Source organism: Nonomuraea sp. NPDC050451, assembly GCF_044458585.1.
On sequence record NZ_JBITHZ010000002.1, the window covers coordinates 850421 to 908091 of the forward strand.

A 57671-nucleotide genomic window follows, 5' to 3' on the forward strand; every position below is an offset into this window, starting at 1 on the left:
GCGACATGGAGCTGATGGGCTACGGCGTCGACGCCCGGCTCGTCATGGATCCCGAGCGGCCCACCGGCACGTGCGTGGTGCTCGTCACGCACAAGGGCGAGCGCACCATGCTCTCCGACCCCGGTGCCAACGCCGCGCTGTCGCCGGAGGACCTGCCGCGTGACCTGTTCACGGGCGGGGCCCACCTCCACCTGTCCGGCTACACGCTGATCAACGAGGGTTCGCGCGACGCGGGCCTCGCCGCGCTCGACATGGCCAGGCGCAGCGGCATGTCGATCTCGGTCGACTGCGCCTCGTCCGCGCCTCTGGAGCGCACGGGCGCCGAGTCGTTCCTGGAGTGGACCAACGGGGCCAAGCTGCTGTTCGCCAACATCGAGCAGGCCAAGGTGCTGACCGGCCGCGACGAAGCCGAGGCCGCCGCCAAGGTGCTGACCGCGTGGTTCCCGCAGGTCGTCATCAAGATGACCGCCGAAGGCGCGCTGTGGTACGCCAACGGCCGCCCCGACCCGGTCCACGTGGCCGCCGAGCCGGTCGACAAGATCGTGGACGGCACGGGCGCCGGAGACGCGTTCTGCGCCGGTTTCCTGCCCGTCTGGCTGGCGGGCAAGCCGCCGACCGAGTCGCTGGCCGCGGGCTGCCGCCTGGCCGCCAAGGCCATCATGCACCTGGGCGCCCGGCCGCCGTTCTAGTCCCACAGGTCTCCCTTGTGAGCGGTCTTGCACCGCTATGGTGGAGAAAATCGGGATGAGTGCGAATAAGGGAGCCGGATGCGCGGCGTGCGTCCGTTAAGGCCGGGCGACCCCACGTCGGTGGGTTCGTACAAGGTCACCGGCTTTCTCGGCGAAGGCGGTCAGGGCAGCGTCTACCTCGGCGTCTCCCCGTCCGGCGAGCAGGTCGCGATCAAGCTGCTGCACGCCAGGTTCGCCGACGACGAGCAGGCGGTACGCCGCTTCCGCCGCGAGGCCGAGGCGGCGCGGCGGGTGGCCGAGTTCTGCACGGCACGCGTGCTCGAGGTCGGAGCCGTCAACGACCAGCCCTTCATCGTCGGCGAGTACGTCGACGGGCCCTCCCTGCACCACCAGGTCACCAAGGAAGGCCCCGTCCAGGGCCCGGCGCTCGTGCGGCTGGCGATCACCACCGCCACGGCCCTGGTGGCCATCCACGGATCCGGGGTCGTCCACCGGGACTTCAAACCCAGCAACGTGCTGCTAGGGCCGGACGGGCCCCGTGTGATCGACTTCGGCATCGCCCGGGCGCTCGACATCAGCCAGAGCCTGACCAGCAGCATCGTGGGCACCCCCGCGTTCATGGCCCCCGAGCAGTTCCTCGGAGAGGCCTCTCCGGCGAGCGACGTGTTCGCCTGGGCGGGCACCATGATCTTCGCCGCCACCGGGCGCGGGGCCTTCGGCTTCGGGCCGCTGCCCGTGGTCATGCACCGCATCCTCAACCTCGACGCCGACCTGAACGGCGTGCCGCCGGAGATAGCGCCGCTGCTGTGGGCCTGCCTGGCCAAGGACCCCCGGCGACGACCCACCGCCGAGCAGCTGATGCGGGACCTCATCCGCGCCGGCACCGCCCCGCCCGTGGAGCGGCCGCCGCAGCCGGTGGGCGGCCCCGTACGGCCGCCCGCGCCGGGGGCCGCGACCGAGCCCTCGCGGCGGGGCAGGCAGCGCAGGGCCCTGATCTCGATCGGGGCGGCGGCCACCGCTCTCGTGACCGGGGTCGCGGTGTGGCTCGTGGCGCGGACCCATCCCGAGGACACCCCGTCGAACCCCACGCCCACGGCCCCGCAGGTGGCGGCCTTCGGGACGGCCGTGACCTCCGTGGCGGACCCTTCGGCCAAGAAGGGCGGGACCCTGCGCGTCGTCTCGCCGTACGAGCTGGAGTCCGTCGATCCGGGGAACATGTACATGCCGGATTCCATGAACCTGGTGCGGCTCTACGGGCGTTCGCTGACGATGTTCAAGCCGGCGCCGGGAGCCGCCGGGACGCAGATCGTGCCGGACCTGGCCGAATCGCTCGGCGTGCCGAGCGACGGCGGCAAGACCTGGACCTACAAACTCCGGCAAGGCGTGAAATATCAGGACGGCACGCCGGTCACCTCCGAGGACGTCAAGTACGCGATCCTGCGGAGCATGGATCCCTCCCGCAACCTGGGATCGACCTACTTCGACCTCATGCTCGATCTCCCCTCCGGCTACCAGGGTCCCGGCAAGTCGCCGAGCGCGAACACCGACTCCGCCATCCAGACCCCCGACGACCGGACGATCGTCTTCCACCTCAAGCGGCCCTACGCGACGTTCGACGACGTCGTGCAGCTCCCCGAGACGATCCCCGTGCCGAAGGCCAAGGACACGCAGGACACAGTCCTCGCCTCGGGCCCGTACAAGATCGAGAGTGTGTCCGCCGACAAGAAGAAGATCGTCCTCACCCGCAACGACCAGTGGGCCGCCGCCACGGACCCCAACCGCAATGCGCTCCCCGACCGGTACGAGATCGACTACCAGGTCGCCGACGCCGAGCAGCGGCTGCGGGCCGGCACCGCCGATTTCGGCTTCATGACCAGCTCGGCGAGCAGCGAGGCCGCGGTGCTCGCCGACCCGGCGCTCAGGAAGCGGGCCGACGTCCCGGTGAGCACGTCCGTGCGCATGCTGGCGATCAACCCGCAGGTGGCGCCGTTCGACAAGGTCGACTGCCGCAGGGCGGTGGTCCGCGCGCTCAACCTCAAGAACCTCGCCCTCGCCTACGGCGGGCCGACGCAGTCCCAGCTGCCCACGTCGCTCGTCCCGCCCGCGGTCGCCGGCGATCGCTGGCGCGATCCGAGCCTGAAGGCCGAGGGCGACCAGCAGGCCGCCAAGCAGTCGCTGGCCGCGTGCGGGAAACCGTCCGGGTTCACCGCCAACTACGTCTATCGGGATCTGTCCGCCGAGAAGCAGATCGCCGAGGTCGTACAGCGCGACCTCGGCGAGATCGGCATCGACGTCAAGCTGCGGCAGGTCTCCACCGCGGAGTTCCACAAGACATACGGCGGCAACCCCGGCAACCTCAAGCGGCAGGGCATCGGCCTGATCCCCAAGTCCTGGGCGCCTGACTGGCCCGACCCCGACTCGTTCCTGTCGTCGATGGCGGACAGCAGGCAGATCACCGACACGTATTCGTTCAACGTGAGCGTCCGCGTCAAGGCGATCGACGATCTCATGGACCGGGCCAGGGCCGAGCTCGACGCGGGCAAGCGGGCCGGCCTGTGGACCGAGGTGGAGCGGAAGCTCGCCGACGAAGCCGTGCTCGTGCCGCTGGTCTGGGTGTGCCCGGTGCTGCTACGCGGCCAGAACGCCACCAACGTCCACGTCAGCCCCGTCTTCGGCAACTACGACCTGCTCACCATGGGCGTCAAGTAGGCGCCTCACGAGGTGACGGCCAGGGTGAGCGGGAGGACCGCCGGAGCGCCCGCGTGCCGGATCAGGGCCGCCGCCAGCGTCACCGTCCACCCCGTGTCGACGCGGTCGTCCACCAGCAGCACCGGCCCGCCGCAATCGGCGATCGAGGCGCCCAGCTCCTTGGGCATGGCGAGCGTCCCCCGGACCGCCTGCACCCGCTTCGCGCTGTTGAACTGCTGGCCGGGCGCCCCCGCCCGATAGCCCAGCTCGCCGAGATAGGACAGCCGCCCCACGGACGCCAACCGCTCGGCGAAGCTGCGCACCAGCGTGGGGCGCGTCGCGGACGGAACGTTGACCACGGCCACGGGCCGCTCGCGCCACTCCCAGGCCGCCAGCACCTGCACCACGGCCTTGAACACGTCGTCGGGCACCGGCCCGTCGCCCCCGTTGAACAGCTCCCGCAGCCGGTTGCCCCAGCCGATGTCGGTCAGCCGCCCGAGCGCCCGGCCGGGCTCGGCGCCCAGCTCCGGCTTGATCCGCCCGGACAGGTCGGACAGCCCGGTGGGCCACTGCCTGCGGGCCTCGATCTCGACGCCGGGCCTGCTCAGCCGCTGCCGGGCGCCCTCGACGGCCTGCGCGCCGATCTCCGGCGAGCGGTGCCGCCCGGTGCAGTTGTCGCAGCGTCCGCACGGCGTGGCGGTCTCGTCGTCGAGGTGCCTGCGCAGGAACTGCTCCCGGCACTCGGACGTCGTCAGATAGGCCAGCATGGCCTCCTGCTCGGCCCTGCGCTCGGCGGCGATGCGGGTGTAGCGCTCGACGTCGTACGCCCACGGCTCGCCGGTGGCCTCCCAGCCGCCCTTGACCCGCCGGACCGCGCCGTCCACGTCGAGCACCTTGAGCATCATCTCCAGCCGGCTCCGGCTCAGGTCGACCGCCGTCTCCAGCGCCGGGGTGGACGTCACGCCGCGCTCTTCGAGCGTCCGGAGCGTGGTCTGTACGACGGGCTCGGGCGGGAACGCCAGCGAGGCGAAATATGACCAGATATCCCGATCCTCGGTGCCCGGCAGCAGGATCACCTCGGCCCGCTCGACCCCGCGCCCGGCCCGGCCGACCTGCTGGTAGTAGGCGACGGGCGACTGCGGCGCCCCCACGTGCACCACGAACCCCAGATCCGGCTTGTCGAACCCCATCCCCAGCGCGCTCGTCGCCACCAGCGCCTTGAGTTTGTTGGTCAGCAGCGCCTCCTCGGCCGCCAGCCGCTCGGCCGGGTCGGTCTGCCCGGAGTAGGCGGCCACCTCGAACCCCTGGTCGCGCAGGTATCCGGCGATCTCGTGGGCGGCGGCGACGGTCAGGGTGTAGACGATGCCGGAGCCGGGCAGCTCGCGCAGCGTCTGCGCCAGCCAGGCCAGCCGCTGCTCGGCGGTGGGCAGGCGCACGACGCTCAGATGCAGGCTCTCCCGCTCCAGCGGCCCGCGCAGCACGAGCGTGCCGTCGCCGTCGTCGCCGGGCAGGCGCATCTGCTCGGCCACGTCACGGGTGACGCGGGCGTTGGCGGTGGCGGTGGTGGCCAGGACGGGGATGCCCGGCGGCAGCTCCTCGAACAGCGTGGCCAGCCTGCGGTAGTCGGGCCGGAAGTCGTGGCCCCAGTCGGAGATGCAGTGGGCCTCGTCCACCACCACCAGCCCGGCGCTCTCGGCCAGCTCGGGCAGGACGTTGTCACGGAAGTCGGGGTTGTTGAGCCGCTCGGGGCTGACCAGCAGCACGTCGACCATGCCCTCGGCGACCTCGCCGTAGATCTCCTCCCACGCCTCGGGGTTGGCGGAGTTGATCGTGACGGCCCTGATGCCGGCCCGCTCGGCGGCGGCGATCTGGTTGCGCATGAGCGCCAGCAGCGGCGAGACGATGACCGTGGGGCCCTCGCCGAGCTCGCGCAGGAGCGCGGTGGCCACGAAGTAGACGGCCGACTTGCCCCAACCGGTGCGCTGCACGACGAGCACCCGCCGCCGATCCAGGACCAGCGCCTCGATCGCGGCCCACTGATCGTCGCGCAGCACGGCGTGCTCCCCGGCCAGGGCCCGCAACCGCTCCTCGGCCTCTTCACGCAGCATCGCGACATCGGGGGCTTCACTCATGCCCCCCTTGTTACCAGCTTTCTCCGACGGAATGGGCCGGCGGGCCTCAAGCCGTGCCGCTACTTGTCGGCGTGCTCGGGGAAGGCGTTGATGGTGACGCGGTGCATGCGGCGGCGTTCGGTGTAGTCGGCCACCGCGTAGTGCTGGGTCGGGCGGTTGTCCCAGAACGCCAGCGTGCCGGGCCGCCACCGCAGCCTGAGCTGGTACTCCGGCGACCGGATGTGGTCGATCAGGAGCGGCAGCAGCGCCTCGTTCTCCCGGTCCGTCAGCCCCACCAGGCGGGTCGTGGAGGCGCGGTTGACGAAAAGGGCCTTGCGGCCGGTCTCCGGGTGCACGCGGACCACCGGGCGCTCCACCGGCGGCCACTGGGCCTGGATCTCGGCCAGGTCGAACGGGTGCCCCTTCGCGATCGCCTTCTTCATCGACATCGTGATGTCGTGCACGGCGGTCAGCTCGTCGCACAGCCGCTGCAGCGACGGCGAGAGCGTCTCGTAGGCCAGGTACGTGTTCGCCCAGCACGTGTCCCCGCCCACGCTGGGCAGCTGGACGCAGCGGAGCAGGGAGCCCATCGGCGGGGTGGGCTCGAAGGTGTTGTCGCTGTGCCACTCGTCCCCGCCCTCGCCCTTCGGTGAGGTCTGGTCGAGGACGTGGATGGGGCTGGTGGAGTCCTTCTTGAAGGCGGGGTGGTTGAGCGAGCCGAAGTTCAGGGCGAATTGCAGGTGCTGTTCGTCGTCGATGTGCTGGTCGCGGAAGAACAGCACGAGGTGCCTGAGCCAGCCGGCCCGCAGGGTGGCGACCTCTTCCTGCGACAGCGGTTTGCGCAGATCGACCCCGGTGACCTCGGCGCCGATGTGCATGGTCACGGGATGGAACTCGATCATGACACCTCCGGATACAGGTGGGAACCCTCGGCCCGAACGTATGACCCAAGCAATTGCTTGGTCAAGGGGCGTTCGGGAGAGCCTTCCGTACAGGCCGGTCGCGACTTGTGACGCCAACGAGTCGCGGGCACCCGAATACCTTCGGCACAATGTTCGACATGGCCCGACGCACGACTGCACCCCCGCCCGAGGACTTCGAGGAGCGGATCGTCGACATCGACGTCACCTCCGAGATGCGCACCAGCTATCTCGAGTACGCCTACTCGGTGATCTACCAGCGCGCCCTGCCCGACGCGCGCGACGGCCTCAAGCCCGTGCAGCGTCGCATCCTCTACTCGATGAGTGAGATGGGCCTGCGACCGGATCGCGGCCACGTCAAGTCGTCGCGCGTCGTCGGCGACGTCATGGGCAAGCTGCACCCCCATGGCGACAGCGCCATCTACGACGCCCTCGTGCGCCTGGCGCAGCCGTTCTCCATGCGCCTGCCGCTCGTCGACGGCCACGGCAACTTCGGCTCCCCCGACGACCTACCCGCCGCCATGCGTTACACCGAGGCGAGGCTGGCCCCGGCGGCGATGCTCATGGTCGACGCCCTCGACGAGGACACCGTCGACTTCAAGCCCAACTACGACGGCCAGGAGACCGAGCCGGTCGTCATGCCGTCGGCGTTCCCCAACCTGCTGGTCAACGGCACCAGCGGCATCGCGGTCGGCATGGCCACCAACATGGCGCCGCACAACCTCAACGAGGTCGTGGCCGCCGCCCGCCACCTGATCAAGAAGCCGGACGCGACGCTGGACGAGCTGATGACGTTCGTGCCGGGTCCCGACCTGCCGACGGGCGGCTCGATCATCGGGCTGCAGGGCGTGCGCGACGCGTACGAGACCGGCCGTGGCACGTTCCGCATGCGGGCCAAGTGCGCGGTCGAGCAGATCACGCCCCGCCGCAAGGGCATCGTCGTCACCGAGCTCCCCTACAACGTCGGCCCCGAGCGCGTCGTCACCAAGATCAAGGAGCTGGTGACGTCCAAGAAGCTCCAGGGCATCGCCGACCTCAAGGACCTCACCGACCGCCACAAGGGCCTCCGGCTGGTCATCGAGATCAAGAACGGCTTCATCCCCGAGGCCGTCCTCGAGGAGCTCTACCGGCTGACGCCGATGGAGGAGACGTTCGGCATCAACAACGTCGCCCTCGTCGACGGCGAGCCGCGCACGCTCGGCCTGCGCGAGATGCTCCAGGTCTACGTCGACCACCGGCTCGAGGTGGTGCGCCGCAGGTCGGAGTTCAGGCGGCGCAAGCGCGAGGAGCGCCTCCACCTGGTCGACGGCCTCATCATCGCCCTGCTCAACATCGACGAGGTCATCCAGGTCATCCGCTCCTCCGATGACTCGGCCCAGGCGCGCGCGCGGCTGATGGAAGTGTTCGACCTGACCGAGATCCAGGCCGCCTACATCCTGGACACGCCGCTGCGCCGGCTCACCAGGTTCGACAAGCTGGAGCTGGACCGGGAGAAGGAGACGCTGAGCGACGAGATCGCCAAGCTGACCGAGATCCTCTCCTCCGACACCAAGCTGCGCCAGGTGGTCTCGGGCGAACTCGCCGACGTGGCCAAGAAGTACGGCATGCCGCGTCGCACCGTCCTGCTGGAGGCGCCCGGCGTCACCCGCACCCCGGTCGCGGTCGTGGACCTGCAGGTGGCCGACGACCCGTGCCTGGCGCTGCTGTCCTCGACCGGCCTGCTGGCCCGCACCTCCGACGCCACGCCGCTGTCAGGCGAGGGCGAACGCTCGGCGCACGACGTGCTGGTGTCGGTCGTGAGGACGTCGGTACGCGGTGAGGTGGGCGTGGTGACGTCGCTGGGCCGGCTGATCCGGATCCAGGTCGTCGACCTGCCGACCCTGCCGACCACGGCCAACCCGCCGTCCCTGTCGGGCGGGCACCCGGTGTCCGAATACGTCTCGCTGCAGCCCGACGAGAAGGTGGTCGGGCTGGGCTCCCTCGACCCCGACGGCCCCGGCCTGGCCCTGGGCACGGCGCAGGGCGTGGTCAAGCGGGTGGTGCCCGACTACCCGGCCAACCGCGACGACTTCGAAGTGATCACGCTGAAGGACGGCGACACCGTGGTGGGCGCGGTCGAGCTGGTGTCGGAGTCGCACGACCTGGTGTTCATCTCCTCCGACGCCCAGCTCCTGCGCTACCCGGCCTCGCAGGTGCGCCCGCAGGGCCGCCCGGCGGGCGGCATGGCGGGCATCCGGCTCGACGGCGGGGCGCGGGTGATCTGGTTCGGGGTGGTGGATCCCGAGCGTCCCGCGCACGTGGTCACGATCGCGGGCTCCTCGACGGCGCTGCCCGGCACGCAGGTGGGCGGCGGCAAGGTGTCCGACTACGCCGAGTTCCCGCCCAAGGGACGGGCGACGGGCGGGGTCCGGGCGCAGCGGTTCCTGAAGGGCGAGGACGAGCTGCTGCTGGCGTGGGCCGGCCCGGCTCCGGCCAAGGCGGTCTCGGCGGTGGGCAAGCCGGTGCCGCTGCCGGAGGAGATCGGCCGCCGCGACGGCTCGGGCGTGCGGCTGACCAACACCATCGGCGCGATCGGCGGCGCCCTGGCCTCTGGGCCCGAGGCCCTGCCGTCCGGGCAGGCCCCGGCCGCCGACGAGCAGACGTCCCTCTGACGCTGTCAGGCGCCCGCGCCGGCGGGCGCCTGTCCGTTGTTATGAATCGCGGATCGGCACCGATCTCATCGGAGAGAGCGCTCTCTCTCCGACTGGAGGTACCGTGTTCCGATCCAGACCCCCGTTATGGGTGGCCCTTTCCCTGGTCGCCGCCCTGATCGTCGCACCACGGGCGGCCGCGGCCGCCGATCCCCTCACGATCACCGATTTCGAGTCGGACAGCGTTCCCTCAGGCGTGTACGCCTGGGGCAACGACGCGGCCTCGACCCCCGCGCTCACGATCGCGCCGGGCCCCGGCAGACCGGGAGCCCCCGCGACCAACCGGGTGCTCAAGTCGGTCTACAACGTGAGTCAGTGGGGCGGCTGGTCGCACGATCTGGCCGCCACCCAGGACTGGTCCCCGTACGAGGGCTTCTCCTTCTGGGTGAACGGCGCCGCCTCGGGCCAGAAGATCTTCTTCGAGGTCAAGGACGGCGGCGGCGGGGCGGGCGCCGCCGAGCTGTTCGAGTCGTCGTTCACCGACGACACGGCGGGCTGGCGGCAGGTGAAGGTGCCGTTCGGGAGCTTCACCAGGCGCACCGACTACCAGCCCGGCGGCGCGCCGTCCGACGGCGAACTCGACCTGGTCGCCATGTGGGGCTACTCGATGCGGCTCCCGTCCGCCTCGCAGGGCACGCTGGAGTGGGACCAGGTCGAGCTCTACGGGACCGCTCCCCCGCGCCCGGTCAGGCTCTCCACCGACAGGCCCGTCTACCCGGTGAACGAGAAGGGCGAGGCCAAGGTCAGCGTCACGGTCGCCACCGCCGACGGCCGGCCCCTGCCCGCCGACCTGTCCGTGACCTACAAGACGGGTACGGGCACCGCGACCCCCGGCGGCGACTACACGCCCGCCGAGGGCACGCTGACGTTCCACGCGGGCACGGCTTCCGGGGCCGCCAAGGCGTTCACGGTCAGGACGCTGAAGGACGGCCAGGACGAGGTCGCCGAGACCATCCCGATCGAGCTGTCCGGCACGGGCACCAGACCCCCGGCCGAACCCCCGGTCGTCGTGATCAACGCGCACGGCCTGCCCTACCTGAACCCCCGCAAACCGATCAAGGAACGTGTCGCCGACCTGCTCAAGCGGATGACGCTGGACGAGAAGATCGGGCAGATGACGCAGGCCGAGCGCGGCGCGCTGGGCAAGCAGAGCGACATCGCCACGTACGTGCTCGGCTCCCTGCTGTCGGGCGGCGGCTCCACGCCCTCGTCCAACACCCCGCAGGCGTGGGCCGACATGATCGACGCGTTCCAGCTCCAGGCGCAGCGGACCCGGCTCCAGGTGCCGCTGATCTACGGCGTGGACGCCGTGCACGGCCACAACAACGTGGTCGGCGCGACGATCTTCCCCCACAACGTGGGCATGGGCGCCACCCGTGACCCCGACCTCGTCGAACGGGCGGGCGAGATCACCGCCCGCGAGGTCAAGGCCACCGGCATCCCCTGGGACTTCGCGCCGTGCCTGTGCGTGTCGCGCGACGACCGGTGGGGGCGGGCCTACGAGTCGTTCGGGGAGGACCCGGCGCTGGTGTCGCGGATGGCCACGGTCATCGACGGCCTGCAGGACAACGGGGTGCTGGCCACGGCCAAGCACTACGTCGGCGACGGCGGCACCGCGTACGGCTCCTCGACCAGCGGCGACTACACCATCGACCAGGGCGTCACCAAGGTCGGCCGCCAGGAGCTGGAGGCGGTCCATCTGGCGCCGTTCGTGGAGGCGGTCAGGCGCGGCGTGGCCACCGTCATGCCGTCGTTCTCCAGCGTCGACTTCGGTGACGGCCCGCTCAAGATGCACGCCCACAAGGAGCTGATCACGGACGTGCTCAAGGGCCGGCTGGGCTTCAAGGGGTTCGTGATCAGCGACTGGCAGGCCATCGACCAGATCCCCGGCGACTATCCGAGCGACGTGCGCACGTCCGTCAACGCCGGGCTCGACATGATCATGGTGCCGTACGCCTACCCGGCCTTCGAGAGCACGCTGAAGGCCGAGGTCGAGGCCGGGCGCGTGCCGCTCAGCCGGGTGGACGACGCGGTCGCCAGGATCCTGACCCAGAAGTTCCGGCTGGGGCTGTTCGAGCACCCGTACGCCGACCGGTCAGGGATCGGCGACGTCGGCTCGGCGGCGCACCGGGCGGTCGCGCGCACGGCGGCGGCAAGGTCGCAGGTGCTGCTGAAGAACGACGGCGGCCTGCTCCCCCTGCGCCGCGACGCCAGGGTCTACGTGGCCGGCTCGAACGCCGACGACATCGGCAACCAGACCGGCGGCTGGACGATCACCTGGCAGGGCTCGTCCGGGCCGATCACCCCCGGCACCACGATCCTGTCGGCCGTCCGCTCCCGCGCCTCCTCCGTGACGTACTCGCGCGACGCCTCGGCCGACCTGGCCGGGCACGACGTGGGCGTCGTGGTGGTGGGCGAGACACCGTACGCCGAGGGACAGGGCGACGTGGGCCGCGCCGGGCGCACGCTGGACCTGTCGGCCGCCGACCGGGCCGCGATCGACAAGGTGTGCGGGGCGATGAAGTGCGCGGTCCTGGTCGTCTCCGGGCGTCCGCTGCAGCTCGGCGACCTGTCGGGCGTCGAGGCCGTGGTGGCCTCCTGGCTGCCGGGCACCGAGGGCGCGGGGGTGGCCGACCCGCTGTTCGGGGCGGTGCCGTACACGGGGCGGCTGCCGTTCACCTGGTTCCGCTCGGTGGCGCAGCTGCCGATCAACGTGGGCGACGCGGCTTATGACCCGCTCTGGCCTTACGGGTGGGGGCTGCGTACCGACCGGGCCCGCGACCGGCTCAAGGCGGCCCGCGACCGGCTCGCCTCCGGTGACGGCTTCTCCAAGGCCGCGTCGCTGGTCCTCACGCTGCCCGCCCGCGCCTGGAACGCCGACGGGGCCGTACGTGACGCACGGGCCGTCCTGGGCGCCCTGGGCACGGCCGCGACGCTGCTCGAACGGTCGAAGACGGACGCGTACACCGTGGACGACGCCGTCGTGTCGGTGGCCAGGGACGTCGCGCAGAGCGCGGGCAGGCGGCCCGACCTGCAGGCGGCGGCCGACCACGAGCTGGCGGCGGGCAACCTGAGGAAGGCGGTGGACCTCCTGGCCCAGGCCGCCCGCTGAGGTCATGAGGGGCTGTCCCCGCCGGGGCGGGGGCAGCCCCTCGCGTCAGTCGCGGCAGAGGCAGAACGGATGTCCGGCCGGATCCAGGAACACCCGGAAGCTGTCGTCCTCGCTCGGCTGGTGCTCGTGCTTGGTCGCGCCGATCTCGAGCACCTGCTTCTCCGCCTCCTCCATGTCGACGACCGTCACGTCGAGGTGGAACTGCTGAGGGCGCTCCGGGTCCGGCCACGTGGGCGGCCGGAAGTCGGGCGCGAGCTGGAACGCCACTCGCTTGGGAGCCCCGCCGTCGCTCACCACCACCCAGTCGTCATCCACGTGGGTGACGGGCCAGCCCAACAGCTGAGAGTAGAACTCGGCCAGCCCCTTGGGGTCGGGACAGTCGAGCACGATAGTGCGGAACTCCGCGATGCCACTCACTCGATTCACCTCTCAGATTCGTTTTGCGGGCACGTCCGCAGACAAGAATGGATGCCATGGCTGCCAACTCGTACATGGTGCCGCTCGGCACCCCAGCACCCGCGTTCGACCTGACCGCCATCGACGGCGGCAGCGTCTCGCTCGGGGATCTCAAGGGCTCACCCGCCACTCTGGTGGTCTTCCTGTCCAATCACTGCCCTTACGTGCGGCACATCGAGAAGGGCCTCGGCGCCCTGGCCGCCGACTACGGCGCGAGGGTCTCGATCGTCGCGATCTGCAGCAACGACAGCGTGAATTACCCGGACGACGATCCGGTACACCTGGCGGAGCAGGCCGCCCGGGCCGGGTTCACGTTCCCGTACCTGCTGGACGACACCCAGGAGGTCGCCAAGGCCTACCGGGCGGCGTGCACGCCGGACTTCTTCCTGTACGACGCGCATCTGCAGCTCGTCTACCGGGGCGAGTTCGACGGCGCCAGGCCGGGCAACTCGGTGCCGGTGACCGGCGAGTCGCTGCGCGCGGCCATCGACGCCGTGCTCGAGGGCGAGCCGGTGCCCGAGGAGCAGAACCCGTCACTCGGCTGCGGCATCAAGTGGAAGCCGGGCAACGCTCCCGCGTGATCGGGATCTCGGCCGCCACGTTCGCCGGGGTCGAGGAGTAGGCCAGGGCGCACAGTGCCCCGTTCCTCGACCCCGTGCGGGCCGGCGACGCCCATGTGGCCGACTTTCTACGTGGGCGTCCTGGCCGCTCAGGCGCCGGCGGCGCTGACGGCGGGCGGGAGGGCCAGCAGCAGTTCGTGCGGCTCGCCGCCGTCCCAGTGGCGGATCAGCCGGTTGCCCGCCTCACCGGGGTCGAAGTTCTCGCACCCCAGGGGCCCGTAGCAGCCCGCCTGGTCCAGCATGAGGATCAGAGGGTCGTCGTCGGGCAGGCTGGCCGCGTAGACGGCGGTGTCGAGGAGAGCCAGGGCCAGCCTGGCGTTGCGACCGCCGTCCTTGGACTCCACGCGGTCGAGGCGGCGCCGGGCTTGGGCACGGAGATACGCAGCGAGCGATTCGGACCTACTCACGACAAACCTTCTTCGATCACGTACATACGGCTACGACATCATCACGCAAGGTGACGGTTTTTCGTGGGACGTTTGCAAACTCCAGCCAGTCGCCACCCCGTCCATCACCGACTTTGGGGCGCAGTGCATCATTTGTTGCATGAGTGCGTTCGACGACCTGTATGCCGCCAACGCGAAGTTTGCCAAGAAGTTCGGAAACTCCGGCCTCACCGGCCGCGCCGGCCGCGGACTGGCCGTCGTGACCTGCATGGACTCCCGCATCGACCCGCTCGGGCTGCTGGGCCTGAAGCCCGGCGACGCCAAGATCCTGCGCAACGCGGGCGCCCGGGTGACGGACGACGTCCTGCGTACCCTGGTGCTGGCCGTCTACCTGCTCGGCGTGGAACGCGTGCTCGTCATGCCCCACACGGACTGCGGCATGGCCAAGGTCACCGACCCGGACGTCCACGCCCTCACCCAGGAGCGCGGGGTGGACACCCGCAGCCTGGAGTTCCACACGGTCCCGGACCAGAACGAGGCGCTCCGCCATGACCTCACCCGCATCAGGACCAGCCCGTTCCTGCCAGAGGGCATGCCGATCGCGGGGGCCATCTACGACGTCCGCACGGGGCTTCTGACGCCTGCGGGGTTCTGAGCGAGTTCAGCTGAAGTGAGCGGCCGCCCGGCCGCACACGCGACCGGGCCCGCCCCTGCGGCGCGCACGAGAAGACGCGCTTCGGCCGATCCGAGCTCTCCCCTGTCCTGCCGGCGACTTCGGGGCTCTGCGACGGCAGCTGCGGTCGGGCAAGCTCACCATCGTTGCGAGACTGCCTGAGCCGCCGCGACCGAAGCTCGTGAACGCGCACGCCCTCACGCCGCGCGCGGCTACATCCCGCCCCCGAAACGCCCGAGCCGTCCCAATCGAGCAGCCCGCACACCAGAACCCCGAGCCCACCCGATCAAGCCACACACCAGAAACCCGCGGCCAACGAGGCAGCCCCGCATGCCTGAAACCCTCAGCCCACCACAACCCGCCAGCCCCGCACACCAGAAACCCTCAGCCCAACACAACCCGCCAGCCCCGCACACCAGAAACCCTCAGCCCAACACAACCTGCCAGCGCCGCAGACCAGAAATGCCCACTGGCCTGAAACCGTCGGCCCACCACAACCGGGCAGCCCCGCACGCCTGAAACCCTCGGCTCACCACAATCGGGCAACCCCGCATGCCAGAAGCCCCGAGCGCACAACAGCTAGGCACCCCGCATGCCAGAAGCTCCGAGCCCGCCTCAACCAAGCAAGCCGCACACCGAGAGCACATCCAACGCGGCCGCACCCGGACAGGCCCCAGCATCGCGGGCCTCAGGATCGACACCGAGGCGCGTATCACGCACATAGGGACCACGGATGCCCCGCTCTGCGCCTCAGAGCCCCGAGAGGCCCGAGAGGCCGCGCCGAGCCGCACACCGGCCCACCAACCCCAGGTGATCGCCAAACGGCCCTACAGGCGCCTCAGGGACGCACCTGCACGCCTCAGGAACATCCCCGGCCGCACCCAGCAAGCTCTCCGGCCCAACCATGGGCGACTTCCCAGCCGCCAGCCGCGACCCTGGACGGCTTCCCAGCCGACCGCAGTCTTGGACGGTCTCCCAGCGGCCGACCGCGACCCCTGGACGGTCTTGCAGCCGCCAGCCGCGACCCTGGGCGGCTTCCCGGCCGCCAGCCGCGGCCCTGGGCGGCCTCCTAGCCGACCGCAGCCCAGGGTGGTCTCCCGGCCGCCGACCGCGGCCTTGAGCGGTCTCCCGGCCGCCGACCGCGGCCCAGGGTGGTCTCCCAGCCGCCAACCGCAGCCCTGGGCGGCCTCCTAGCCGACCGCAGCCCAGGGTGGTCTCCCGGCCGCCGACCGCGGCCTTGAGCGGTCTCCCGGCCGCCGACCGCGGCCCAGGGTGGTCTCCCAGCCGCCAACCGCAGCCCTGGGCGGTCTTGCAGCCGCCCACCGCGGCCTGGGCGGCTTCCCGGCCGCCGACCGCAGCCCAGGGCGGCCTCTCGGCCCGACAGCCGCGTACTCGACCTCGCCGGGCGGCAGAGCAGCTAGGCGTCGATGTGGTCGCGGTCGACCTCGGCGGCGCTGTTGACGATGAACTCCCGCCGAGGCGCCACCTCGCTCCCCATGAGCAGGTTGAAGATGGCCTCGGCTTCCTCGACGTCCTCGATGCGGACCCGGCGCAGGATGCGGTGGCGCGGGTCCATGGTCGTCTCGGCCAGCTGGTCGGCGTCCATCTCGCCCAGACCCTTGTAGCGCTGCACGGGGTCCTTCCACCGCTTGCCCCGGCGTTCGAGGTCCCGCAGCACCTTCTGCAGCTCGGCGTCCGAGTAGCAGTAGATGTACTTCTCCTTGCCCCGGCCGGGGTTGGTCAGCTCGATGCGGTGCAGCGGCGGAACGGCGGCGAACACGCGCCCCGCCTCGACCATCGGCCGCATGTAGCGGTGGAAGAGGGTCAGCAGCAGGCAGCGGATGTGGGCGCCGTCCACGTCGGCGTCGGCCATGAGGATGACCTTGCCGTAGCGGGCGGCCTCGATGTCGAACGAGCGCCCGGACCCGGCCCCGACGACCTGGATGATGGCAGCGCACTCGGCGTTCTTGAGCATGTCGCTCACGGACGCCTTCTGGACGTTGAGGATCTTGCCCCGGATCGGCAGCAGCGCCTGGAACTCCGAGTCGCGGGCCAGCTTGGCCGTGCCGAGCGCCGAGTCGCCCTCGACGATGAACAGCTCGCTGCGGTCGATGCCGTCGCTGCGGCAGTCGACCAGCTTCGCGGGGAGCGCCGAGTTTTCCAGCGCGCTCTTGCGCCGCTGGTTGTCGCGGTGCTCGCGGGCCGCGATGCGCGCCTTGGCGGCGGCGACGATCTTCTCGAGAACGGCGCGCAGCGGCTGCTTGAAGCCGCGCGGCGGGTTGGTGAACAGCTCCCTCAGCTCGCGGGAGACCACGTGGGAGACGATGCGGGTGGCCGCCGAGGTGCCGAGCACCTCCTTGGTCTGGCCCTCGAACTGCGGCTCCGGCACCCGGACCGTGACCACGCCGGTCAGGCCCTCGGAGATGTCGTCCTTGGTGACGGGGTCGTCGCCGTTCTTCAGCAGGCGCGTCTCGCGCAGCAGCTCGTTGATCGTGCGCACCAGACCGCGCTCGAACCCGGTCAGGTGAGTGCCGCCCTTGGGAGTGGCGATCACATTGACGAACGAGCGGACGGTCGACTCGTAGCCCTTGCCCCAGCGGATCGCCACGTCGACGGTGAGCTCGCGCTGCACCTCGGTGGGCGTCATGTGGCCCTGGTCGTCGAGGACCGGCACGGTCTCGTGGAAGTGGCCCATGCCCTGCAGCCGCAGCACCTCGCACACGGCCTCGTCGCGGGCCAGGAACTCGGTGAACTCGGAGATGCCGCCGTCGAAGCGGAACTCCTCCTCGGTGCGCTCCTCGAGCCTGCTGTCATAGACGGCCAGGGTCAGGCCGGGCACCAGGAACGCGGTCTGCCGCAGGCGCACGTGGATCTCGTCGAGCGAGACCTCGGCGTCGGGCAGGAAGATCTGCTTGTCGGCCCAGAAGCGCACGCGGGTGCCGGTGACGTTCTTGGGGAGCTTGTCGCCGATGCGCAGGCCGGACTTCTTCTTGAACTTCGCGGTGGGCCCGGGGGCGTCGAAGATCCCGGGGACGCCGCGGCGGAAGCTGATCTCATGGATCTGGCCGTCGCGGTCGACCTCGACGTCCACCCGCGAGGACAGGGCGTTGACCACGGAGGCGCCGACACCGTGCAGACCGCCGGACGCGCCGTAGGAGCCGCCGCCGAACTTGCCGCCCGCGTGCAGCTTGGTGTAAACGAGCTCGACCCCGGCCAGACCGGTCTTGGGCTCGATGTCGACAGGGATGCCCCGGCCGTTGTCGCGCACCTCGATGGAGCCGTCGGCGTAGAGCTCGACCTCGATGCGGTCACAATGACCCGCCAGCGCCTCGTCAACGCCGTTGTCCACGATCTCCCAGAGGCAGTGCATGAGCCCGCGGCTGTCGGTGGACCCGATGTACATGCCGGGGCGCTTGCGAACTGCTTCCAGGCCCTCAAGCACCGACAGGTGACGAGCCGTGTAACCCGCCTCCACTAGCGTCACTCCAGCTCCCCTGGTCTAGGCATCGAACACGTGTGCGTAGCTTACCGTTCTTCCCACACGCGCGCGTACAAGCTTGCCACGCCGACACGTTTGCCGTTACCAACCGGCTGATCGTCATTACTTTGGGACACATTCCGCTCTGGGCGTAGAGAGGGGGCGGTTGGGAACGTCCACGTCCGGTTAGATGTTGTTCCAAGTGACTGACGCCAGATCCTCGCTTCGGCGGGGGTGACCCGAAAGGCGATACGTGACTGGAGCTCTCGCCCCCGTTAAGCCGCTGACGGCCCTCGACCGCTGCGACCGCTGCGGCGCCCAGGCCTACATTCGCGCGACCCTGCCTGTGGGTGGGGAGTTGCTGTTCTGCGCCCACCATGGGCGTCAGCACATCGCAGCGCTGCGCGAAAAGGGTGCCGACATCCTGGACGAGTCGGCTCGACTCAGCGAAACCCCTTCAATTGCCCCCAACGACGAGCGCTGACGCAGCGCCTGTCGTGCTGAGATAACCACATATAGCGACACGCAGAACGGCGACCCCGGCACCTCCCGGGGCCGCCGTTCTGCGTTCAGCCGCTCGGGTATGACACAGGGCTCGCCGATATGCCCGGAGTACGGCGGTATGCACGCGAACTGGCTGGTCCGCACGCCCACACGCGACTTCGCAACAGCCGCCCGGCTTCGCAGGCAGACACGCGACTTCGCAACAGCCGCCCGGCTTCGCAGGCAGACACGCGGGTGTACGGGCAGACACGCGGCTTCGCGATAGCCGTACGGCTTCGCAGGCAGACACGCGGGTGTACGGGCAGACGTACGGATGCGCACGCAGACGGACACGCAGATGCGCGCACTGCCAACCCCGTGGGCGTGCCGCCATCCCCTTTGCGCGCAGATCCCCGTGTGCACGGCGGAATCCCCGTTGCGTCTACGCAACCCCGTGTGAACGCTGCCATCCCTTTGGCGCGCGACACCCATGCGCACGACCGAATCCCCGTTTCCACGGCCGAATCCCATTCGTCCAGGCATCCCCGTGCGCACGCCGCCATCCCTTTGGCGCGGACACCCCATGCGCACGGCGCGAGCCCCTCTGCGTGCAGGCCTCTCGGTGGGCGCACTGCCATCCTCAGGTGTGCGCAGGCGTCCGAGTGTGCGGCATCGCAGGACCCAGAGCCGCAAGGTCACCAGGTCCGGTGGTTACGCGTCCGCGCCCAGAGCGACGGCGAGGCCCCCTCAGCGGACCCGGTAGTGGTACCGGTCCACGATCTCGAACCCCTCACCCCGGTAGAGCGCCTGCGCGGCCAGGTTCGGGGCCGTGGTGACCAAATAGGCGGATTTCGCATCCGCATGCCGCACGAGCGCCCGGATGACCGCACGAGCGAGTCCTCGGCGGCGGGCCTGGGGCAGGGTGGCCATGCAGTAGATGCCAAGCGTGTCACTCTGCGAGGACGCCTGGTCCTGAGACGCACCGTACGTGTCGGCCTGGGGCACGGCCCGGCCCACGGCAAGCGCCACGCCGTCCTCCTCGAACGCCGCATACCAGGCGGGCACTCCGGTGCAGATGCGCTCCGCTTCCGCGAACCCGGTGCCGTAACGACCGTCCACGGCCCACCAGGTCTCCAGCCAGCCCTGCCACGGCCGATCCTCGATCCTCACCTTGTGAGGGGACGAAGGGCCGACGGGCGAGCCGGCCATGATGACGGTCGGATCGACCAGCTCATAGCCTCTTCGTTCCAGCTCCTCGTCCAGCCCGGGCGTGGCGTTCGGGCCCATTGAGAAGACGCAACGCTGCCCGCGCTCCCCATAAAAGGCCTCCGCCGCCTCGATCGCCCCGTTCAGGTCGGCGGGCTTGTCCAGAGGGAGTACCGAGTTGGCCCGCTTGGTCACGCCACCGGCATAACGAAGCACCCATCCGTCATGGATGCGCTGCTCGTAGGCGGGCCAGGCCTCGTGGACAAGAAGGTCGAAATTCACCCGCGCAGCCTAGCCGACCCCCAAATACGCCAACCCTTCCGCATGCCGGGTGCCGGGGGCCGGGGGCCGGGGGCCGGGGGCCGGGGGCCGGGGGCCAGGGGCCGGGGGCCAGGGGCCGAAGCCTCGCCAGAACGCTTCAACAGCGTGCCGGGGCCGACGCCAAGAGCCAGGACTCGCCGCTGCGCCGGGAGCTTGCGCCTGAGGCCGACGATTCGGCGAAGAGCGTGGCCCAGTGGGCGCCGTTGCGGCGGCCGGCCATGTCCGCCCGGTGAGCGTCACCCTGGACAGGGCCCGGCCACGGTCGGCGGGTGGTGCTCACTTGGGCCACCGTAAAAGATTGTGACGGGGACGGCGGGAGAGCCTCCGACCAGGGGCAATAAGGTAGGGGGTTGTGCTGATCCTGTTGCCGCCGTCCGAGGGGAAGGCGCCCGAAGGCAGCGGGCCGCCCGTCGGCGAGCTGTCCTTCCCCACCCTCGACAAGGCCCGCAAGCGCGTGCTGAACGCGCTCGTACGGGCCTCCAAGCGCCGCGACGCCCTCGACGTGCTCGGCCTCACACCGGGACTGGCGGGCGAGCTGGCCAAGAACGCCGCCCTCAAGACCGCCCCCACCCTGCCCGCCGCCGACCTCTACACCGGCGTCCTCTACGACAACCTCGGGCTGGGCACCCTCGACGACGAGGCGCGGAGGCGGGCGGAGGAGTCGGTGCTGATCTTCTCCGGCCTGTGGGGTGTGGTGAAGATCACAGACCTCATTCCGCCGTATCGGCTCTCGATGGGCGTCAATCTCCCGCTTCTCGGAGGGCTGGCCACGTTCTGGCGTCCGTTGATCGCCAAAGAGCTGGACCGGATCTCGGGGCTGGTGGTGGATCTCCGTTCGGCCACATATGCGAATGCTTGGCAGCCTGGGGCGCGGTCGGTGACGGTACGGGTGTTCCGGGACGGCAAGGTCGTCAGCCACATGGCGAAGGCGACCCGGGGCGAGATCGCCCGAGCCCTGCTGCGGCACGACAACGCCCCTGACACCCCTGATGATCTGGCCAAGACCCTCGATGCCCTGGGCTACACCGTCGACCTGGCCGAACCCGCCCGCACCAACCGCCCCTGGACCCTCGACGTGCACGTCACCGACCCGGCGTAAGGGACGCGGGGCGGCTAATGGCCATCGCCGATCGTAGGGGTGTGCCGTTCAAAGGCAGGCCTGCATGGTGGTGAGCACCTCTCGACAGTGACCGTCGGTAGCGGTGCTCCCATGGCGGTTGCTGCACCCGGGCTCGGGCGCGGCGGAGGCACGTTGCGGCTGCGAGACACGATCGCCGGCGCAGCGCCCCGGGCGTGTCGCACGGACGCGGGTTGCCCGGGCGTGTCGCACGGACGCCACGCGGTCCCATGCGCGGGCGCTGGTGACCGGGGCGCGGCCGATGCCGTCGGCGGATGTGGTGGGGCGCCAGAGGTGCATTGAGGCGCCAGTGGTGTGACACACCCACGATGATGCGGCGGCGGTGCAGGTGAAGCTGTGGCCGATGCGCCCGATGGTGCCGCTGAGGCGACAGGAGCGCGGCAAGCCCCAATGCAGCCGCGGTGCTGGGGAGGGGCGATCGAGCCGTTGGGGCGAGGGCGCCGGCGGTGTAGCGGAGGCCCGGTGCTGCTTCGGGGGCGCCAGGAGTGCAAATGGGCCCCTTGCTGTAGTTGAGGCGTCAGGAGCTCGAAAGCCCCTACGGTGCAGCAGGGGCTGTCGAGGGTGTGGCACTGGTGCCCTAGTGCTGCTGAGGCAGCGGGGAGGTGACGCGGGGTTTGGTGGGGAAAGGCCGCCGCCCCGCGCGGAAGACCGGGCGGGGCGGGGGATTCGTGCGAGGTTAGTCCAAGTAGTCCCGGAGGACCTGGGAGCGCGAGGGGTGGCGCAGCTTGGACATGGTCTTCGACTCGATCTGGCGGATGCGCTCACGGGTGACCCCGTAAACCTTGCCGATCTCGTCCAGCGTCTTCGGCTGCCCGTCGGTGAGACCGAAGCGCATCGAGACGACGCCCGCCTCCCGCTCCGACAACGTGTCGAGAACGGAGTGCAGCTGCTCCTGGAGCAGCGTGAAGCTGACGGCGTCGGCTGGGACGATGGCCTCGGAGTCCTCGATGAGGTCGCCGAACTCGCTGTCGCCCTCCTCACCCAGCGGGGTGTGGAGAGAGATGGGCTCACGGCCGTACTTCTGGACCTCGACGACCTTCTCGGGCGTCATGTCCAGCTCGCGGGCCAGCTCTTCCGGCGTGGGCTCGCGGCCCAGGTCCTGCAGCATCTGCCGCTGGACGCGGGCCAGCTTGTTGATCACTTCGACCATGTGGACCGGGATGCGGATGGTCCGCGCCTGGTCCGCCATGGCACGCGTGATCGCCTGCCGGATCCACCACGTGGCGTAGGTGGAGAACTTGTAGCCCTTGGTGTAGTCGAACTTCTCGACGGCCCTGATCAGGCCCAGGTTGCCTTCCTGGATCAGGTCGAGGAAGAGCATGCCGCGGCCGGTGTAGCGCTTGGCCAGCGAGACCACGAGCCGGAGGTTGGCCTCCAGCAAGTGGTTCTTGGCCCGGCGGCCGTCCTCGGCGATCCACTCCAGCTCGGCCTTGACGTCGACCGGCAGACCCTCGGTCTCCCCGCCGCCGAGCTGCTCCTCGGCGAACAGGCCCGCCTCGATGCGCTTGGCGAGCTCGACCTCCTGCTCGGCGTTGAGCAGGGGGACCTTGCCGATCTGCTTGAGGTAGTCCTTGACCGGGTCGGCGGTGGCGCCGGCGGCGGCCACCTGGGCGACCGGGGCATCATCGTCGTCGTCGGACAGGATGAGGACCTCGTCCTCACTCTTCGCGGACACGGCGACCTCGGCGGGCTTGGGCTCGGCCTCGGTTTCGTCGTCGGACTCGTCGTCACCCTCGGAGTCGGAGTCCTCGCTCACGATCTCGTCGTCGTCGACGTCGATGTCCTCGAGGTCCTCCAGCTCCACGTCGCCGTCGAGCTCGATGTCCTCGTCGTCGTCCGCGTCAGCCCGGGACTCGGGCTTCGGCTTGGTCTCGGCAGGCCCAGCGCTCTTCGGCTCGGCCTTCTTGGCGGCGGCGGGAGCCGCGGCCTTCTTCGCCGCCGGAGCGGCCTTCTTGGCAGGGGCCGCCTTCTTGGCGGCCGGCTCGGCTTCAGCGGTGCCCACGACCGCGGTCACGGTCTCGGGCTGCTGCTCTTTGGCGGCGGCCGCCGTCTTGGTCTTGACGGGGGCAGCGGTGCGGCGCTTTGCTGGACCACGAGACTTCTTCGGCGCAGCCGAATCCGCGGCGGTCACCACCACGGTCACGCCCTCTTTGCTGAGGTTCCGCAAGAACGCGGCGGCGTGCGACATGGGGATGTCCGCCTCCTCGAAGGCCTGACGGACATCCTCAGACTCGAGGAAACCCTGCGAGCGCCCACGCTCGAGCAGTCGCTGAATGACGGGCTCGTTCAGCTCTTGTGGCTTCGAGCGAGTCGAACTTGCAGGCGACACGAACACCTCTCGAACGAACGCGTGGCGACTATGGACCCAGATGCCCGCTGGGGGGCTGTTGCCTCTCTCGGAGATCGGTGAGGCCGTGCGGACCGCGACGGACCTGCACAGCATTCTGGCACGACCCCGCGCTCCATACGGCCACCTCCCGGCGGTTGACCTCCACCCTAGGCCGACCGAGACAGTAGTGCGTACGTAAGCGGGGCACTGATACCCGAAAGCAACCGTTATGACTGTTTCATTCAGTCACTCTTCGTGGCTGGCGGGACGTGAATTGCTAGCGCGGTAACGTCATCATCCTGTTCATATCCAGACAACATCCGGTCAACCAGGAAGTCCAGCAACATATGCGGACTACTCACAACTTCAGGCGGGGCTTCGGTCACAACACTGCAAAGGTCTGCCAACCCGGCATCCAGCCCGCGCTTCCTGTTCTCGACGAGACCGTCGGAGTAGAGCACGGCGGTATGGCCGGGCGGCACCACGAACCGGAACTGCCTGCGGCTGGTCGGCCAGCCTAGCGGAGTGCCGGGCTCGGCGTCGCACAGGATCGCCGTGCCCTGCGGCGAAACAAGGACGGGTGGCGGGTGCCCGGCCAGGGCAAGGGTGCCCTCGCCGGTGACCGGCTCCACGACCATGTACGCCAAAGTCGTGACCTGTTCTTCCTCTTCCGTGGCCTCGAAGACCCGGTCGAGACCGGTCAGCACGGCCGCGGGCGGCGGGTTGGTCAGCGCCAGCGCCCGCATGGCGTTGCGGATGCGGCCCATGCCCGCCGCGGCCTTGACGCCCTTGCCCATGACGTCGCCGACGACCGCCGCGACGCGCCCGTCCTGCAGCACGAACGCGTCGTACCAGTCGCCGCCCACCTGGACGTGGCGGCTGCCCGAGCGGAAGCGCTGGGCCAGCACGAGGCCCTTGATCACGGGCAGGCGGTCGGGCAGCAGGCTGCGCTGGAGCGTCTCAGCGGTGCGGTGCTCGCGCTCGAACAGCGTGGCCCGCTCGACCGCCAGCGCGCACTGGCCGGCCAGCGCCTCGAGGAAGACGCCGTCCTCCTGAGAGATCTTCACCGGCCTGGTGAAGGAGAATCGGAGCGCTCCCAGAGCCCGTCCCGCCGCCAGCAGCGGCAGGCCCACCCAGGCGCGCTCGTCGCCGTGGGTGATGAAGTTGGCCAGGATCTCCTCGTCGTCGCCCGCCTCGAGCAACTGGGCCTTCAGCGACTCGGGCGACTCGGCGAAGACCGGCCGGCGGCTGTTGACGGCCATGGTCATCACGTTGGAGTGGGACAGCGGGATCTCGTCACCGGTGATCCCGGAGGCCTCCATGATGCCCTCGCCGTTGATCAGCTTGAGCGCCGCGCGGTCGGGGTCGAGCAGCGCGACGGCCGAGCGGTCGGCGGCCAGGGCCGTGCGGCCCACGTCGATGATGACCTGCACCACCTGCTCGACCGTCAGGGCCTCGGCCAGCTGGGCCGTGGCACCCTGGAGCCGGGCGGTGCGCAGGGCGGCGGCGCCGAGCTGGTCGGTCAGCCTGCCGCGCATCTCCTCGGCCTCGCGCTGCGGGGTGACGTCGGTGTTGGCGCCGACCCACTCGACGACCCGGCCGTGCCTGATGATCGGCACGGCCCGCACCTCGAAGTGGCGGTAGCCGCTGGCCCGGGTGCGCACGCGGTAGTTCCACTCGAACATGGTGCGGCCGCGCAGCGCCTCCCTCCAGGCCTCCTCGGTCTGCTGGCGCTCCTCGGGGTGGACAACCTCCAGCCAGCCGTTGGCGAGGTATTCCTCCAGGCCCTGGCCGGTGATGGCGCGCCACTGGGGAGCGTCCTCGACGACCGCGCCGGTGGGGGAGGTGATCCAGACCAGCTGCGACTGGGCCTCGACGAGCGAGCGGTAGCGCTCCTCGCTGCGGCGCAGCGCCTCCTCGGTCTGGCGGCTCTCGGTCACGTCGAGCCCGACGAGCGCGATCGCGCGCAACTCGCCCGCCGCCTCGTCGTGGACCGGCGAGAACGACAGCGACCAGTGCCTGGTGTCGCCCTCCGCCGTCCGCACGCGTACGCGGCCCTCGGTGACGGGCGCGTCGGTCTCGATGACGGCCTGCACGGCGTGGGTGATGATCTGGCTGAGGTCGGCGGCCAGCACCTCGACCGGCTGCCTGCCGGCCATGCGCTCGGCCGGCACGTTGACGACGTCGCTGAACACGTCGTTGACCCGCTGGATGCGGCCATCGCCGTCGAAGAACGCGAAGGCGAACTCGGCCTCCGACAACATGCCCTTGAACAGAGCGGAGTCCGAGATGTCCACATCCGACTCCCGGGGACGGGGAACGGAGGTCTCGGCGCTCATGGTCCGCACCTCCGTCGCGTGCCAGGGTCTCCCACGCGGCACATCTCCATAACTGTGTATCGGCGTAGCGCAGCTCCGGGCGACCGGATTCTGCAGTACATCATCGGCGATGGGCATGTGTGGACGGAAGCCCCCGTCGCGGCCCGGTCGCCTTTAGGGTCTACGCATCCTGTCAAAGTCGCTCCACGTTGCGCAGCAAGATCAGGTTACAGCGCTCGATCGCCGGGGCCGAGACCCCGGCCCCAACTACTTCGCCGCGCGCTTCGCCTCCTGCTTGAAGGCTCGCACTCGGGCCAGGCTGTCGGCGTCGACCACGTCGGCGACCGACCGGCTCGACCCCTCCTCGCCATAGTGTCCGGCCGCTTCCCGCCAGCCCGGCGGCTGGACCTCCAACTGCTTCCCCAGCAATGCCAGAAAAATCTGGGCCTTCTGTTTGCCGTATCCCGGCAGGGCCATCAGTCGTTTCAACAACTCTTTGCCGTCGGCGGCGTCTGCCCACAGCTTCTCCGGCCGGCCGTCGTAGTGCTCGACGAGGTAGGCGGCGAGCTGCTGGACCCGGGCCGCCATGGACTTGGGGTAGCGGTGCACGGCCGGCTTCTCGGCCAGCAGCGCCTCGAACGCCTCCGGGTCGTAGGAGGCGATCTCTCCTGCGGTCAGGTCGTGGCCCAGCCGCTGGGAGATCGTGTATGGCCCCGTGAACGCCCATTCCATGGGGATCTGCTGGTCGAGCAGCATGCCGACGAGCAGGGCGAGCGGGCTGCGGCCGAGGAGCTCGTCTGCCTCGCTCCGCTGGGCGAGCTGGATGCGCATGGAGACAGCTTCGCACGAATGGGCACCGGGTGACGTGAACACAACCGCCGCGGAGCCTTGACAGCCGCCCGAGAAAAGGTGAAATGAGAGCGCAAGTCGCCCTGCCGACATTCCTGGGGGTTTGCCCCCGGGTCTCCAGAGGAATCTCACTTCTATGCTCGCTCTGGCCACACGGTTCCTGCGGGAACCGGTCAGTCTCAGGCTGGCCGAAGAGTTCCTGACCGTGCCCGTGGACACGATCGACCGCTGCGTGGCCGACGTGTGCGCGTGTGCGCAGCATCTCGGCGTCTCGGCGACGCCGGAGATCGTGGAGCGCATCGCTCGCGAGCACCTGCTCGCGATCGTCAACTCAGCGCCTCCGCCCCGAAGTTCCCGGTAGACAAACAAAAGCCCGGAAGTCCAGTTAAGTCCCATCCAGAAGTCCCCGATAACATCGGGGTCACCAGGCCGAGTTCTACGCACCGTTTGCGCCTGGAATACGAGAGAGTGAGGGTGTGCGCCGACACCGACGAGATCCCCGGGAGAGCACCCCGCCAGACGACGTGTTCAAGGAGATGGTGCAGGCGGCTCGCGAGCTGCTCGCCGTTCGCACCCCTCTCGACGCGGAGCTGATGGTCTCCGACATGATCGGAGCCTGGTGGGGCAGGCGGGTCAGGGGCGGCGACGTGGAGCAGGTGCTCGGGGAGGGATTGGTCGACTACGCCGCCAAGGCCGGCACGCCTGCCTCGCTGACGCTGCTCATCTGCCTGGCCTATCTGGGCACGGCCCGCCAGGGTGCCAAGGCCGAGGGCGCGGCGCTGGCCATGATGGAGTCGGGGGTGGCCAGGCCGGGCTGGGCCGACCGGGTGGGCGCGGTCAAGCCGGCGGGTTGTTACGTCTCCCGCGACTCCTACGGCGACCAGGACACGGTGATCTGCACCTTCGCCTACCGCTGGGACGAGGACTCGCTGCCCGTCGACCGGCACGCGCTCGTCATGGTGGTCGACTACAACATGAGCGGCATGGCCCGGGACGCCTGGGTGTCCTCGCAGGTCGACAAGCTGCTGGAGCAGGCCAGGGCCGAGGCGGCGGGCAATCCGCTGCTGCTGTTCGAGGAGATCGAGCCCGAGCAGGCCAGGGCGCTGCTGGAGTCGGCCATGAAGGCCACCAGGGAGCCGAAGACGCCGCCGCCGGTGAGCGACAGCTACAGCGCCTACCACGCCTTCGCCCGCGCCAGGCTCAAGGCGCTGCCTCCCGGGCGCAAGCGGCCGGCGCCGCGGCACACCGAGGCCCCGTACAGCAGGGAGCGGCGGGCCATGCTGGCGGCGGAGTTCCTGGCGTCCGACGCGGCCGAGCACCTGTCCGACCCGTCGGCGGCCTCGCGCTGCGCCGACCACATCATCGACTACGGCTGCGACCAGGACTTCAGCCGTCCGCTGCGGGTCAGCCCGACCAAATGTGAAACGTTCCTGCTCGACTGGCTGCCGCGCAAGGTGATGCTGAGCGTGGCCGAGCAGGAGGCGATGCCGCACGTGCTGTCGGCGTGGGTGCGCTTCGCCGCCCACCGCACGGGCCTGCCGGAGCAGGGGCTCAAGGCCACGCTGGACGCGGTGTGGGAGGCGATCGGCAAGTTCCCCGAGGCGTACCGGGACCCGACGTCCTTCGGGCTCGACCGGCCGCTGCTGGAGCGGCTGCTGCCGGACGGCGACCTGTCGGCGCTGGCCAGGCGGGCCTTCGCGTTCCCCTACCTGCAGGGCGTGCACAACGGGATCGAGCTCGACAAGCTCAACCCCGCCGACGAGGCGGACCGGCGTACGCTGCTCGAGATCGACCACGGCGGCACGATCGACCAGGAGCACCTGGCCTGGCACGAGGAGATCGCCACCCGGCTGTGGGAGGGCGACCCGCCGCAGCTGTGGGAGGCCGCGCAGCGCCTGCTCGACCTCGGCCACGACCGCCATGACGTGCTCCACGTGCTGATCGAGATCGCCGAGCGGATCGGCGGCGACCCCGACGAGCTGGCGGCGGCGCTGGACGACATCGCCGACATCCCGGACGAGTTCTAGGAACGGTCCCCGCGGCGGCCTGCCGTGGGCGCGGCTCCCGCGACCTGCGCCGGACCGCTGGACGCGGCTCGCCGTAGAATTTTCTTCTATGGCGATGTACACCCGCTTGACCGAGGGACGTTATCGGGCGTCCGAGCACACGCAGGGCCCGTGGGACCCGCGCGCCCAGCACATGGGCCCGGTCACCGCCCTGATCGTCCACGAGCTGGCCCAGACCGCGCCGCGCCCGGGCCTGGAACTGTCCAAGCTCGTGGTGGACGTGTTCGCCCCCGTGCCCGTGGCCGAGCTGGAGATCGCCACCGACGTGACCCGCGACGGCAAGCGCGTGCAGTGCCTGTCGGCGAGCGTCACGTCCGGCGGCCGCGAGTACGCCAGGGCCAGCGCCTGGCGCATCCGTACGGCCGACACGCCCGCCTCGCCGGTCCCCGGGCCGCCGGGGCCGATCCCGCCGCACTCGGAGGCGGTCGCCCGCTCGTGGCTCGGCTCGGGATTCGGGTACGGCCGCGCGCTCGACTGGCGTTTCGCCGAAGGCGGCCCCACGCGGCCCGGCCCCGCCACGGTCTGGGGCCGGTTCACGGTCCCGCTGGTCGAGGGCGAGGAGATCACCCCGATGGAGCGCCTGGCGGCCTTCGCCGACAGCGGCCACTCCGCTGTCGGCTTCGCCCGCACGTCCTCGTGACGTGGAAATGACGATCCGTTGCTCAGCCCGAGAGAGGGAGAGTGGATCTGCGTGACTCCTCCGCTCCCTGAAGAGAGCAGCTTCTCGCTTCCCTCAGCTGAGGTAGGCAACGGACAAGCCCTGCCCGTTCCGAACGCAGAAACCTTATCTGGGAGCCAGGCGATCCAGACGTTGTTCGTCGCACCGAGATAGGCGCCGAGATAGCCTCTACTGCCATGGTGATCGACCTCAACGCCGACCTGGGTGAAGGGTTCGGCGTCTGGCGGCTCGGCGACGACCTCGCGCTGCTCGACATCGTCACGAGCGCCAATGTGGCGTGCGGGTTCCACGCGGGCGACCCGGTGACGATCAGACGCACGTGCGCGGCGGCCGTCGACCGCGGGGTGACGATCGGCGCGCAGGTGTCCTATCGCGACCTGGCGCACTTCGGGCGCAGGGAGATGGACGCCGAGCCGGAGGAGCTGTGCGCCGAGGTGCTGTACCAGCTCGCGGCCGTCGACGGCATCGCCAGGGCCATGGGCGGCCGCGTGTCCTACGTCAAGCCGCACGGCGCGCTCTACAACCGGATCTGCCGCGACGAGGTGCAGGCGGCGGCGGTGATCGACGCGGTGGCCGACTACGACCCCTCGCTGCCGGTGCTCACGCTGCCCGGCTCGGTGGTGCACGCCGTGGCGGCCGCCGCGGGCGTGCCGACCGTGAGCGAGGCGTTCGCCGATCGCGCGTACACCCCCGAGGGGGCGCTGGTGTCGCGCCGGGAGCCGGGCGCGGTCATCCACGACCCCGCCGCGGTGGCCGCCCGCGCCCGCCAGATGGCCGTGGAAGGCTCCGTGACCGCCGTCGACGGCAGTTTCGTGCCTGTTTCCGCCCGTTCCATCTGCGTTCACGGAGACACGCCTGACGCCGTGCGGCTGGCGCAGGGGGTGCGGGACGCGTTGCTGGCGGCCGGGGTGGTCCTGCAGGCGTTCGCGTGATCCGGGCGGCCGGCGAGCACGGGCTGCTCGTGGAGACCGGCTCGCTGGAGCTGTCGCACCGGCTGGACGCGGCGCTGCGGGCCGATCTGCCGGCCGGGGTGGTGGAGATCGTGCCCGGGCCCGAGACGGTGCTCGTGGTGGCTCCTGAGGCGGATCAGGCGCGGCTGCGGGCGCTGCTGGCGGACGTCGTCGGCCGCGAGCGCGACAGGACCGGTGCGCGGACGGCCAAGGGGGAGGTCGTGACGATTCCCGTCGTCTATGACGGGGCCGATCTCGATTCCGTGGCGGCACTGGCCGGGATCTCGGTGGACGAGGTGGTCTCCCGGCACGCGGGGCGGGAGCTGGTGGTGGGCTGGCTGGGGTTCGCCCCGGGGTTCGCCTATCTCACGGGGCTGGATCCGGTGCTGGAGACCCCCAGGCTCGACACGCCGCGCACGTCGGTGCCGGCCGGGTCGGTGGCGGTGGCGGGGCCGTACTCGGCGGTCTATCCGAGCGCCTCGCCGGGCGGGTGGCGGCTGATCGGGCGCACCTCCGTGCGGGTGTGGGACGTGACGGCCGACCCGCCCTCGCTGTTCAGGCCGGGCATGCGCGTGCGGTTCGAGCCGGTGAGGGAGCGCCGCCGTCTGGAGGAGGAGCGACGGGAGCGCAGCGACCAGAGCGACGGGGGAAGACGGCGGCGTCAAGGGCGACCGAACCCGCCTTCCGGAGGAAGGCCATGAGCACGATCGAGGTGATGGCAGCCGGGCCGTACGCGACCGTGCAGGATCTGGGGCGGCCGGGTCTCGCCCACCTGGGGGTGCCGCGCTCGGGGGCGGCCGACGCGCCGAGCCTGCGACTGGCCAACAGGCTCGTGGGCAACCCGGAGGGGCTGGCGGGGATCGAGCTGACGTTCGGCATGGCGCGGCTGCTGTTCCACGACGGGGCGTGGGTGGCGCTGGCGGGCGCGCCCGTGGACAGCGCGGCGGGGATGGGGGCGCCGTTCTGGGTCGCGAAGGGCAGGGAGCTGCGGCTGGGCATGCCGGAGTGGGGGCTGCGCACCTATGTGGCCGTGCGCGGCGGGATCGCGGTGGAGCCGGTGCTCGGCAGCCGCTCCACCGACTCGCTGTCCGGGCTCGGCCCGGAGCCGCTGCGGGCGGGCACGCTGCTGCCCGTCGGGCGGCCCGAAGGCGTGATCTCCGTCGACCTGGCGCCGCCGCCCGGGCCCCGGCCCGCCGTGCTGCGGGTGACGCCGGGGCCGCGCGACGACTGGTTCGTGCCGGACGCGCTGGCCGAGCTCTGCGCGCGGCCGTACTCCGTGAGCCAGGACAGCAACCGCGTCGGCGTACGGCTGAGCGGCGCCGAGCTGGCCAGGGCCAAGGAGGGCGAGCTGCCGAGCGAGGGGATGGTCACCGGGGCGATCCAGGTGCCGCCGAGCGGGCAGCCGATCGTCTTCCTCGCCGACCACCCGCCGACGGGCGGCTACCCGGTGATCGGCGTCGTACGCGAGGCGGACCTGCCGGTCGCCGCCCAGCTGCGGCCGGGCGACGAGGTGCGGTTCACAGTTCGACCTGCCCGGTGACGCAGGTCAGTACGGAGCCGCCCACCCACACGTCCCCCTCGGCGTCGGTGGAGATGTGCACCCGGCCGGAGAAGCCGAGCACCGTGCCCTGGCTCGCCACGTACGGAGCCTTGGCCCGGCCCGAGCGCAGCAGCCACTGGGCCATGGAGGCGTTGAGGCTGCCCGTCACCGGGTCCTCGATGGTGGAGCCGTGCGCATGCGTGAACGCCCGCACCTCGAAGTCGCACGGCGCCCCTTCGGGGTAGGGGCCCGCCACGCCCAGGTAGTTGGGCACGAGGCCGGGGCGCAGCGCGAGCACGGACTCGGCGTCCGCGAGGAGCACCGCGATCCAGCCGGGGCCGTTGTCTGCCCACTCCATGTCCACGATGTCGGCGCGCTCGATCCCGAGGGATTCGGCGATCTTCCCGGCCAGCGGCTCCTCCACGGGGCCCGACCGCACGAGGGGCGGCGCGTGGAAGGCCAGCCCGTCGCCGCTCCTGCGGACCCGTACGAGCCCGGCCCCGCACTCCTGGACGATCTCGCCCTCCTGGCGCGGCACTCCCCCGGCCTCCAGCCAGGCGTGGCAGGTGCCGAGCGTCGGGTGCCCGGCGAAGGGCAGTTCCTTGGACGCGGTGAAGATCCGCACCCGGTAGTCGGCCTCGGGAGTGGTCGGCGGCAGCACGAAGGTGGTCTCGGCCAGGTTCGTCCACGTGGCGAACCGCTGCATCTGCTCCGTCGTCAGCCCCTGGCCGTCGAGCACGACCGCGAGCGCGTTCCCGTGGTACGGGGTGGTGGTGAAGACGTCAACCTCGGTGAAAGGGCGCAACATACTTCGGAGTCTCGCAGACGGGTCTTTTCCCGTTAACACGCCACCAGCAGACTGGACGGTGTGGCGGACTTTGATGTTGTGGTCCTGGGTTCCGGGCCAGGTGGACAGAAGGCCGCGATCGCGGCGGCGAAGCTCGGCAAGCGTGTCGCTGTGGTCGAGAAACGACACATGATCGGCGGCGTGTGCATCAACACGGGAACGATCCCCTCCAAGACCCTGCGGGAGGCCGTCCTCTATCTCACAGGGCTCAACCAGCGGGAGCTGTACGGCGCCAGCTACCGCGTCAAGGACGAGATCACGGTCACCGACCTCGGGATGCGCACCCAGCACGTGATCGGCCGCGAGATCCAGGTGATCCGCAGCCAGCTCGCCCGCAACCACGTGACGGTGCTGCAGGGCACCGGCCGGTTCCTGGACGCGCACACGATCGGGATCACGCATGAGGAGGGCAAGTCCGAGGAGACGAAGATCACCGCCGAGAAGGTCGTGATCGCCACCGGCACCTCGCCCGCCCGTCCCGACAGCGTCGAGTTCGACGACAAGACGATCATCGACTCCGACGCCATCCTGCACCTCGACCGGATCCCCGAGACCCTGGTCGTGGTGGGGGCCGGGGTCATCGGCATCGAGTACGCCTCCATGTTCGCCGCGCTCGGCACCAAGGTGACGGTGATCGAGCGGCGCGAGCGCATGCTGGAGTTCTGCGACCTGGAGATCGTCGAGGCGCTGAAGTACCACCTGCGCGACCTGGCCGTGACGTTCCGCTTCGGGGAGAACGTGGCCGCCGTCGAGCGCCGCCCCGGCGGGGCGCTGACCCTGCTGGAGAGCGGCAAGAAGATCCCCGCCGACTGCGTCATGTACTCGGCCGGGCGGCAGGGCAAGACCGCCGAGCTGTGCCTGGAGGCCGCCGGCCTGGCCGCCGACGCCCGCGGCCGCATCTCGGTGGACTCCAACTACGCCACCGAGGTGCCGCACATCTACGCCGTGGGCGACGTGATCGGCTTCCCCGCGCTGGCGGCCACCTCCATGGAGCAGGGGCGGGTGGCCGCGCAGCACGCGTGCGGGGAGCCGGTCGAGGACGCCCGCGAGCTGCCGCCCATCGGGATCTACACCATTCCCGAGATCAGCTTCGTCGGCCGGTCGGAGGACGAGCTGACCCGGGACAAGGTGCCGTTCGAGGTGGGCATCTCGCGGTACCGGGAGCTGGCCAGGGGCCAGATCATCGGCGACTCGTACGGCATGCTCAAGCTCCTCGTCTCCCCCGAGGACCGGCGGCTGCTGGGCGTCCACGTGTTCGGCACGGGGGCGACGGAGCTCGTGCACATCGGACAGACGGTCATGGGGTGCGGCGGGACGATCGACTACCTGGTCAACGCCGTGTTCAACTATCCGACGCTGGCCGAGTCGTACAAGGTGGCCGCGCTGGACGCGATGAACAAGATGCGGGTGGTCGCCCGCCTCACCGCCGGCATGTGATCACGACAGCGTCCACTTCTGGTTGGCGGCGCCCGTGCAGGTCCAGATCTGCAGCCGGGTGCCGTCGGCGCTGGAGTTGCCGGTGACGTCGGCGCACTTGTTCGCGGCGGGGTTCACCAGGTCCCGGCCCGAGGTGTAGGTCCACTGCTGGTTGGCGCCGCCCGAGCACGACCAGAGCTGGAGCTTGCTGCCGTCGGCGGTGCCGTGGTCGACCACGTCGAGGCACTTGCCGAGCGCGCGCAGCGTGCCGTCGCCCGGGCGGGTCCACTGCTGGGCGGCGGTGCCGTTGCAGGTGTAGAGCTGCACGGCGGCGCCGTCCGCGCTGCTGCCGCCGGCCACGTCGACGCACTTGCCGGCCAGACCGGTGATGGCGCCGCTCGGGCTGCCGCCCGGCGTGCCCGACCAGGTGAAGGTCGCGGTGGTACGGGCGGGCAGCGTGTACACGAACGACTGGTTGCCCCAGTTGACCCTGACCGACTGGGCCGAGGTGCCGCCGTTGTGGGCGATCAGGGCCTTGGAGCCGTCGGGGTTGCGCCAGGCGACGTTCTGCACCGTGGAGTTGGCGGTCGAGTCGATCCGGTACGCCCCAGGTCTGACGAACTTGGTGAGGTGGCCGGTCGTGTAGTACTCGATCGTGTAGTCCACCTGGCCGGCGCGCGAGCCACCCTCCTGGACCGTGATCAGGCCGGTGCAGGTGCCGCAGCCGCCGTTGTGCGGGCCCATCTGCTGGTTGAGCGCGAGGCTCCACTTGACCAGGCTGCGGCTCCAGTTGCGGGTGTAATTGACGATGTCGGCCATGTCCTCGTTGTGCTGGTTGGTGACCCAGGTGCCGCCGGAGTGCTCGGTGCTGAACTGGGGCACCGACGGATACTGGTCGTGCACCTGCGAGCCGACCGCCGGGTCGCCGAAGTAGCCGTGCCAGGCGATGCCGCCGAACAGCGGGTCGTTCCGCAGCGCCGCGTCGGCCAGGATGGGGCCGCCGATCTGGCCGTAGTCGCCGTAGTTCCAGTCGTGGACGAGCACCTTCGTGTTGATGCCGGCGGTGCGGAAGGCCGGGTACACGAAGTTCTTGGTCAGCTCGATGAGGCCGGAGGCGTTCCAGCTCATGCCAGGGTAGTTCATGGCGGTCGGGTTGGACGCCTGGCAGCAGTTGGGCTCGTTCTGGACGGAGATGTAGTTCACCGGGACCCCGGCGGCCTGGTAGCTCTGGACGTACTTGACGAAGTACTGGGCGTACATGGCGTAGTACTGCGACTTCAGCCAGCCCATCTGGTCCATCCGGCCGTTGTCCTTCATCCAGCCGGGCGCGCTCCACGGCACGCCCTTGACCCGCAGCTCCGGGTTGAGCTGCTTGGCCTGGACGGTCAGCAGGCGGACGTCGGTGTCGTAGCCGTTGGCGCCGAAGTCGTTGAGGTCGCAGCAGGTGTCGTCGAGCGAGACCATGCCGGGGCGCGACAGGTCCGAGGCGCCGATCGGGTTGCGGACGAACGACAGGCCGATCCCGTCCGCGGGCGAGAACAGCTTGCGCATGACCGCGTCCCGCGTGGCCGCGCTGACGGGGCCGCCGCGCAGCAGGTACGCGGTCGTGTCGGTGATCGACGCGCCGCCGCCCTCGAACTGCTGGTACGTGGTGCCCTCGTTGACGTTGATCGTGTGGTTGGCGCTGCCGCCGGCGGGGCCGAAGGCGATCGAGGCCTGTTGCGCGAGGCCGCGGGTGACGTTCCGGCCTCCGGCGTCCGAGGTGGTGGTGAGCCAGACGTTCACCGTCTCGCCGGCGGCGTACGCCGGGACGGGCACGGCCATTGCCAGGACGGCCGCGCAGAAGAGCGTGAGTATTCGGGACACGGCGTTGCTTCCCTTCCGATGCCCATGTAACAAATGAAACAATAAAGAAACTTTCTTTTAGATGACCACGCGTCATAGGCAGCGTCAAGGCCCATTTAGGGCTATGAAACAAATGAAACGATCAGGCGGGGCCGGTGGAGCTGCGGATGATCAGCTCGGTTTCGAGCGAGACGTGCAGCGCCTCCACCGTGTGGCGGCTCAGCAGCCGCATCAGCAGCGTGACCGCCATGCGGCCCATCTCCTGCAGGGGCTGGCGCACCGTGGTGAGGGCGGGCGAGGTGGCCCTGCTGACGTCGATGTCGTCGAAGCCGGCCACCGACAGGTCGCCGGGGACGCTCAGCCCGCGCTCGGCCGCCGCCCACAGCGCTCCGACGGCCATCTTGTCGTTGAACGCCACCAGCGCCGTCGGCCGCTCGGGCAGGTCGAGCAGCTCGCAGGCCGCCAGGTAGCCGTACTCGGTGCTCGGCTCCGGCACGCTGCGCAGCAGCTCCGGCTCGGGCAGCACCCCGGCGTCCGCCAGCGAGGCGGTGTAACCCGCGAGCCTGGCCTCGCTCGGCAGCCACTCCACCGGCCCGCCGATGATCCCGACCCGGCGATGGCCCAGCCCGACCACGTGCGCCATCAGCTTGCGCCCGCCCGCGAAGTGAGCGGCCGACACCGCCGCGATGTCCTTGGGGGGCGGCGTCCTCGGGTCGACCACCACGAAGGGGAAGCCGCTGTCGCGCAGGCGTACCAGCTCCTCGCCCGGCTCCGGGGGCAGGATGAGGATCGCGCCGGCCACGCCCTGCCTGCCGGGCAGACCGGCGAGCACCGGGGCGTCCTGGGCGGCCTCGCCCGCGCCGAGGATCATCTGCCTGCCGTGCAGCTCGATGGTCTCCCCCACCGAGGAGACGATGAGCCCGAAATAGTCGGTCAGCACGTACGGGCAGCGCACGTAGACGGCGCCGGCCGCCGGGTCGTGGACCGTGCGCGGCCGCGGCGCCTGGTCACCGAGGCGCCCGACGGCGCGCAGCACCAGCTCCCGGGTGTGCGGGGCGACGTTGGCCTGGCCGTTGAGCACGCGGGAGACCGTGGCGATGGACAGCCCCGTCTCCGCCGCGACGTCACGCACCGTCGCGCGCGCCCTGCCGGACCTGGCCGCCATCCACGCCCCTCGCTCCGCCCTGCCGCCAGAATAGCCGGGGCGGTCATGGCCTGGCCGAGGTGGCCGCCTCCCAGGTGCGGAGGTAGGACTCGGCGCCGGCCGCCAGGTCCCGGACGATCTCGTCGCCGGCGATGATCCGCATGTCCTCGATCCAGTCGGGCACGAGGCCGTAGTTGGCGACCCCGTCCGTGTTGACGTCCCACACCCGCTGGCCGGTGGTCAGCCGGTCCAGGAGCACGCTGCCGTCGTACGACCTGAACGGGTACGTCACCCCGTTGGCGCCTGCCCGCGGGGCCGGCAACCTGCCCATCCCGTTGACGTCGAGCCCGTAGCCGTAGCCGGCGACCTGGTGCGCCTGCCGGGCCGGTCTGGTGCGGGCCCACTCGGCCACGAAGTGCTCCGCGTCGTGGCCGTACTGCGTGATCATGCCGCCGAGGGCGTAGATCCGGTCGAAGTAGAGCGGATCGGCCCAGCTGTGGGAGGAGATCACGCCCGGGTAGCGGGCGGCTTCGAGCAGGTCGAGCGTGCGGTCGGCGGCCTTGACGCCCATGTGGTCGATCTCGATCAGCATGCCGCGGCGGATCATGCCCTGGACCATGTACTCGCCCAGCGCGGTCAGGCCCCTGGTGTTGCAGTGCGGGGCGGGGGGATAGACCGGCAGCGAGACGCCGGGGGGCAGCAGGCCCGCGATCGGGTCGGGCAGGACGCCGCCCGGGTCGATCGGGTTGTCGTGCTCGGGGGTCGTGCAGGTGCGGGCCTGCCAGAAGGAGCCGGTGCCGAGAAAGTTGCCCAGGTTGACGATCGCGCCCTGGGTGCCGGAGTCGAACCGTACGCCGCACAGGGCGTTGTCGTACTTGTGGCAGACGAACATGCTGCGTACGCCCAGCGCGTACATCTCGTCCAGGCCGCGGTCGATCTGCGCCCTGGTGCACTGGGGGATGCCCAGGATCTGGCGGCAGCCGAACGGCTCGGAGGTCTCGATCCCCAGGACCACGGCCAGCTTGCCGTCCTGGACAACCTGCCTGGCCTCGGCCGGATCGTCCACGATCCGGAACCAGCCCCTGCCCGGCCCGCCCTGCTCGGCGTCGATGTGATCCTGCAGTTCCCTGGCCCGCTGGGCCTGGAGCCTGATGGTGGTCATCTCGTCGCACGAGTTCTTCTTCAGGGGGTAGATCGCGCACAGCTGGCGGTTGGCCACCAGGTCGTTCACCAGGATGCGCAGCCCGCCCCGCCAGGCGCGCTCGACCCAGGTGTAGTACGCCTGCTGGTGGGTCAGCGAGTCGTGCGCCGGCCAGTCCCTGAACGTGGGCCAGCCGACGGGGTCGTGGGTGCCGGTGACGGTGCCCCTGCGGGTGAAGTTCTCGAACCAGGCCAGTTCGCCGTTGGGGTAGTGGTCGGCGCAGTCGGTCAGCGCCTTGGCGATGCCGTCGGGGTCGAACGGCTTGCCGCACATGAGCCGGCCGCCGAACGCCTCGTAGGAGAAGAGGTGACTGTGCGCGTCGATGAAGCCGCCGACCTGGGCTGCTGGGGTGGTGGTGGTCTTGGCGGTGGCCGTGGCGTGGGGGATCACCAGGGTGCTGGTGAGGAGGAGCACGAGGGCGATCAACCAGTGGGCTGAGCGGCGCGTCATGGGGCACCTCACGGGGCTGGGGGTACCGGGGGCTCGCCCCCAGCATCCGCCGTGCCCGCGGGGTCAACAAGACCCAAACATGAGCCCATCTCATATGCCACCCACCCCGTCGCCTGACGCAAGAACCCCGAACGCGGCCACGGTCGCGCCCGAGGGCGCTCCAGACGCACGGGCGGGTGAGGGGCGCACGGGCCGAGCACCTTCCGACCGCGGCCACGGGCGTGGTGAGGGGCGAGCGCGGGCGCGGCGGATGCCTCCGCCTCAACCGGCGCCGGGTCGGCGAGGCGGGGAACGGCGGAGCTCGGCACAACGCGGTCGGCGACCAGGCGATCCGGCTCACCGGCCGCAGGATCGCGCAGACGGACGGGCTCGGCGGTTATGACACAGGACGGTGGGCGGGCCACGCGGAGGGTGGGCGGGCCACGCGGACGGTGGGCGGGCCACGCGGACGATGGGCGGGCCACGCGGACGATGGGCGGCGAGCGCCGTGCCTCCGGGCGGGAGTGATGCACCGCCTCCGCCTCGACCCGCCTCGGGCGGGCGCGGCGGGACGGCCGCAATCGGCGGGTGGGTCAGTCGGAGGGTGCGTCAGTCGGAGGGTGGGTCAGTCGGAGGGTGGGCGGCGGGTGCGGGCCGCAGGTTTCTTGCGGCCGGCCACCAGCGTGTCGCCCGGTGCCGGTACGGGGTCCTCCGTGCGGCTCGCCTCCCCGCTCTTGGCGCGCGGCCGGGGATGCGGCGCCGTGTCCTCCGTGGCACTGGTGTCGGCGGGCTCGTCCTTCGACTCCGGCTCGGGCGCCGGTGATTTGTCGGGTCCCCGGAGCGAGGCGATGACGCGGTCCGCCTCAGTGTCGGCCGCGAACTCGTTCGCCGCCTCCGACTCCCTCCGCCTGATCACCACCATGTGGTCCACCGACACCCGCCCCGCGCCCACGACGGCGAGCAGGAGGGAGGCGGCGCCGAGGAGGATGAGCTCGTTCAGGCTGATGGGGTTGAGCGGCGGGGCCACCACGAAGACCCCCAGCGCCTCGGCGAAGAGGATCAGGCCCGTGACCGAGACGGCCAGGCCCGCGATCAGCAGCGCGCCGCCGATGAGCTCGGTGAGCATGGTCACCGTGGCCCAGGCGCCGGGTGCGGGGGCACCCTGTGCGAGAAACTTCGCCCCGGTGGCCTTCAGCCCGTCTTCCAGCTTGGTCCAGCCGTTCGCGAAGAAGATGCCGCCCACGCCGACGCGGGCGACTAAAGCAGCAAGATCACGGAGGGCCTGTTTCACGGTAGTTGTCTGCCCTAATCGGGACATGGCACACCTCAATCACGGCTGAGCAGCATGGCCACCACGACGGCGGTCAGGCTGAGCAGGACGACGCTCACGACCACGGTCGTGTGCAGGGCGTTCACGAAGGCCCATCGGGCGGCGTCGAGCAGGGCGCCGCCGGCGCTGCCGCCCACCTCGTGCGCGACGTGCGCCGCGCCCGCGAGCGACTGCCTGGCCTTGTCCATGCCGCTGGCGGACACGCCGGGCACGGAGTGCAGGCCGGGGGCGTACACGACGGCGGTGATCGTGCCGAGCACGGCCACGCCGAGGCCGGCGCCCAGTTCGTACGCGGTCTCCTCGATGGCCGCGGCCCCGCCCGCCTGGGACTCCGACGCCGCGGACATGATCGTGTCGGAGGCGGCCAGCAGCGCGACCTGGACCCCGAACCCGATGCCCACGAAGCAGAACGCCAGCATCACGGGATGCCCCTCGACGCCCCAAGAGAGCGTGGGGGTCAGGGAGAGCGCGACGAGCCCGAGCCCGCCGCTCATCGTGGTCCGCATGCCGATCCGCGGCAGGATGTGGGCGGCGGCGAGCCCGCCGGAGATGGCCGAGATCACCAGCGGCAACATCCTGACCGCCGCGCGCAGGGGGCTGTCGCCGAGCACGAGCTGCAGGTATTGGGCGAGCATGAGCTGCAGGCCCACCAGCGCGAACACGCCGAGCAGCACGCCGGCCACCCCGGTCGCGAACTCGCGCCGCCGGAACAGCCCGACCTCGAGCAGCGGGTGGCGCAGGCGCGACTGGCGGCGTACGAACACGCAGAGCAGCCCCAGCCCGGCCAGGAACACCAGCACCGACGCCCACAGCGGCATCAGGCTGCCCGAGCCCGCCTCCTTCAGCCCGAACGCCAGCGCCAGGATGCCGAGCACCGACAGCCCCGCGCTCACGCCGTCCCATCCCCTGTCCTTGCGCCCCGGTGAGTTCGGCAGCAGGCGGACGGCGGCGGGGATCAGCGCCAGCAGGATCGGTACGTTGATCAGGAAGACGGCGCCCCACCAGATGCCGACGAGCACGCCGCCGATGAGCGGGCCGACGGCCGCGCCAGCCGCCGCCACCGCGCTCCAGACGCCCAGGGCGATGGCGCGCTCGCGCCTGTCGGTGAAGATCTGGCGGATCAGGGACAGCGTCGCCGGCATGATCATCGCTCCGCCGATGCCGAGCAGCGCCCTGGCCAGGATCAGGGTGAGCGGCGTCGGGGCGAATGCGGCCCCGGCCGAGGCCAGGCCGAACAGTACGTAGCCGCACAGCACCAGCCGTTTGCGCCCGTACCGGTCGCCGAGCGTGCCGAACATGATCAGCAGCGGCGCGACCACCAGCGAATAGATGTCGATGATCCACAGCAGTTGCACCGCGGACGGCTCCAGCGCGGCCGTGAGCGCTGGCACCGCGATGTGCAGGACGGTCGCGTCGACGGTGATCAGCAGCAGGCTCAGGCAGAGCAGCACAAGAATGGACCAGCGGCGGTCCCCTTGCTCCCGATCGGCAGTCCGTACGAGGGGTGCGGCCTGTGTGACGGTCATGGGCCTCCTTGCAGGCCGATCCGTTGACAGGGCCCGCACGTGCTCTTTGGTCGGTGGCGGGAGCCCGGCTCGACGCTCGCTCCTCCCGAGCTCCTCCGCCTCGACTCCTCGCACTCCGGCTTGCGTCGCAGCTTAGGGCATGTCCAGCACTTGTCATAGCAGTATCGACTGATCCACAGATGCCCCAGTACCTCTCTAGAGAGATACAGCCATATGTCGGCATCTATCCAGCGTTGGCCCTCGAGCCGATCATGGAGACCGTGGGGAGCGACCAAAGTGACAGAAAAGGCGATATTTCCGACCGATCCTCACGTGAATGGTGTGACGAGGCCCTGGCCAGGCTGAACGCCGGCCGCCCCGAGTCCGCGCTCGACGCCGCCCGCCGCGCGGCCGACCTGGATCCGGGCGCGGAATGGGCGTACCGCCTCATCAGCCTCGCCCACGAACGGCTGGGCCGCGACGCCGACGCGGTGCCCGCCGCCGAACGTGCCGTGGAGCTGGCCCGCGGCTCCTGGCCGGCCCGCCTGCGCCTGGCCGCGATCCTGCGCCGCTCCCCCGGCCGCTGGCAGAAGGCGGTGGAGCACGCCGCGATGGCCGGGAAGTTCGCGCCGGAGCGACCCGATCCCGCGGTCATGCTGGGCGACCTGGCCCTGCTGGGCGGCGACCACACCCGCGCCGAGCGGTCGTACCGGGTCGCGCTCGCCATCGACCCCGCGAACCCCCAGGCCCGCATGAACCTCGCCCTGTCCCTGCTGCGCTGGGACCGGCACCGCCCGCACCACGACCCCGCCTGGCCGGTCGACCCGCGCGAGACGGGCCGGGCCAGGCGGGCGCTCGAAGTCTGGTCCCGCCAGGCCCGCCTGCTGGTCGCGCTCGCCACGCTCGCGATCGCCGGGGCCGCGCTCCTCCTCGACTGGGGCGCCCAGGCGCAGCTCGGCGGGTTCGCCGTGCTGGTGCTCCTGGCGCCGCTCGCGGTACGGCAGGCGCGGCGGGTGGGCCTTTGGTCGTACGTGCCCGCGATGCTCTGCAGGGATCCCTGGCTCGGCGCGGCGGTGGTGTCGGCGGCCGTGTCGGTGGTCGCGTTCGCCGCCTGGCTGCTGCTGGGGGCGATGCCGTCCGTGCCGTCCGCGTTCGACCCGGTCTGGGCGGGGCTGGCGGGGATCGTGGTGCTGGGCTGGCCCGCGCTGGCGGCCGTACGGGCGCTCGCGGAGATGTGGCGCGGCAGGCCGCTCCTGGCGCTGGCCGAGACCACGCTCGCCCGGGAGGCCCGCGAGCATCCCCACGCGGCGCAGATCGACCGCACCGCCCGCAGGAACGTCGGCGTGCTGCTCTGGATCCTGCTCGGCAGGACCTGGTCCGTGCTGGTCCCGCTGGTGGGCGGGGCGCTCGCGGTGGAGCCCAGGGTCGCCGTCGCCGCCGTGGCGGTGCCGTACCCGATGGTGCGCGGCTACCTGCGCGCCCGCCACGGCGGCGACCGGTGGCTGCCCGCGGCGACCGCGCTCGTCGTCCTGGCGGCGGCCGCCTGCGCGGCGGGCGGGCTGCTGGGGGCCTGGCGGGCCGAGCCGGCGGCGACGTGGGCGTGGCGGATCGGGCTGGGCGCGCTCGCGGCGGCGATGGCCGTGTTCGCGGCGCGGGCGGCGCGTGCCTGGTGGCGGGGCGGGCCGGGCCCGTGGCGGGCCTCCCTGATCATGTGCGACCTGCCCATGGGCTCCGAGCCGTCCGTCGCGCTCGGCTCGGAGGTGCGCCAGACCTTCTCGTACGCCCGCAGCATCGTCCTTTCCTACGCCGACGCCCTCGGCCCCCGGGTCGCCGGCGCGGTCGCGACCGTCACCTCGTCCGGCGAGCTCCGGGTGATCACGGAGCTGGAGGCGTGGGACGCCATCGAGGCCGATCCCCGGGTGGCGGTTTTCGCGGCGGACCCGCTGCAGCGGCGGTTCTGGGTGGAGGTACGCGGGATCGCCCTGCCCGACTCCGACGTCCTCCGCGTCACCCCCAAGCAAGTGCTCGTTGGCGAATTTCCTGGGCGACACCAGCGCCGGTAGCTAGAATCTTGTTCTATGCGTATCCTGCGCACGCCAGAAGAGCGCTTCGCCGACCTGCCCGACTTCCCCTACGAGCCCCGCTACGCCGACGTCCCCGACGGCCTGCGGATGGCGTACGTGGAGGCGGGCCCCGCCGACGGCGAGCCCGTCGTGCTCCTGCACGGCGAGCCGAGCTGGTCGTTCCTCTACCGGCACGTCATGCCCGAGCTGGCCGCGGCCGGGCTGCGTGCGATAGCGGTGGACCTCGTCGGGTTCGGCCGCTCGGACAAGCCGGCCGACCAGGCCGAGCACACCTACGCCAGGCACGTCGAGTGGACCCGCGCCCTGCTGTTCGACGCGCTCGAGCTGAGCCGCGTGACCATCGTCGGCCAGGACTGGGGCGGCCTGATCGGGCTGCGGGTCGCCGCCGAGCATCCCGAGAGCGTCGCCAGGATCGTGGCCGCCAACACGGGCTTGCCCTCGGGTGACATTCCCATGCCCGAGGTGTGGCACCAGTTCAGGAACGCCGTGCTCAAGGCCCCCGTTCTGGACATCGCCCGGCTTGTCCAGGCCGGCTGCAGGACGGAGCTGTCCGAGGAGGTCCGGGCGGCCTACGACGCGCCGTTCCCCGACGAGTCGTACAAGGCGGGCCCACGCATCATGCCGAGCCTCGTCCCGATCACGCCCGACGACCCCGCCGCGCCCGCCAACCGCGCTGCCTGGCAGGTTCTCACGACACTCGAACGGCCTTTCCTCGTGGCGTTCTCCGACGGAGATCCGATCACCGGGGGCATGGCGCCCATTCTGCTCAAGTCGATCTCGGGCACGTCCGGCCTGCGGCATCCCGTCATCAAGGGCGCCGGGCACTTCCTGCAAGAGGACGCGGGGGCCGAACTCGGGCGGCAGATCGCCGCTTTCGTGACCTCCACCTAGCGTGTCAGGAGCGCCCAATCGTCGGTCCGGTGCGGTATAACCGGGGGCGGACCGGGGAGGCGTGATGCAGGAGTCCGGCAGGGCCCAGGCCGCGGGGCGGGCCGCGGCGCGGGATCTGTTCGAGAAGGTTCGGCTGCGTTATTACCAGATTCCCCCGGCCGTGCGCCGGGTCCTCTACGTGGTGGTGCTGGTCGCCGTCATGGGCCTGGGGGCGGCACTCGGGTGGAATCTGCTCAACACCTTCCCCCTCGTCCTGCTGGGGCTCGCGTTCGTCGCGCTGACGATGCGCTTCCCCCGCGCCGCCGCCACCGTGCTGGTGGTCGCGGGCTGGGTCGTGCTGACGCTGCCCATCTTCTCCGGGCTGTTCCCCGCGGGTTCCGGCTCGGTGCACCTCATGGTCGCGCTGGCCCTGCCCGCCGCCGCGGGCGCCCACCTCATCCGCTGGGTGGCGCCGTGGGTGACCACGCTGCTGGCCCTCGCCCCCGCCGGCGTGCTCGCCGTGCCGCTCTCGTTCGTCTCCGCGAACGTGGCGGTCTGGGTGGCCTACGCGGTGGCCGCCGCGGTGCTGGTCTACCGGTTCGTGCTGGCCCGCAAGGTCAGGGCGGCGAGCGCCGCCGCCGAGGAGCAGCAGGTGCGCGTCAGGGTGCGCGAGGGCAGGCCCGAGTCCCCGCAGGACAAGCAGGGCGGGCTCCCGCAGATCTCCGTCGAGGAGGCGCTCAGCGAGCTGGAGAGCATGGTCGGCCTGGCCCCCGTCAAGGAGCAGGTGCGCTCGATCGCCGCCTCCATCGAGGCGTCCCGGCTGCGCGCCGAGGCCGGCTACACCACCGAGCGGCCCACCAGGCACTTCGTCTTCCTCGGCCCGCCCGGCACCGGCAAGACCAGCGTCGCCCGCGCCCTCGCCAAGATCTTCTACGCGTTCGGCCTGCTGGAGACCCCCTACGTGGTCGAGGCGCAGCGGGCCGACCTGGTGGGCGAGTTCCTGGGCGCGACCGCGATCAAGACCAACGAGCTGGTCGACCGGGCCCTGGGCGGCGTGCTCTTCATCGACGAGGCGTACGGGCTGGTCAACTCCTCCGACGGGCAGCCCGACAGGTTCGGCGCCGAGGCCGTGCAGACGCTGCTCAAGCGCGCCGAGGACGACCGCGAGCGGCTGATCATCATCCTGGCCGGCTACGAGCAGGAGATGGGCGCGTTCCTGTCCAGCAATCCCGGGCTGGCCAGCCGGTTCGCCACCCGGGTGCGCTTCCCCGGCTACTCCCCCACCGAGCTGGTCGAGGTCACCGAGCTGCTCCAGCGGCGCCGGGGCGACACGATGGACGCCGAGACCAGGCGGGTGCTGCTCGGCCTGTTCGAGGATGTCCACCGGCGCGGCCTGGTCGACGAGCTGGGCAACGCCAGGTTCGCGCGCAGCCTGGTCGAGGCCGCCGCGCAGGCCCGTGACGTACGCGTGGTGGGCGCGGGCGGCACCCCGACCACCGAGGACCTGGTGACCACCACCACGCCCGACGTGACCAAGGCGTTCGATGAGCTGACCGCGCGCTTCCGCGGCTACGTCGCCACGCCCACGCTGGAGGAGGCGCTGGCCGACCTCGACAGGATGGCGGGCCTCGCGCCGGTCAAGCGGCAGGTCCACGCCATCGCGGCCCAGCTCCAGGTGGCGCGCATGCGGCAGGAGCGCGGGCTGCCCACACCGCCGCAGATGCGGCACTTCGTGTTCGTCGGCCCGCCCGGCACCGGCAAGACCACGGTCGCCAGGGTCATCGGCCGCATCTTCGCCGCGCTCGGCCTGCTGGCCAGGCCCGACGTGGTCGAGGCGCACCGCGCCGACCTGGTCGGCCAGCACCTCGGCGCCACCGCGATCAAGACCAACGAGCTGGTCGACCGGGCCCTGGGCGGCGTGCTCTTCATCGACGAGGCCTACAGCCTGGTCAACCCCGGCTACCAGGGCGGCGACGCGTTCGGCGCCGAGGCCGTGCAGACGCTGCTCAAGCGGGCCGAGGACGACCGCGACCGGCTCGTCATCGTGCTGGCCGGCTACGAGCGCGAGATGGACGCGTTCCTGTCCACCAACCCCGGCCTGGCCAGCCGGTTCAACCAGCGCGTGGCCTTCCCCAGCTACTCTCCGCAGGAGCTGTCGGAGATCGCGGTGCTGCTGGCGGAGAAGGCCGGCGACACCTTCGACGAGGAGGCGCTGCGCGACCTCGACGACGTGTTCGCCTGGGTGTGCGAGGAGCGGCTGATCGACGGGCTCGGCAACGGCCGCTTCGCCAGGTCGCTGTTCGAGCGCGCCGCCATGCGCCGTGACGTGCGGCTGGCCGCCCACGCCTCGCGCGGCGGGTCCGCCAGCTCGGCCGACCTGACCACGATCACGAGCGAGGACGTCCGCACCGCCGTGGACGAGCTCTCCGGACGCTGACCTCTTGGATTGACCATCTTCGGCGGTTCCCTGCGCGAGACCCGTCACATGGTGTAGCAATATAACTACGTGCGGTGCGCGTCGGAGGGGGAGCGCGATGGCGGGGTTTCTGGCCCGCAGGCTGCTCAACTACGCCGTGCTGGTCGTAGTGGCCGCCAGTCTCGCCTACCTTCTGGCTGCCACGGCTCTGAATCCTCGCTCCAACTACGCGGACCGCACGCCAAAACCGCCGCCTGCCGTCGTGGACGCGCAGCTCACGGCGCTCAATCTCAACGACAAGACGCCGCTGCTGGAGCGCTACGCCACGTGGGCTGGCGGGGTGCTGCGCGGCGACTTCGGCAAGTCCGTCGGGGGCGCTCCGGTCAATGAGGATCTCAAGCGGCGCATGGGCGTGACGTTCCGGCTGGTCGTGCTGGGGATGATGTTCGGGAGCCTGCTCGGGGTGCTGGTGGGCGCCTTCGCAGCGGTCCGGCAGTACGGCTGGTTCGACCGGATATCGACCGCCCTGTCCTTCGTGGTGCTGGCCGTGCCGGTGGTCGTGCTGGCCAACATGCTGATCCTGGCCGCAGCCTGGGCCAACGAGAACGTGTTCGGCCGCTCGGTGTTCCTGGTCAGCGGCGAGTACACCGACGGGCTGGAGGCCGGGGTCTGGGGGCACGTGGTCGACCGCCTGCAGCACCTGATCCTGCCGACGATCTCGCTGTCGGTGGGGCTCATCGCGGTCTTCAGCCGCTACCAGCGCAACATGATGCTCGACGTGCAGGGCGCCGACTTCGTCCGCACCGCCCTGGCCAAGGGGCTGAGCAGGCGCCAGGCCCTCGTCAAGCACGCGCTGCGGACCGCGCTCATCCCGGTCGTGACCTATTTCGCCTTCACGTTCGGGGCGCTGCTGACGGGGGCGACGTTCACCGAGAAGATCTTCGGCTGGCACGGGCTGGGCGAGCAACTGATCAACTCCATCTTCAGCAACGACGTCAACACCGTCGCGGCCATCTCTTTGCTCGCGGCCGTCGCCGTGCTGTGCGCCGCGCTGGCCTCCGACCTGCTGCACGCGGCGCTCGACCCGAGGGTGCGGGCGTGATGACGCTTTCCGACGAGGAGCTCGCCGAAGAACTGACCGGCGGCACGGCGGCCACGGCGCCGTCCAGGCTGCGGGTGGTGGCCGGGCGGTTCTTCCGCTCCCCGCAGGGACGGCTCGGGTTCGCGGTGCTGACCGCGATGTTCCTGCTGGCGTTCGCCGGGCCGCTCTTCTCCAGGTGGACGTACACGGACAAGGACTTCACCGCGTTCATGCAGCCGCCGTCGGCCACCCACTGGTTCGGAACGCTCCAAACCGGGGCCGACGTCTACGCGGTCACGCTGCGCGGCATGCAGAAGTCACTGGTCGTGGGGCTGCTCGCGGCGCTGATCTCCACGGCGCTGTCGGCCGTGGTGGGCGCGTTCGGGGGCTATTTCCTGGGATGGACGGACCGGACGCTGAGCTGGGTGACCGACCTGCTGCTCGTGCTGCCCGGCTTCCTGATCCTGGCGATCATGTCGCCGCTGTTCGAGGCCGGGCAGTGGCCGCTGTTCGTGGTCATGCTGGCGTTGTTCCTGTGGATGGTCACCTCGAAGATCGTCAGGGGGATGACGATCTCGCTGAAGGAGCGGGAGTTCATCCAGGCGGCCCGCTACATGGGCGTGTCCCCCGTACGGATCATCTTCCGCCACGTGATCCCCAACCTGTCGTCGCTGCTGATCGTGGACGCCACGCTCAACGTCAGCAGCGCGATCCTCACCGAGACCTCGCTGTCGTACTTCGGGTTCGGCATCCAGCCGCCCGACGTGTCGTTCGGGACGCTCATCGCCGACGGGTCCAGGACCGCGGTCTACGCGCCGTGGACGTTCTGGTTCGTGGCGGGGCTGCTGGTGGTCACCGTGCTCGCGGTCAATCTCATCGGCGACGCGCTACGTGACGCGTTCGACCCCTCGGTTTCGCGGAGGAAGCGGCGATGAGCCCGGTGCTGGAGGTCACCGACCTCAACGTGTCGTTCGGCGGCGTGCCGGCCGTACGCGGGGTGAGCTACCACGTGGAGCCCGGCGAGGTCCTGGGCATCGTCGGCGAGTCGGGGTCGGGCAAGTCGGTCACCTCGGCGGCCGTCATGGGGCTGCTGCCCCCGGGGGCGCGCGTCACCGGGTCGGTGCGGCTGCACGGCAAGGAGCTGATCGGGGCGCCCGAGCGGGAGCTGACGTCCTTCCGCGGCAAGGCCATCTCGATGGTGTTCCAGGACCCGCTCTCCGCGCTCACCCCCGTCTACCGCGTCGGCGACCAGATCGCCGAGGCGGTGCGCGTGCACCAGCGGGTGAGCAAGGAGACGGCCCTGGTCAAGGCCATCGAGTTGCTGGAGCTCGTGGGCATCCCGCGGCCGGCCGAGCGGGCGCTGGCCTTCCCGCACGAGTTCTCCGGCGGCATGCGGCAGCGCGTGGTGATCGCGATGGCCATCGCCAACGACCCCGACGTGATCATCTGCGACGAGCCGACCACGGCGCTCGACGTCACCATCCAGGCACAGGTGCTGGAGGTGCTGAAGAAGGCGCAGCGGAAGACCGGCGCCGCGATCATCATGATCACGCATGATCTGGGCGTCGTGGCCGGGTTCGCCGACCGGGTGCTGGTCATGTACGCCGGGCGTCCCGTCGAGATCGGCGACGTGGACGACATCTACTACGGGATGCGGATGCCGTACACGGTGGGCCTGCTCGGCTCCATCCCGCGCGTGGACCGGGGCGCGCGGCAGCCGCTGGCGCCCATCGAGGGCAGCCCGCCCTCCCCCGAGGCGCTGCCGCCGGGGTGCCCGTTCGCGCCGCGCTGCCCGATGAAGATCGACGCCTGCGACGAGGGCGAGCCGCCGCTGTTCGACGTGGGGGCCGGGCACCGGGCGGCCTGCATCCGCTGGCAGGAGGTACGCCCCCGCGAGCCCGTCCTCGTCCCCGTGGAGCCGGTGCGGCGCGAGCGCGGCGAGCGCACGGTGCTCGAGGTGCACGGCCTGGTCAAGGAATATCCGCTGCTCAAGGGCGCGATCTTCAAGCGCAGGGTGGGCACGGTGCACGCCGTGGCCGGGGTCGGCTTCGACATCCGGCAGGGCGAGACGCTGGGGCTGGTCGGCGAGTCGGGCAGCGGCAAGACGACCACGCTGACGCAGATCCTGGAGCTGGCCGCGCCCCAGAGCGGGCGCATCGTCGTGCTCGGACGCGACACCGCGCGGCTGAGCGGACCCGAGCGCAAGGCGATCCGGCGCGACATGCAGGTCGTCTTCCAGGATCCGCTGGCCTCGCTCGACCCGCGCATGACGGTGCACGACATCCTGGCCGAGCCGCTGCGTACGCACGGGCGGCGGCGCCCCGGCCGGCGCGTCGCCGAGCTGCTCGCCCTGGTCGGGCTGGACACCTCCCACGCGGCCCGCTACCCGCAGGACTTCTCGGGCGGCCAGCGGCAGCGCATCGGCATCGCCAGGGCGCTGGCCCTGGAGCCCCGGCTGCTGGTGCTGGACGAGCCGGTCTCCGCCCTGGACGTGTCGATCCAGGCCGGGGTGATCAACCTGCTCGGCTCGCTGAAGGCCAGGCTGGGGTTGTCCTACCTGTTCGTGGCGCACGACCTGGCCGTCGTGCGGCACATCGCCGACCGGGTGGCGGTGATGTATCTCGGCAGGATCGCCGAGATCGGCCAGGTGGACGCCGTGTTCGACGCCCCGGCGCACCCGTACACGCAGGCCCTGCTGTCGGCGATCCCGCTGCCCGACCCGGTACGCGAGCGCGCCCGGGAGCGGATCCTGCTCGAAGGTGACCTGCCCAGCCCGGCCAACCCTCCGACGGGCTGCCGATTCCGCACCAGGTGCCCGAAGTTCCGCGGCGAGCTCACCGACGAGCAACGCAGGCTCTGCGTGAACGTCGAGCCCGAGGTGCGTCCGCTGGGCGAGGACCAGGGGGCGGCCTGCCATTACGCCGAGAGGCGCGAAGTCGTATAGACCTCGCTCATACCAGGAGGAATTCGCTCGATGAAAGCATCACGTCTTGTCGTGGCCGCCGTTGTCACGGGCTCGTTGTGCCTGGCGGGCTGCGGCAAGGGCACGGGGAGCGGGCCGGGCCGGGAGAGCGGCGGTGACGAGCGTACGATCAAGGCCTACGACATCAACCCGCAGCCGCGCGACAAGGTCAAGGACGGCGGGACGCTGCGGTGGGGCATCAACGAGTTCCCCGCCCAGTGGAACAGGAACCACGTCGACGGCAACCTCGCCATGGCCGCCGTGGTCAGCAACGCGCTGCTGCCCGCGCCGTTCCACTCCGACGAGAAGGCGGAGATCTCGGTCGACCGCGACTACGTGCTCGACGCCGAGGTGACCGACCAGCGGCCCAAGCAGGTGGTCACGTACAAGCTGAACCCGAAGGCGAAGTGGTCTGACGGGAAGCCGATCACCTGGGCCGACTACGAGGCCCAGTGGCACGCGCTGAACGGGCGCAACCCCGCCTTCCACATCGCCTCGTCCACCGGCTACCAGGACATCGAGAAGGTGGCGCGGGGGAAGGACGACTTCGAGGTGGTGGTGACGTTCGACAAGCCGTTCGGGGACTGGCAGGCGCTGTTCGGGCCGCTGCTGCCCGCCGCCACGAACCGGACGCCCGAGTCCTTCGACAACGCCTGGCTGAACAAGATCCCGGTGACGGCCGGGCCGTTCAAGTTCGGGGGGTTCGACCAGACGGCCAAGACGATCACGGTCGTGCGGGACGACTCGTGGTGGGGGAACCGGGCGAAGCTCGACAAGATCATCTATCGGTCGTCGGAGCAGGACTCGCTGATCTCGGCGTTCAGCAACGGGGAGCTCGACCTCATCGACGTGGGGCCGTCCGCGCCCGACTACGCGCGGGCGAAGGGCACGCCGGGGACGCAGGTGCGGCAGGCGGCTGGCCCCGATTTCCGGCATTTCACCTTTAACGGGTCCAGCGAGTTGCTCAAGGACCGCAACGTCCGGCAGGCCGTCCAGCTGGGCATCAGCCGCCAGGCCATCGCGCAGTCGGACCTCCAGGGCCTGGACTGGCCGATCGCCCTGCTGAACAACCACTTCTTCATGAACACCCAGGAGGGCTACCAGGACAACGCCGGCAAGCTCGGGGCGTACAACCCCGGCCAGGCGCGACAGCTCCTGGACGCGGCCGGGTGGAAGCTGAGCGGCTCGTTCAGGCAGAAGAACGGCAAGGCGCTCGAGCTGCGGTTCGTGGTGCCGTCGGGGGTTCAGATCAGCAAGGCGGAGGGGGAGCTGGCGCAGACCATGCTCGCCCAGATCGGCGTGAAGCTGACCATTCAGGCCGTGCCCAGCGACGACTTCTTCACCAAGTACGTCATCCCCGGCAACTTCGACATCACGCCCTTCGCGTACATCGGGACGCCCTTCCCGGTTTCCAGCAGTTTCGGGATTTATGCCAATTCCGCCGACGGGAAGACCTGGAACGCCAACTTCGGCCGTACCGGCTCACCCGCCATCGACCAGGCCATGAACCGCGCCGCCCAGAGCCTCGACCCGGTGCGGGCCCGCGCGGCGGCCAACGAGGCGGATGCGCTGATCTGGCAGGAGGTCAACGTGCTGCCGCTCTACCAGCGCCCGCAGAACGTCGCCGCCCGCCAGACGCTGGCCAACGTGGGGGCGCGCGGCTTCTACGACCTCCGCTACGAGGACATCGGCTTCACTGGCTGACCCCGGGGTCCCCTCGGAAGTGTCGGTGGCCGGGTGTAGAAGTTGACGCGTGACTACCAAGCTCACCTGGCCACAGATCCTGGCGTGGCGCCTGCGCAGACAGTTCGTGAGTGAGCCGGACGCGCCCGATCCCGTGGCGGTCGCCCGGCGGCTGTGCGGCGTCCAGACGCAGGTCGCCTCCTCGGCCCAGCTTGCGGTGGCGGTCCGGAGCGGCAAGCCCGACCCGGGCGGGATCGACCAGGCCCTGTGGAGCGACCGCACGCTGGTCAAGACGTGGATCATGCGCGGCACCCTCCACCTCGTCCCCTCCGACGAGCTGGCCGACTACTGCGCGGCCCTGGGCACGTTGCGCTTCTGGGAGAAGGGGTCGTGGCAGCGCGGCCATGGTGTCACCGCCGATGAGATCGCAGCGATCATCGACGCCGTCCCCCGCGCCCTGCGCGACGAGGCGCAGGGCGCGCACTCCTCGGGCCTGACCAGGGAAGAGCTCGTCGATGCCGTGGTGGCCGTGACCGGGGACGCCCATCTGCGGGAGGCGCTCACTTCCGGCTGGGGTGCCCTGCTCAAGCCGCTGAGCCGCCTGGGCGAGCTCTGCTACGGTCCGCCCCGCGACGGCAGGGTCACCTTCACCTCCCCGCGCACCTGGCTCCCCGGATGGCCCGCCGCACTGCCGCCGTACGAGGAGGCGGGTGTACGGGTGGCCCGCGCGTTCCTGGGCGCGCACGGGCCGGCGACACCGGAGATGTTCGACACGTGGCTGTTCGGCGGGGTGGCGAAGAAGACGGTGCTGAAGGGGTGGTTCCGCGACCTGGCGCCCGAGCTGACCGAGGTGGAGACCGACGACGGCCAGACGCTGCTGGCCCTGACCGAGCACCTCGACGACCTCGCCGCCACCCGCCCGTCGGCCGAGGTGCACCTGTTGCCGGGCTTCGACCAGTACATCCTGGGCGCGCCACGCGGCCTCGCCCCGCTGATCCCGCCGTCCCTCAAGGCCAAGGTGAGCCGGCAGGCGGGGTGGATCTCCCCCGTGATCGTCCACGAGGGGCGGGTCGCGGGGGTCTGGGAGGCCAAGAACGGCCACATCACCGTCGACCTCACCGCCCCGGTCCCCCCGGGTCCCCTCGAGGAGGCCATCACCCGCATCCGCCCCCTGCTCCCTTAACCCCGCTCCCCACCTGCCCGTGCGTGTGGCGGGGCGGATGCCATCGGAACGTCGCCCCACCCATGCCGAGGGGGCCCTCACCGTCGCCGCCGCATGCGCCGTCGCGCGGTCGCGCGCACGGTGGCCGCCGCGCCCGAGGGTGAGCTGCCCACGCCCAAGGGAGAACCGCCCCACCCTTGACGCGCCGCCCGAGGGCGAGCCACCCCAGCCGAGGGCGCCCTCAGCGTCCGCCGCATGCGCCGTCGCGGTGGCGAGCGCGGAGGGCCGCTGTGCCCGAGGGGAGCCCCGGCCCAGGGTGCCCTCCTCAGGCGAGCAACCGCTCATCGCGAGGCACCACCCCGAGGGCGAGCCGTCACAGCCGGGGACGCCCGCCCTATGCGGAGCCGGGCAACTCGCTCAACCCGAGGCGAGCCTCCCAGCCGGGGACGCCCGCCCTACCCGGAGGCGGGCAACCCGCCCCGGGTGAGCCGGGTGGCGGGGTGGGTCAGGAGCTGGTGGTGGCCATGATGCGGTCGACGAGGCCCTGGCTGCCTTCCTCGCGTGCACAATGCGCGCAGCAGTACCAGTGCTCGCCCGACTGCACCCCATGCCCGATGACCTTCGTGCCACAGTGCTCGCAGATGGGCGCCATCGCCTCGATCGCACACTGGAAGCAGTCGAAAGTGTGCACCGCTCCCTGCGCATGCACCTCGAACGCCATGTCGTAATCGTTTCCGCAGGTCTCGCAGACAGCCATGGTGATCCCCCCTATAGTCCATCCGCCCGGGGGATACCCGGTTCCATGGCCTCTCTTCCTCAAAGGACCGCCAATTTCCCCAAACGTCCCCAGAAATCGGTCAGGGGCGGGCGAAGCGGGCCAGCAGCGGCAGGCCCAGGAGGCCGAGGAGGGCCAGGGCGGAGGGCAGGCCGAGCCATCCGCTCAGCGCGGCAACGAGCAGAGGGCTGATCACGAACCCCGTGTACGAGATCGTCGACACCCCCCACACCAGCGTGCCGCTCGGGTCGTCGGCGGCGGCCCGGCTGAGGAGGGCGGGCACCAGCGGGCCCAACGCCAGCCCGGTCACCGCGAAGCCCGCCATGGAGGCGAGCACGGTACCGCCCAGGCCCGCCAGGGCGATGCCCGCGCCGCCGCCCACCCCCGCCACCAGGTACAACGCCCGCAGCGGCACCCGAGGCAACGCCTGGACGACGAGGCGACCGGCCGTCAGCGCCGCCATGTAGACGGAAGGCGCGGCGCTCGACACCAGGGGCGTGGCCCCTCGGTGCTCCTCCAGCAGCAGCACCGACCACTGCTCGACCGAGTTCTCGATGACCAGTACGCAGGCCGCCAGCGTGCCCAGCACGATCGCCGCGCCCCACAGCCCGCGCTTGTCCGGACCGCCGGACGAGGCGGCCGCTTCCTCGCCCACGGGCAGCACCACGACCGTCAAGGATGCGGCGATCACGATCACGGCGATGATCGCCAGGACGGTGCCGACACTCAAGCCCAGGGATCTGGCCAGGCCGGTGGCGGGGGACGCCGCGATGACCGCGACCGGAAAGGCCGCGTGGACGGACTGGAAGAGGCGGCGGCCGGTCTCGCGCTCGGCGCGCCCCGTGGCCAGGTTCAGCGCGATGTCGAGCGCTCCGCTGGTCGCTCCCACGAGCAGCAGCGCCAGCGCGAGCTGCCAGGGCGTGGCCACCAGCCCGATCCCGGCCACGCTGAGCCCGAACAGCGCCGTCGTCACCAGCAGGGCGGTCCGCTCGCGCCCCCGCGCCAGCCGCCCGGCCAGCGCCATCGCGGGCAGGGCCCCCACGGGTACGGCGGTCAGCGCCAGCCCCAGGTCCCCCGCCGAGATGCCCAGCTCCAGCTTGACGGCAGGCAGGAGGGCCGACCAGGAGCCCCAGAACACGGCCCAGGCCGCACACACCGCGATAAGCGGCATTTACCACAACCCCTTGATATTTCGGTCAAGGCACAGTAAAGATCGACGTTGTCCTTATTACCCCCTGCCGAAGGGACGCTCGTGCTCACCCGAACGGTTATCGCGATGGCCTTGGTCGCGGCCGGGATCGCCGCCACCCCCTCCGCCGCGTACGCGGCCACGGCCCGCTACACCCCCGAGCGCATCTGCGGCCCCGGCTTCCACCGCGTCAAGGACGGCCACCGGGCGATGAAGACCCGCGAAGGCGCGGCGTTCGGACATGTGTACCTGATGTACAACAACCGGAGCGGCAAGAACTGCGTAGCCGCCATCAAGAGCGTGTACACGGGCACCCGCACGGTCACCGGCGCCTACCTGGAGGTCAAGGGCGGCGGCAGGGCGGAAGACGTGCAGAAGTACCGCTTCTACGCCGAGACCGGCCACATCGACGGCAAGTGGAAGTGCGTGAAGTACGCCGGATGGACCCGCGACCCGGACAACCGCGTCGAGGCCTGGGGCGGCCGCAAGACCTGGGGCAACTGCCAGGGCTGAGGTCGCAGGAGGGCGGGCCTCGTACCCGCCCTCCGATCGCCAGGGGCAGATGTTCTGGTACGGCCGCCGCCCAGGTACCGGGCCCACTCGCCGGCCGACAGCGAGCGCCCGGCCCGCGCGCACACCTCCTGCGCGATCCGCTCGCTCCGCACGGGAATCGCATGCAGGGCCTCGTCCGTCCCGGCGTACAACGTCTCCCCGTCCGCGCTGAACGCCGGCGACACCGGGGCTTCCCACAGCCGGTAGGACCCGCCCAGCCGCTGCCTGGCCTCGACGTCCCAGAGCTGGAGCACGCCCTTCTCCGTGACGGAGGCCAGAGCTCCTCGTATCCGGCCGTCCGCCCCGCCTCGTGCCCGTCCTCGTCCACGGCCACCAGCCGCAGGAACACCTCGGCCGCGACCTCCCGCTCCTCGGGGCCCAGCGACTCGTAGGCGTCCTCCGCGATCGTGCCGAGCGCGGGATCGGCGGGGCCAGGGCCGTGCACGCCCCGGGCAGTCCGGCTGCCCGCCGCCAGCGGCCCCCTGATGTCAGAGCCGGACCCGCTGACCAGCGCGAGCAGCAGGTCGCGGGTCGCGGGCCGGGCCGCCGGGTCCTTGTCGAGGGCGGCTTCGACCAGCGCGGCCAGCCGCGGGGGCAACGCGCTCAGGCCGGGCCGGTGCGAGAGCACCCGGTGCATGACGCCGCCCAGGTTCTCGGCGGCGAACGGGTCGTGCCCGGTCGCGGCGAACACCATGATCGCGCCCCACGCGAACACGTCGGCCGGGGCGCCCGCCCGCTGCCCCGTGAACACCTCGGGCGCCATGTACGCCGGCGTGCCCGACACCTCGCCGGTCTTGGTGAGCGACATGTCGATCGTGCGCGCGATACCGAAGTCGGTCATGCGTGGGCCGTCGGGTGCGAGCAGCACGTTGTCCGGTTTGAGGTCGCGGTGCACGACCCGGCGTCGTGGATGGCCGTCAGCGCCGTCGCCACCGCCGTGGCCGGCCGGTGCAGGTCGTCGCCGCCGAACCGGCGCCCCTCCCGCACGGCCGCGCCCAGGCTCGGCCCCGGCACGTACTCCGAGACCAGATACGGCTTGCTCCCCTCCAGGTCGGTGGCCAGCACGCGGGCCGTGCAGAACGACGAAACCCGCCCGGCGGCCGTCGCCTCCCTGGCGAACCGGTCGCGGATCGCCCGGTCGCCGTTCGCGTGCAGCACCTTGACCGCGACCCGCGAGCCGTCGGCGTCGTACACAACCCCCTGCCCGCCCGAGCCCGGCCGCCCCGCCAGCCAGTAATCCCCGATGCGCTGGGGACCCCCCGCTCTCAGCGCCTCCATGGCGGGTTAGATGTCACTTTCTTCGCGGAAGATGTCACAACTGGACGGCCCACCCCGTCCTCCTACAAACGAACTGAGGAGGAACACATGACCCAGCGGATCAACGTCGCCCAGCAGGTTCCGCAGGCGTACCACCACTTCCTGGCGGTGGAGAAGCTGCTGCACGAGAGCGAGCTGCCGACCACCACCCTCGAGTTGAT

At 70.9% G+C, this 57671-nt stretch carries 43 protein-coding genes and 1 pseudogene (2 of these 44 running past the window's edge); 25 read left to right on the forward strand and 19 right to left on the reverse strand.

Features of this window, described 5'->3' with window-relative positions; translation table 11 throughout:
- Both ACIBI9_RS09985 and ACIBI9_RS09990 read left to right on the forward strand, forming a co-directional pair.
- Nucleotides 1–689 carry the 3' portion of a carbohydrate kinase family protein gene (locus ACIBI9_RS09985; protein WP_397221573.1) on the forward strand. It extends 205 nt beyond the left edge of the window, so 689 of the gene's 894 nt are visible here — the last part of the coding sequence; its start codon lies off the left edge, out of view; its stop codon occupies nucleotides 687–689.
- A gap of 87 nt (nucleotides 690–776) precedes the next feature.
- Complete coding sequence (locus ACIBI9_RS09990) at nucleotides 777–3398, forward strand: ABC transporter substrate-binding protein (protein ID WP_397221574.1); 2622 nt, start codon at nucleotides 777–779, stop codon at nucleotides 3396–3398.
- A 5-nt stretch (nucleotides 3399–3403) separates the two neighbouring features.
- Here the strand turns inward: ACIBI9_RS09990 and ACIBI9_RS09995 are convergent, their stop codons facing one another.
- Together ACIBI9_RS09995 and ACIBI9_RS10000 are read right to left on the reverse strand one after the other, a co-directional pair.
- Entirely contained in the window at nucleotides 3404–5509 is a 2106-nt protein-coding gene (locus ACIBI9_RS09995; protein ID WP_397221575.1) for a RecQ family ATP-dependent DNA helicase, read from the reverse strand.
- Nucleotides 5510–5568: 59 nt separating this feature from the next.
- Nucleotides 5569–6390, reverse strand: a complete 822-nt coding sequence (locus tag ACIBI9_RS10000) for a TauD/TfdA dioxygenase family protein (RefSeq protein WP_394490681.1) — start codon at nucleotides 6388–6390, stop codon at nucleotides 5569–5571.
- A 158-nt stretch (nucleotides 6391–6548) separates the two neighbouring features.
- Here ACIBI9_RS10000 and ACIBI9_RS10005 point away from each other — a divergent pair, with 158 nt between their 5' ends.
- Both ACIBI9_RS10005 and ACIBI9_RS10010 read left to right on the forward strand, forming a co-directional pair.
- Nucleotides 6549–9059 carry a DNA topoisomerase (ATP-hydrolyzing) subunit A gene (locus ACIBI9_RS10005; RefSeq protein ID WP_397221576.1) on the forward strand — a complete coding sequence of 837 codons (2511 nt, stop codon included), beginning with the start codon at nucleotides 6549–6551 and terminating at the stop codon, nucleotides 9057–9059.
- Nucleotides 9060–9162: 103 nt separating this feature from the next.
- Nucleotides 9163–12210 carry a glycoside hydrolase family 3 N-terminal domain-containing protein gene (locus ACIBI9_RS10010; protein WP_397221577.1) on the forward strand — a complete coding sequence of 1016 codons (3048 nt, stop codon included), beginning with the start codon at nucleotides 9163–9165 and terminating at the stop codon, nucleotides 12208–12210.
- A 45-nt stretch (nucleotides 12211–12255) separates the two neighbouring features.
- On the opposite strand, the gene ACIBI9_RS10015 is transcribed toward ACIBI9_RS10010, so the two are convergent.
- A complete protein-coding gene (locus tag ACIBI9_RS10015) occupies nucleotides 12256–12627 on the reverse strand; it encodes a VOC family protein (protein ID WP_397221578.1) in 372 nt (123 codons plus the stop codon).
- Nucleotides 12628–12683: 56 nt separating this feature from the next.
- On the opposite strand from ACIBI9_RS10015, the gene ACIBI9_RS10020 reads away from it, so the two are divergent.
- Entirely contained in the window at nucleotides 12684–13247 is a 564-nt protein-coding gene (locus tag ACIBI9_RS10020; protein WP_397221580.1) for a thioredoxin family protein, read from the forward strand.
- 128 nt (nucleotides 13248–13375) lie between these two features.
- On the opposite strand, the gene ACIBI9_RS10025 is transcribed toward ACIBI9_RS10020, so the two are convergent.
- Complete coding sequence (locus tag ACIBI9_RS10025; protein ID WP_397221581.1) at nucleotides 13376–13693, reverse strand: hypothetical protein; 318 nt, start codon at nucleotides 13691–13693, stop codon at nucleotides 13376–13378.
- Between the two features lie 139 nt (nucleotides 13694–13832).
- On the opposite strand from ACIBI9_RS10025, the gene ACIBI9_RS10030 reads away from it, so the two are divergent.
- The gene (locus ACIBI9_RS10030; RefSeq protein ID WP_397221582.1) at nucleotides 13833–14327 is read left to right on the forward strand and encodes a beta-class carbonic anhydrase; all 495 of its coding nucleotides are present in this window, start codon (nucleotides 13833–13835) and stop codon (nucleotides 14325–14327) included.
- 1435 nt (nucleotides 14328–15762) lie between these two features.
- On the opposite strand, the gene ACIBI9_RS10035 is transcribed toward ACIBI9_RS10030, so the two are convergent.
- Nucleotides 15763–17829, reverse strand: a complete 2067-nt coding sequence (locus ACIBI9_RS10035) for a type IIA DNA topoisomerase subunit B (RefSeq protein WP_397221583.1) — start codon at nucleotides 17827–17829, stop codon at nucleotides 15763–15765.
- 247 nt (nucleotides 17830–18076) lie between these two features.
- On the opposite strand from ACIBI9_RS10035, the gene ACIBI9_RS10040 reads away from it, so the two are divergent.
- Entirely contained in the window at nucleotides 18077–18307 is a 231-nt protein-coding gene (locus tag ACIBI9_RS10040) for a hypothetical protein (RefSeq protein ID WP_043614520.1), read from the forward strand.
- A gap of 746 nt (nucleotides 18308–19053) precedes the next feature.
- Here ACIBI9_RS10040 and ACIBI9_RS10045 read toward each other — a convergent pair.
- Nucleotides 19054–19794: a GNAT family N-acetyltransferase gene (locus ACIBI9_RS10045; RefSeq protein WP_397221585.1), complete on the reverse strand. Its 741-nt coding sequence runs from the start codon at nucleotides 19792–19794 to the stop codon at nucleotides 19054–19056.
- A gap of 391 nt (nucleotides 19795–20185) precedes the next feature.
- On the opposite strand from ACIBI9_RS10045, the gene ACIBI9_RS10050 reads away from it, so the two are divergent.
- Nucleotides 20186–20932, forward strand: a complete 747-nt coding sequence (locus ACIBI9_RS10050; RefSeq protein ID WP_397221587.1) for a YaaA family protein — start codon at nucleotides 20186–20188, stop codon at nucleotides 20930–20932.
- A gap of 715 nt (nucleotides 20933–21647) precedes the next feature.
- On the opposite strand, the gene ACIBI9_RS10055 is transcribed toward ACIBI9_RS10050, so the two are convergent.
- The 3 genes from ACIBI9_RS10055 to ACIBI9_RS10065 all read right to left on the reverse strand — a co-directional run bounded on the left by ACIBI9_RS10055 (nucleotide 21648) and on the right by ACIBI9_RS10065 (nucleotide 26449).
- Nucleotides 21648–23300 (reverse strand): RNA polymerase sigma factor, encoded by a 1653-nt coding sequence (locus tag ACIBI9_RS10055; RefSeq protein WP_397221589.1) that lies wholly within the window; start codon nucleotides 23298–23300, stop codon nucleotides 21648–21650.
- A 242-nt stretch (nucleotides 23301–23542) separates the two neighbouring features.
- The gene (locus ACIBI9_RS10060; protein WP_397221590.1) at nucleotides 23543–25639 is read right to left on the reverse strand and encodes a SpoIIE family protein phosphatase; all 2097 of its coding nucleotides are present in this window, start codon (nucleotides 25637–25639) and stop codon (nucleotides 23543–23545) included.
- A 246-nt stretch (nucleotides 25640–25885) separates the two neighbouring features.
- Nucleotides 25886–26449, reverse strand: coding sequence for an HhH-GPD-type base excision DNA repair protein (locus ACIBI9_RS10065; protein WP_397221591.1), 564 nt, complete (start codon nucleotides 26447–26449; stop codon nucleotides 25886–25888).
- A 154-nt stretch (nucleotides 26450–26603) separates the two neighbouring features.
- Between ACIBI9_RS10065 and ACIBI9_RS10070 the strand changes: the two genes are divergently transcribed.
- From ACIBI9_RS10070 to ACIBI9_RS10095, 6 genes are all read left to right on the forward strand, one after another.
- Nucleotides 26604–26828, forward strand: coding sequence for a hypothetical protein (locus ACIBI9_RS10070; RefSeq protein ID WP_185078019.1), 225 nt, complete (start codon nucleotides 26604–26606; stop codon nucleotides 26826–26828).
- Between the two features lie 175 nt (nucleotides 26829–27003).
- The gene (locus ACIBI9_RS10075; RefSeq protein ID WP_397221592.1) at nucleotides 27004–28494 is read left to right on the forward strand and encodes a hypothetical protein; all 1491 of its coding nucleotides are present in this window, start codon (nucleotides 27004–27006) and stop codon (nucleotides 28492–28494) included.
- A gap of 88 nt (nucleotides 28495–28582) precedes the next feature.
- Nucleotides 28583–29173 (forward strand): acyl-CoA thioesterase domain-containing protein, encoded by a 591-nt coding sequence (locus ACIBI9_RS10080; protein ID WP_397221593.1) that lies wholly within the window; start codon nucleotides 28583–28585, stop codon nucleotides 29171–29173.
- A gap of 215 nt (nucleotides 29174–29388) precedes the next feature.
- A complete protein-coding gene (locus tag ACIBI9_RS10085; RefSeq protein WP_397221594.1) occupies nucleotides 29389–30144 on the forward strand; it encodes a LamB/YcsF family protein in 756 nt (251 codons plus the stop codon).
- The gene (locus ACIBI9_RS10090; RefSeq protein WP_397221595.1) at nucleotides 30141–30863 is read left to right on the forward strand and encodes an allophanate hydrolase subunit 1; all 723 of its coding nucleotides are present in this window, start codon (nucleotides 30141–30143) and stop codon (nucleotides 30861–30863) included. The genes ACIBI9_RS10085 and ACIBI9_RS10090 overlap by 4 nt, the downstream gene beginning before the upstream one ends.
- Nucleotides 30860–31702, forward strand: coding sequence for a biotin-dependent carboxyltransferase family protein (locus ACIBI9_RS10095; RefSeq protein WP_397221596.1), 843 nt, complete (start codon nucleotides 30860–30862; stop codon nucleotides 31700–31702). Before ACIBI9_RS10090 ends, ACIBI9_RS10095 begins: the two co-directional genes overlap by 4 nt.
- On the opposite strand, the gene ACIBI9_RS10100 is transcribed toward ACIBI9_RS10095, so the two are convergent.
- Nucleotides 31680–32510 carry a PhzF family phenazine biosynthesis protein gene (locus tag ACIBI9_RS10100; RefSeq protein ID WP_397221597.1) on the reverse strand — a complete coding sequence of 277 codons (831 nt, stop codon included), beginning with the start codon at nucleotides 32508–32510 and terminating at the stop codon, nucleotides 31680–31682. The genes ACIBI9_RS10095 and ACIBI9_RS10100 overlap by 23 nt on opposite strands.
- Nucleotides 32511–32570: 60 nt before the next feature.
- On the opposite strand from ACIBI9_RS10100, the gene sthA reads away from it, so the two are divergent.
- On the forward strand, nucleotides 32571–33986 hold the full coding sequence (gene sthA, locus ACIBI9_RS10105; RefSeq protein WP_397221598.1) for a Si-specific NAD(P)(+) transhydrogenase: 1416 nt from the start codon (nucleotides 32571–32573) through the stop codon (nucleotides 33984–33986).
- On the opposite strand, the gene ACIBI9_RS10110 is transcribed toward sthA, so the two are convergent.
- From ACIBI9_RS10110 to ACIBI9_RS10130, 5 genes are all read right to left on the reverse strand, one after another.
- Nucleotides 33987–35831 carry a ricin-type beta-trefoil lectin domain protein gene (locus ACIBI9_RS10110; protein ID WP_397221599.1) on the reverse strand — a complete coding sequence of 615 codons (1845 nt, stop codon included), beginning with the start codon at nucleotides 35829–35831 and terminating at the stop codon, nucleotides 33987–33989. It abuts the gene before it with no gap.
- A 121-nt stretch (nucleotides 35832–35952) separates the two neighbouring features.
- Complete coding sequence (locus ACIBI9_RS10115) at nucleotides 35953–36975, reverse strand: LacI family DNA-binding transcriptional regulator (RefSeq protein ID WP_397221601.1); 1023 nt, start codon at nucleotides 36973–36975, stop codon at nucleotides 35953–35955.
- A 43-nt stretch (nucleotides 36976–37018) separates the two neighbouring features.
- The gene (locus tag ACIBI9_RS10120; RefSeq protein ID WP_397221602.1) at nucleotides 37019–38605 is read right to left on the reverse strand and encodes a Coagulation factor 5/8 type domain-containing protein; all 1587 of its coding nucleotides are present in this window, start codon (nucleotides 38603–38605) and stop codon (nucleotides 37019–37021) included.
- Between the two features lie 604 nt (nucleotides 38606–39209).
- A complete protein-coding gene (locus ACIBI9_RS10125) occupies nucleotides 39210–39875 on the reverse strand; it encodes a DoxX family protein (RefSeq protein ID WP_397221603.1) in 666 nt (221 codons plus the stop codon).
- A 35-nt stretch (nucleotides 39876–39910) separates the two neighbouring features.
- Nucleotides 39911–41440, reverse strand: coding sequence for an MFS transporter (locus tag ACIBI9_RS10130; RefSeq protein ID WP_397221604.1), 1530 nt, complete (start codon nucleotides 41438–41440; stop codon nucleotides 39911–39913).
- 260 nt (nucleotides 41441–41700) lie between these two features.
- Between ACIBI9_RS10130 and ACIBI9_RS10135 the strand changes: the two genes are divergently transcribed.
- From ACIBI9_RS10135 to ACIBI9_RS10170, 8 genes are all read left to right on the forward strand, one after another.
- Nucleotides 41701–43482, forward strand: coding sequence for a tetratricopeptide repeat protein (locus ACIBI9_RS10135; RefSeq protein ID WP_397221605.1), 1782 nt, complete (start codon nucleotides 41701–41703; stop codon nucleotides 43480–43482).
- 15 nt (nucleotides 43483–43497) lie between these two features.
- Complete coding sequence (locus ACIBI9_RS10140) at nucleotides 43498–44394, forward strand: haloalkane dehalogenase (protein ID WP_397221606.1); 897 nt, start codon at nucleotides 43498–43500, stop codon at nucleotides 44392–44394.
- Between the two features lie 64 nt (nucleotides 44395–44458).
- Nucleotides 44459–46810, forward strand: coding sequence for an AAA family ATPase (locus ACIBI9_RS10145; RefSeq protein WP_397221607.1), 2352 nt, complete (start codon nucleotides 44459–44461; stop codon nucleotides 46808–46810).
- Between the two features lie 97 nt (nucleotides 46811–46907).
- The gene (locus tag ACIBI9_RS10150) at nucleotides 46908–47891 is read left to right on the forward strand and encodes an ABC transporter permease (RefSeq protein WP_394498922.1); all 984 of its coding nucleotides are present in this window, start codon (nucleotides 46908–46910) and stop codon (nucleotides 47889–47891) included.
- The gene (locus ACIBI9_RS10155) at nucleotides 47891–48805 is read left to right on the forward strand and encodes an ABC transporter permease (RefSeq protein WP_397221608.1); all 915 of its coding nucleotides are present in this window, start codon (nucleotides 47891–47893) and stop codon (nucleotides 48803–48805) included. The genes ACIBI9_RS10150 and ACIBI9_RS10155 overlap by 1 nt, the downstream gene beginning before the upstream one ends.
- A complete protein-coding gene (locus ACIBI9_RS10160; RefSeq protein WP_397221609.1) occupies nucleotides 48802–50814 on the forward strand; it encodes a dipeptide ABC transporter ATP-binding protein in 2013 nt (670 codons plus the stop codon). The genes ACIBI9_RS10155 and ACIBI9_RS10160 overlap by 4 nt, the downstream gene beginning before the upstream one ends.
- Before the next feature lie 30 nt (nucleotides 50815–50844).
- The gene (locus ACIBI9_RS10165; protein ID WP_397221610.1) at nucleotides 50845–52536 is read left to right on the forward strand and encodes an ABC transporter family substrate-binding protein; all 1692 of its coding nucleotides are present in this window, start codon (nucleotides 50845–50847) and stop codon (nucleotides 52534–52536) included.
- A gap of 49 nt (nucleotides 52537–52585) precedes the next feature.
- Entirely contained in the window at nucleotides 52586–53698 is a 1113-nt protein-coding gene (locus tag ACIBI9_RS10170) for a winged helix DNA-binding domain-containing protein (RefSeq protein ID WP_397221611.1), read from the forward strand.
- Between the two features lie 484 nt (nucleotides 53699–54182).
- Here ACIBI9_RS10170 and ACIBI9_RS10175 read toward each other — a convergent pair whose 3' ends face one another.
- Together ACIBI9_RS10175 and ACIBI9_RS10180 are read right to left on the reverse strand one after the other, a co-directional pair.
- On the reverse strand, nucleotides 54183–54434 hold the full coding sequence (locus ACIBI9_RS10175) for a hypothetical protein (protein WP_397221612.1): 252 nt from the start codon (nucleotides 54432–54434) through the stop codon (nucleotides 54183–54185).
- Nucleotides 54435–54534: 100 nt separating this feature from the next.
- Complete coding sequence (locus tag ACIBI9_RS10180) at nucleotides 54535–55623, reverse strand: MFS transporter (RefSeq protein ID WP_397221613.1); 1089 nt, start codon at nucleotides 55621–55623, stop codon at nucleotides 54535–54537.
- A 105-nt stretch (nucleotides 55624–55728) separates the two neighbouring features.
- Between ACIBI9_RS10180 and ACIBI9_RS10185 the strand changes: the two genes are divergently transcribed.
- Nucleotides 55729–56154, forward strand: a complete 426-nt coding sequence (locus ACIBI9_RS10185; RefSeq protein WP_397221614.1) for a hypothetical protein — start codon at nucleotides 55729–55731, stop codon at nucleotides 56152–56154.
- 616 nt (nucleotides 56155–56770) lie between these two features.
- Here ACIBI9_RS10185 and ACIBI9_RS10190 read toward each other — a convergent pair.
- Nucleotides 56771–57088, reverse strand: a pseudogene (locus ACIBI9_RS10190) (protein kinase); the annotation flags it as partial.
- A complete protein-coding gene (locus ACIBI9_RS10195) occupies nucleotides 57031–57471 on the reverse strand; it encodes a hypothetical protein (protein WP_397221615.1) in 441 nt (146 codons plus the stop codon). The pseudogene ACIBI9_RS10190 and the gene ACIBI9_RS10195, both read right to left, overlap by 58 nt.
- Before the next feature lie 87 nt (nucleotides 57472–57558).
- Between ACIBI9_RS10195 and ACIBI9_RS10200 the strand changes: the two genes are divergently transcribed.
- Nucleotides 57559–57671 carry the 5' portion of a carboxymuconolactone decarboxylase family protein gene (locus tag ACIBI9_RS10200; RefSeq protein WP_397221616.1) on the forward strand. Its footprint extends 331 nt past the window's final position, so 113 of the gene's 444 nt are visible here — the first part of the coding sequence; its start codon is at nucleotides 57559–57561; its stop codon lies beyond the right edge, outside the window.

Bases quoted from the DNA above. Each gene is read 5' to 3' on its own strand.
- ACIBI9_RS09995 (WP_397221575.1), bottom strand. From the start codon at position 5,509: ATGAGTGAAGCCCCCGATGTCGCGATGCTGCGTGAAGAGGCCGAGGAG.
- ACIBI9_RS10000 (WP_394490681.1), bottom strand. From the start codon at position 6,390: ATGATCGAGTTCCATCCCGTGACCATGCACATCGGCGCCGAGGTCACC.
- ACIBI9_RS10005 (WP_397221576.1), top strand. From the start codon at position 6,549: ATGGCCCGACGCACGACTGCACCCCCGCCCGAGGACTTCGAGGAGCGG.
- ACIBI9_RS10020 (WP_397221580.1), top strand. From the start codon at position 12,684: ATGGCTGCCAACTCGTACATGGTGCCGCTCGGCACCCCAGCACCCGCG.
- ACIBI9_RS10030 (WP_397221582.1), top strand. From the start codon at position 13,833: ATGAGTGCGTTCGACGACCTGTATGCCGCCAACGCGAAGTTTGCCAAG.
- ACIBI9_RS10060 (WP_397221590.1), bottom strand. From the start codon at position 25,639: ATGAGCGCCGAGACCTCCGTTCCCCGTCCCCGGGAGTCGGATGTGGAC.
- ACIBI9_RS10065 (WP_397221591.1), bottom strand. From the start codon at position 26,449: ATGCGCATCCAGCTCGCCCAGCGGAGCGAGGCAGACGAGCTCCTCGGC.
- ACIBI9_RS10070 (WP_185078019.1), top strand. From the start codon at position 26,604: ATGCTCGCTCTGGCCACACGGTTCCTGCGGGAACCGGTCAGTCTCAGG.
- ACIBI9_RS10075 (WP_397221592.1), top strand. From the start codon at position 27,004: ATGGTGCAGGCGGCTCGCGAGCTGCTCGCCGTTCGCACCCCTCTCGAC.
- ACIBI9_RS10080 (WP_397221593.1), top strand. From the start codon at position 28,583: ATGGCGATGTACACCCGCTTGACCGAGGGACGTTATCGGGCGTCCGAG.
- ACIBI9_RS10085 (WP_397221594.1), top strand. From the start codon at position 29,389: ATGGTGATCGACCTCAACGCCGACCTGGGTGAAGGGTTCGGCGTCTGG.
- ACIBI9_RS10095 (WP_397221596.1), top strand. From the start codon at position 30,860: ATGAGCACGATCGAGGTGATGGCAGCCGGGCCGTACGCGACCGTGCAG.
- ACIBI9_RS10100 (WP_397221597.1), bottom strand. From the start codon at position 32,510: ATGTTGCGCCCTTTCACCGAGGTTGACGTCTTCACCACCACCCCGTAC.
- ACIBI9_RS10115 (WP_397221601.1), bottom strand. From the start codon at position 36,975: ATGGCGGCCAGGTCCGGCAGGGCGCGCGCGACGGTGCGTGACGTCGCG.
- ACIBI9_RS10120 (WP_397221602.1), bottom strand. From the start codon at position 38,605: ATGACGCGCCGCTCAGCCCACTGGTTGATCGCCCTCGTGCTCCTCCTC.
- ACIBI9_RS10130 (WP_397221604.1), bottom strand. From the start codon at position 41,440: ATGACCGTCACACAGGCCGCACCCCTCGTACGGACTGCCGATCGGGAG.
- ACIBI9_RS10140 (WP_397221606.1), top strand. From the start codon at position 43,498: ATGCGTATCCTGCGCACGCCAGAAGAGCGCTTCGCCGACCTGCCCGAC.
- ACIBI9_RS10145 (WP_397221607.1), top strand. From the start codon at position 44,459: ATGCAGGAGTCCGGCAGGGCCCAGGCCGCGGGGCGGGCCGCGGCGCGG.
- ACIBI9_RS10150 (WP_394498922.1), top strand. From the start codon at position 46,908: ATGGCGGGGTTTCTGGCCCGCAGGCTGCTCAACTACGCCGTGCTGGTC.
- ACIBI9_RS10155 (WP_397221608.1), top strand. From the start codon at position 47,891: ATGACGCTTTCCGACGAGGAGCTCGCCGAAGAACTGACCGGCGGCACG.
- ACIBI9_RS10160 (WP_397221609.1), top strand. From the start codon at position 48,802: ATGAGCCCGGTGCTGGAGGTCACCGACCTCAACGTGTCGTTCGGCGGC.
- ACIBI9_RS10165 (WP_397221610.1), top strand. From the start codon at position 50,845: ATGAAAGCATCACGTCTTGTCGTGGCCGCCGTTGTCACGGGCTCGTTG.
- ACIBI9_RS10175 (WP_397221612.1), bottom strand. From the start codon at position 54,434: ATGGCTGTCTGCGAGACCTGCGGAAACGATTACGACATGGCGTTCGAG.
- ACIBI9_RS10180 (WP_397221613.1), bottom strand. From the start codon at position 55,623: ATGCCGCTTATCGCGGTGTGTGCGGCCTGGGCCGTGTTCTGGGGCTCC.
- ACIBI9_RS10185 (WP_397221614.1), top strand. From the start codon at position 55,729: ATGGCCTTGGTCGCGGCCGGGATCGCCGCCACCCCCTCCGCCGCGTAC.
- ACIBI9_RS10195 (WP_397221615.1), bottom strand. From the start codon at position 57,471: ATGGAGGCGCTGAGAGCGGGGGGTCCCCAGCGCATCGGGGATTACTGG.